At 69.6% G+C, this 54356-nt stretch carries 57 protein-coding genes and 2 tRNA genes (2 of these 59 only partly in view); 36 read left to right on the top strand and 23 right to left on the bottom strand.

All coding sequences use genetic code 11. From position 1 onward, the window contains the following. Positions 1 to 154, top strand: the end of a protein-coding gene (locus DEIGR_RS05170; RefSeq protein WP_058975864.1) for a carboxymuconolactone decarboxylase family protein. 221 nt of this gene lie to the left of the window's left edge; the window shows 154 of its 375 coding nt (coding positions 222-375); its start codon lies beyond the left edge, outside the window; the stop codon is at positions 152 to 154. A 196-nt stretch (positions 155 to 350) separates the two neighbouring features. Then, positions 351 to 1181, top strand: coding sequence for an EamA family transporter (locus DEIGR_RS05165; protein ID WP_058978540.1), 831 nt, complete (start codon positions 351 to 353; stop codon positions 1179 to 1181). 147 nt (positions 1182 to 1328) lie between these two features. On the opposite strand, the gene DEIGR_RS05160 is transcribed toward DEIGR_RS05165, so the two are convergent. Further along, positions 1329 to 2900 carry an ABC transporter ATP-binding protein gene (locus tag DEIGR_RS05160; RefSeq protein WP_058975862.1) on the bottom strand — a complete coding sequence of 524 codons (1572 nt, stop codon included), beginning with the start codon at positions 2898 to 2900 and terminating at the stop codon, positions 1329 to 1331. A 290-nt stretch (positions 2901 to 3190) separates the two neighbouring features. On the opposite strand from DEIGR_RS05160, the gene DEIGR_RS05155 reads away from it, so the two are divergent. From DEIGR_RS05155 to DEIGR_RS05145, 3 genes are all read left to right on the top strand, one after another. Then, positions 3191 to 4015 (top strand): phosphatase PAP2 family protein, encoded by an 825-nt coding sequence (locus DEIGR_RS05155; protein ID WP_058975860.1) that lies wholly within the window; start codon positions 3191 to 3193, stop codon positions 4013 to 4015. A gap of 127 nt (positions 4016 to 4142) precedes the next feature. After that, a complete protein-coding gene (locus tag DEIGR_RS05150; protein WP_058975858.1) occupies positions 4143 to 4865 on the top strand; it encodes a c-type cytochrome in 723 nt (240 codons plus the stop codon). Positions 4866 to 5236: 371 nt separating this feature from the next. Beyond that, positions 5237 to 6139, top strand: coding sequence for a transposase (locus DEIGR_RS05145; protein ID WP_058975856.1), 903 nt, complete (start codon positions 5237 to 5239; stop codon positions 6137 to 6139). Positions 6140 to 6310: 171 nt separating this feature from the next. Here DEIGR_RS05145 and DEIGR_RS05140 read toward each other — a convergent pair whose 3' ends face one another. After that, on the bottom strand, positions 6311 to 6637 hold the full coding sequence (locus DEIGR_RS05140) for a hypothetical protein (RefSeq protein ID WP_058975854.1): 327 nt from the start codon (positions 6635 to 6637) through the stop codon (positions 6311 to 6313). A gap of 78 nt (positions 6638 to 6715) precedes the next feature. Next, positions 6716 to 7702 (bottom strand): DUF1517 domain-containing protein, encoded by a 987-nt coding sequence (locus DEIGR_RS05135; RefSeq protein ID WP_058975852.1) that lies wholly within the window; start codon positions 7700 to 7702, stop codon positions 6716 to 6718. Between the two features lie 88 nt (positions 7703 to 7790). Between DEIGR_RS05135 and DEIGR_RS05130 the strand changes: the two genes are divergently transcribed. The 3 genes from DEIGR_RS05130 to DEIGR_RS05120 all read left to right on the top strand — a co-directional run bounded on the left by DEIGR_RS05130 (position 7791) and on the right by DEIGR_RS05120 (position 10409). Next, the gene (locus tag DEIGR_RS05130) at positions 7791 to 8153 is read left to right on the top strand and encodes a hypothetical protein (protein ID WP_058975850.1); all 363 of its coding nucleotides are present in this window, start codon (positions 7791 to 7793) and stop codon (positions 8151 to 8153) included. A gap of 195 nt (positions 8154 to 8348) precedes the next feature. Then, positions 8349 to 9743: an IS66 family transposase gene (gene tnpC / locus DEIGR_RS19590; protein ID WP_083523932.1), complete on the top strand. Its 1395-nt coding sequence runs from the start codon at positions 8349 to 8351 to the stop codon at positions 9741 to 9743. Between the two features lie 108 nt (positions 9744 to 9851). Continuing rightward, positions 9852 to 10409, top strand: a complete 558-nt coding sequence (locus DEIGR_RS05120) for a hypothetical protein (protein ID WP_058975846.1) — start codon at positions 9852 to 9854, stop codon at positions 10407 to 10409. Positions 10410 to 10475: 66 nt separating this feature from the next. On the opposite strand, the gene DEIGR_RS05115 is transcribed toward DEIGR_RS05120, so the two are convergent. Beyond that, positions 10476 to 11567 (bottom strand): M42 family metallopeptidase, encoded by a 1092-nt coding sequence (locus tag DEIGR_RS05115; RefSeq protein ID WP_058975844.1) that lies wholly within the window; start codon positions 11565 to 11567, stop codon positions 10476 to 10478. Between the two features lie 65 nt (positions 11568 to 11632). On the opposite strand from DEIGR_RS05115, the gene apaG reads away from it, so the two are divergent. Continuing rightward, positions 11633 to 12025 (top strand): Co2+/Mg2+ efflux protein ApaG, encoded by a 393-nt coding sequence (gene apaG / locus DEIGR_RS05110; protein ID WP_058978539.1) that lies wholly within the window; start codon positions 11633 to 11635, stop codon positions 12023 to 12025. A gap of 23 nt (positions 12026 to 12048) precedes the next feature. On the opposite strand, the gene dusA is transcribed toward apaG, so the two are convergent. Continuing rightward, positions 12049 to 13083: a tRNA dihydrouridine(20/20a) synthase DusA gene (gene dusA / locus DEIGR_RS05105; protein ID WP_058975842.1), complete on the bottom strand. Its 1035-nt coding sequence runs from the start codon at positions 13081 to 13083 to the stop codon at positions 12049 to 12051. A gap of 61 nt (positions 13084 to 13144) precedes the next feature. Here dusA and DEIGR_RS05100 point away from each other — a divergent pair, with 61 nt between their 5' ends. Beyond that, complete coding sequence (locus DEIGR_RS05100) at positions 13145 to 13945, top strand: group III truncated hemoglobin (protein WP_058975841.1); 801 nt, start codon at positions 13145 to 13147, stop codon at positions 13943 to 13945. Here the strand turns inward: DEIGR_RS05100 and DEIGR_RS05095 are convergent. From DEIGR_RS05095 to DEIGR_RS05080, 4 genes are all read right to left on the bottom strand, one after another. After that, positions 13933 to 15252, bottom strand: coding sequence for a LysM peptidoglycan-binding domain-containing protein (locus DEIGR_RS05095; RefSeq protein WP_058975840.1), 1320 nt, complete (start codon positions 15250 to 15252; stop codon positions 13933 to 13935). The two genes, DEIGR_RS05100 and DEIGR_RS05095, sit on opposite strands and share 13 nt — an antisense overlap. Before the next feature lie 93 nt (positions 15253 to 15345). Further along, positions 15346 to 15828, bottom strand: coding sequence for a hypothetical protein (locus tag DEIGR_RS05090; protein WP_058975839.1), 483 nt, complete (start codon positions 15826 to 15828; stop codon positions 15346 to 15348). Positions 15829 to 15882: 54 nt separating this feature from the next. Next, positions 15883 to 16728 carry a hypothetical protein gene (locus DEIGR_RS05085; RefSeq protein ID WP_058975837.1) on the bottom strand — a complete coding sequence of 282 codons (846 nt, stop codon included), beginning with the start codon at positions 16726 to 16728 and terminating at the stop codon, positions 15883 to 15885. A gap of 27 nt (positions 16729 to 16755) precedes the next feature. Beyond that, on the bottom strand, positions 16756 to 17007 hold the full coding sequence (locus tag DEIGR_RS05080; protein ID WP_058975835.1) for a PqqD family protein: 252 nt from the start codon (positions 17005 to 17007) through the stop codon (positions 16756 to 16758). A gap of 151 nt (positions 17008 to 17158) precedes the next feature. Between DEIGR_RS05080 and DEIGR_RS20810 the strand changes: the two genes are divergently transcribed. Further along, positions 17159 to 17326, top strand: a complete 168-nt coding sequence (locus DEIGR_RS20810) for a hypothetical protein (protein ID WP_160329914.1) — start codon at positions 17159 to 17161, stop codon at positions 17324 to 17326. Then, a complete protein-coding gene (locus tag DEIGR_RS05075; RefSeq protein ID WP_058975833.1) occupies positions 17316 to 21320 on the top strand; it encodes an ExeM/NucH family extracellular endonuclease in 4005 nt (1334 codons plus the stop codon). The genes DEIGR_RS20810 and DEIGR_RS05075 overlap by 11 nt, the downstream gene beginning before the upstream one ends. 46 nt (positions 21321 to 21366) lie before the next feature. Here DEIGR_RS05075 and DEIGR_RS05070 read toward each other — a convergent pair whose 3' ends face one another. Next, on the bottom strand, positions 21367 to 22377 hold the full coding sequence (locus DEIGR_RS05070; RefSeq protein ID WP_058975830.1) for a nucleotidyltransferase domain-containing protein: 1011 nt from the start codon (positions 22375 to 22377) through the stop codon (positions 21367 to 21369). A 77-nt stretch (positions 22378 to 22454) separates the two neighbouring features. Here DEIGR_RS05070 and DEIGR_RS05065 point away from each other — a divergent pair, with 77 nt between their 5' ends. From DEIGR_RS05065 to DEIGR_RS05055, 3 genes are read left to right on the top strand one after another with little or no spacing between them, the layout of a single operon-like run. Further along, positions 22455 to 23738, top strand: coding sequence for a S1C family serine protease (locus DEIGR_RS05065; protein ID WP_058975828.1), 1284 nt, complete (start codon positions 22455 to 22457; stop codon positions 23736 to 23738). Further along, positions 23735 to 24859 carry a tRNA nucleotidyltransferase/poly(A) polymerase family protein gene (locus DEIGR_RS05060; RefSeq protein WP_236704656.1) on the top strand — a complete coding sequence of 375 codons (1125 nt, stop codon included), beginning with the start codon at positions 23735 to 23737 and terminating at the stop codon, positions 24857 to 24859. The genes DEIGR_RS05065 and DEIGR_RS05060 overlap by 4 nt, the downstream gene beginning before the upstream one ends. Positions 24860 to 24870: 11 nt before the next feature. Then, positions 24871 to 25494: a site-2 protease family protein gene (locus DEIGR_RS05055; protein ID WP_046843007.1), complete on the top strand. Its 624-nt coding sequence runs from the start codon at positions 24871 to 24873 to the stop codon at positions 25492 to 25494. A gap of 199 nt (positions 25495 to 25693) precedes the next feature. Here DEIGR_RS05055 and trhA read toward each other — a convergent pair whose 3' ends face one another. Next, positions 25694 to 26338 carry a PAQR family membrane homeostasis protein TrhA gene (gene trhA, locus DEIGR_RS05050; RefSeq protein WP_046843008.1) on the bottom strand — a complete coding sequence of 215 codons (645 nt, stop codon included), beginning with the start codon at positions 26336 to 26338 and terminating at the stop codon, positions 25694 to 25696. Positions 26339 to 26429: 91 nt separating this feature from the next. Beyond that, positions 26430 to 27929 carry an IMP dehydrogenase gene (gene guaB, locus DEIGR_RS05045; protein ID WP_058975826.1) on the bottom strand — a complete coding sequence of 500 codons (1500 nt, stop codon included), beginning with the start codon at positions 27927 to 27929 and terminating at the stop codon, positions 26430 to 26432. 125 nt (positions 27930 to 28054) lie between these two features. On the opposite strand from guaB, the gene DEIGR_RS05040 reads away from it, so the two are divergent. Further along, positions 28055 to 28130, top strand: a tRNA-Ala gene (locus DEIGR_RS05040). Positions 28131 to 28462: 332 nt separating this feature from the next. Here DEIGR_RS05040 and DEIGR_RS05035 read toward each other — a convergent pair. Then, on the bottom strand, positions 28463 to 28861 hold the full coding sequence (locus tag DEIGR_RS05035) for a hypothetical protein (RefSeq protein ID WP_058975824.1): 399 nt from the start codon (positions 28859 to 28861) through the stop codon (positions 28463 to 28465). Positions 28862 to 29065: 204 nt separating this feature from the next. Here DEIGR_RS05035 and DEIGR_RS05030 point away from each other — a divergent pair, with 204 nt between their 5' ends. From DEIGR_RS05030 to DEIGR_RS19580, 9 genes are all read left to right on the top strand, one after another. Further along, the gene (locus tag DEIGR_RS05030; protein ID WP_058975821.1) at positions 29066 to 30121 is read left to right on the top strand and encodes a CobW family GTP-binding protein; all 1056 of its coding nucleotides are present in this window, start codon (positions 29066 to 29068) and stop codon (positions 30119 to 30121) included. A gap of 204 nt (positions 30122 to 30325) precedes the next feature. Beyond that, the gene (gene rpmB, locus DEIGR_RS05025) at positions 30326 to 30571 is read left to right on the top strand and encodes a 50S ribosomal protein L28 (protein WP_058975818.1); all 246 of its coding nucleotides are present in this window, start codon (positions 30326 to 30328) and stop codon (positions 30569 to 30571) included. Beyond that, positions 30568 to 31497, top strand: a complete 930-nt coding sequence (locus tag DEIGR_RS05020; protein ID WP_058975816.1) for a metal ABC transporter solute-binding protein, Zn/Mn family — start codon at positions 30568 to 30570, stop codon at positions 31495 to 31497. Before rpmB ends, DEIGR_RS05020 begins: the two co-directional genes overlap by 4 nt. Positions 31498 to 31714: 217 nt before the next feature. After that, complete coding sequence (locus tag DEIGR_RS05015) at positions 31715 to 32437, top strand: metal ABC transporter ATP-binding protein (protein WP_058975815.1); 723 nt, start codon at positions 31715 to 31717, stop codon at positions 32435 to 32437. A 76-nt stretch (positions 32438 to 32513) separates the two neighbouring features. Beyond that, the gene (locus DEIGR_RS05010) at positions 32514 to 33323 is read left to right on the top strand and encodes a metal ABC transporter permease (RefSeq protein ID WP_153013637.1); all 810 of its coding nucleotides are present in this window, start codon (positions 32514 to 32516) and stop codon (positions 33321 to 33323) included. A gap of 8 nt (positions 33324 to 33331) precedes the next feature. After that, positions 33332 to 33871 (top strand): hypothetical protein, encoded by a 540-nt coding sequence (locus tag DEIGR_RS05005; RefSeq protein ID WP_058975811.1) that lies wholly within the window; start codon positions 33332 to 33334, stop codon positions 33869 to 33871. 34 nt (positions 33872 to 33905) lie between these two features. Next, the gene (locus DEIGR_RS05000) at positions 33906 to 34718 is read left to right on the top strand and encodes an SDR family NAD(P)-dependent oxidoreductase (protein WP_058975809.1); all 813 of its coding nucleotides are present in this window, start codon (positions 33906 to 33908) and stop codon (positions 34716 to 34718) included. 202 nt (positions 34719 to 34920) lie between these two features. Further along, positions 34921 to 35691 (top strand): ATP-binding cassette domain-containing protein, encoded by a 771-nt coding sequence (locus DEIGR_RS19585; RefSeq protein ID WP_083524115.1) that lies wholly within the window; start codon positions 34921 to 34923, stop codon positions 35689 to 35691. Positions 35692 to 35754: 63 nt separating this feature from the next. Further along, positions 35755 to 36657, top strand: a complete 903-nt coding sequence (locus DEIGR_RS19580; protein ID WP_083523931.1) for an ATP-binding cassette domain-containing protein — start codon at positions 35755 to 35757, stop codon at positions 36655 to 36657. A 191-nt stretch (positions 36658 to 36848) separates the two neighbouring features. Here DEIGR_RS19580 and DEIGR_RS04990 read toward each other — a convergent pair whose 3' ends face one another. Continuing rightward, positions 36849 to 38537, bottom strand: coding sequence for a bifunctional metallophosphatase/5'-nucleotidase (locus tag DEIGR_RS04990; RefSeq protein ID WP_058975806.1), 1689 nt, complete (start codon positions 38535 to 38537; stop codon positions 36849 to 36851). Positions 38538 to 38702: 165 nt separating this feature from the next. Further along, positions 38703 to 39323, bottom strand: coding sequence for a nitroreductase family protein (locus DEIGR_RS04985; protein WP_058975804.1), 621 nt, complete (start codon positions 39321 to 39323; stop codon positions 38703 to 38705). Positions 39324 to 39410: 87 nt separating this feature from the next. Here DEIGR_RS04985 and DEIGR_RS04980 point away from each other — a divergent pair, with 87 nt between their 5' ends. From DEIGR_RS04980 to DEIGR_RS04965, 4 genes are read left to right on the top strand one after another with little or no spacing between them, the layout of a single operon-like run. Continuing rightward, entirely contained in the window at positions 39411 to 39782 is a 372-nt protein-coding gene (locus tag DEIGR_RS04980; RefSeq protein WP_058975803.1) for a winged helix-turn-helix transcriptional regulator, read from the top strand. Between the two features lie 35 nt (positions 39783 to 39817). Beyond that, the gene (locus DEIGR_RS04975) at positions 39818 to 40390 is read left to right on the top strand and encodes a GrpB family protein (protein ID WP_058975801.1); all 573 of its coding nucleotides are present in this window, start codon (positions 39818 to 39820) and stop codon (positions 40388 to 40390) included. Positions 40391 to 40447: 57 nt separating this feature from the next. Further along, positions 40448 to 40675 carry a hypothetical protein gene (locus DEIGR_RS04970; RefSeq protein WP_046843022.1) on the top strand — a complete coding sequence of 76 codons (228 nt, stop codon included), beginning with the start codon at positions 40448 to 40450 and terminating at the stop codon, positions 40673 to 40675. A gap of 42 nt (positions 40676 to 40717) precedes the next feature. Next, entirely contained in the window at positions 40718 to 41281 is a 564-nt protein-coding gene (locus tag DEIGR_RS04965; protein WP_058975799.1) for a hypothetical protein, read from the top strand. 233 nt (positions 41282 to 41514) lie between these two features. Here the strand turns inward: DEIGR_RS04965 and DEIGR_RS04960 are convergent, their stop codons facing one another. The 3 genes from DEIGR_RS04960 to rplS all read right to left on the bottom strand — a co-directional run bounded on the left by DEIGR_RS04960 (position 41515) and on the right by rplS (position 44578). Continuing rightward, a complete protein-coding gene (locus DEIGR_RS04960; RefSeq protein ID WP_058975797.1) occupies positions 41515 to 42759 on the bottom strand; it encodes a hypothetical protein in 1245 nt (414 codons plus the stop codon). 321 nt (positions 42760 to 43080) lie between these two features. Next, positions 43081 to 43920 (bottom strand): HAD family hydrolase, encoded by an 840-nt coding sequence (locus tag DEIGR_RS04955; RefSeq protein WP_058975795.1) that lies wholly within the window; start codon positions 43918 to 43920, stop codon positions 43081 to 43083. Positions 43921 to 44152: 232 nt separating this feature from the next. Further along, on the bottom strand, positions 44153 to 44578 hold the full coding sequence (gene rplS / locus DEIGR_RS04950) for a 50S ribosomal protein L19 (RefSeq protein ID WP_058975793.1): 426 nt from the start codon (positions 44576 to 44578) through the stop codon (positions 44153 to 44155). 188 nt (positions 44579 to 44766) lie between these two features. Here rplS and DEIGR_RS04945 point away from each other — a divergent pair, with 188 nt between their 5' ends. Further along, positions 44767 to 45549: a hypothetical protein gene (locus tag DEIGR_RS04945; RefSeq protein WP_058975790.1), complete on the top strand. Its 783-nt coding sequence runs from the start codon at positions 44767 to 44769 to the stop codon at positions 45547 to 45549. Between the two features lie 117 nt (positions 45550 to 45666). Here DEIGR_RS04945 and DEIGR_RS04940 read toward each other — a convergent pair whose 3' ends face one another. Next, complete coding sequence (locus tag DEIGR_RS04940) at positions 45667 to 46194, bottom strand: GNAT family N-acetyltransferase (RefSeq protein ID WP_058975788.1); 528 nt, start codon at positions 46192 to 46194, stop codon at positions 45667 to 45669. 191 nt (positions 46195 to 46385) lie between these two features. Between DEIGR_RS04940 and lipB the strand changes: the two genes are divergently transcribed. The 3 genes from lipB to DEIGR_RS04925 all read left to right on the top strand — a co-directional run bounded on the left by lipB (position 46386) and on the right by DEIGR_RS04925 (position 49059). Then, positions 46386 to 47105, top strand: a complete 720-nt coding sequence (gene lipB / locus DEIGR_RS04935; protein WP_058975786.1) for a lipoyl(octanoyl) transferase LipB — start codon at positions 46386 to 46388, stop codon at positions 47103 to 47105. A 4-nt stretch (positions 47106 to 47109) separates the two neighbouring features. After that, entirely contained in the window at positions 47110 to 48096 is a 987-nt protein-coding gene (gene lipA / locus DEIGR_RS04930; protein WP_058975784.1) for a lipoyl synthase, read from the top strand. A gap of 111 nt (positions 48097 to 48207) precedes the next feature. Further along, positions 48208 to 49059, top strand: a complete 852-nt coding sequence (locus DEIGR_RS04925; protein WP_058975782.1) for a CBS domain-containing protein — start codon at positions 48208 to 48210, stop codon at positions 49057 to 49059. A gap of 15 nt (positions 49060 to 49074) precedes the next feature. Here the strand turns inward: DEIGR_RS04925 and DEIGR_RS20310 are convergent, their stop codons facing one another. The 3 genes from DEIGR_RS20310 to dgt form a co-directional block, all read right to left on the bottom strand. Beyond that, a complete protein-coding gene (locus DEIGR_RS20310; RefSeq protein ID WP_153013635.1) occupies positions 49075 to 49974 on the bottom strand; it encodes a hypothetical protein in 900 nt (299 codons plus the stop codon). Positions 49975 to 50223: 249 nt separating this feature from the next. Continuing rightward, positions 50224 to 50300: transfer RNA gene (locus tag DEIGR_RS04915), tRNA-Ile, on the bottom strand. A 95-nt stretch (positions 50301 to 50395) separates the two neighbouring features. After that, the gene (gene dgt / locus DEIGR_RS04910) at positions 50396 to 51526 is read right to left on the bottom strand and encodes a dGTP triphosphohydrolase (RefSeq protein WP_058975777.1); all 1131 of its coding nucleotides are present in this window, start codon (positions 51524 to 51526) and stop codon (positions 50396 to 50398) included. Positions 51527 to 51584: 58 nt separating this feature from the next. On the opposite strand from dgt, the gene DEIGR_RS04905 reads away from it, so the two are divergent. Beyond that, entirely contained in the window at positions 51585 to 52112 is a 528-nt protein-coding gene (locus DEIGR_RS04905) for an NUDIX domain-containing protein (protein ID WP_058975775.1), read from the top strand. Next, positions 52109 to 53005: a riboflavin biosynthesis protein RibF gene (gene ribF / locus DEIGR_RS04900; RefSeq protein ID WP_058975774.1), complete on the top strand. Its 897-nt coding sequence runs from the start codon at positions 52109 to 52111 to the stop codon at positions 53003 to 53005. The genes DEIGR_RS04905 and ribF overlap by 4 nt, the downstream gene beginning before the upstream one ends. A 256-nt stretch (positions 53006 to 53261) precedes the next feature. Here the strand turns inward: ribF and DEIGR_RS04895 are convergent, their stop codons facing one another. Then, the gene (locus DEIGR_RS04895; RefSeq protein WP_058975773.1) at positions 53262 to 53813 is read right to left on the bottom strand and encodes a DUF6174 domain-containing protein; all 552 of its coding nucleotides are present in this window, start codon (positions 53811 to 53813) and stop codon (positions 53262 to 53264) included. A gap of 96 nt (positions 53814 to 53909) precedes the next feature. Here DEIGR_RS04895 and DEIGR_RS04890 point away from each other — a divergent pair, with 96 nt between their 5' ends. Next, positions 53910 to 54356, top strand: partial view of a 1,4-dihydroxy-6-naphthoate synthase gene (locus DEIGR_RS04890; RefSeq protein ID WP_058975770.1) — the 5' portion only. Its footprint extends 444 nt past the window's final position; 447 of the gene's 891 nt are visible here — the first part of the coding sequence; it begins with the start codon at positions 53910 to 53912; the stop codon falls past the right edge of the window.

Below are 54356 nucleotides of genomic sequence, written 5' to 3'. Positions count from 1 at the left end.
GGAGTTCGAGGGGCACGTCCGGGCGACGCGCAACACGGGCGTCAGCGAACGTGACCTGAGTGACGTGCTGCATCAGGTGGCGATCTACGCGGGCGTTCCGGCGGGCCTGAGCGGGTTCACGATTGCCAAGAGGGTGCTGGGAGAACAGGAGTAGGCATTCCGGCAGCGCAGACACCTGCGCCCGCCGGATGGGCGCCGGGTGATCTAATGCCCGCCATGTCCTGCCCCCTGCCCCACCCCGTCCGTCCCGCCCGGCTGCGGGCCGCCGCTGCCCCGGTGACCCGGCCTTGACGAGCGCCGCCACCCGGGCGCGGTTCAGCCTGCCGCCCGTGCCGTCCCTGCTGCTGGCGATGCTGAGCATCCAGGGCGGCGCGGCCTTCGCGAAGACGCTGTTCCCGACGCTGGGCCCGGCGGGGACGACCACGGTCCGCGTGGCGCTGGCGGCGGCGCTGCTGATGCTGGTGTTCCGCCCGGCGCTGAACCGCCTGACGTGGGTGCAGTGGCGCGCGATCCTCCCGTACGGCGCGGCGCTGGGCCTGATGAACCTCGCGTTCTACGAGTCGCTTCGGCTGCTGCCGCTGGGGCTGGCGGTCACGCTGGAGTTCGTGGGGCCGCTGCTGCTGTCCCTGGCGCTGTCCCGCCGCCCGCTGGACGTGGCGTGGGTGGCGCTGGCCGGGCTGGGCATCGTGCTGATCTCCCCCATCGGCGGTGGCGGGGCCACGAACGCCCCGCTGCTGGGCATCGTGCTGGCGCTCGCGGCGGGCGGCATGTGGGCGCTGTACATCCTGGCGGGGGGCGCGGTGGGCCGCCGGGTGCCCGGCACGACCGGCGTGGTCGCGGGCATGATCGTCGCCGCGCTGGTCACGCTGCCGTTCGGGGTGGTCCAGGCGGGTCCGGCGCTGCTCAGCCCGCACGCGCTGCTGCTGGGCCTGGGCGTCGCGGTGCTGTCCAGCGCGCTGCCGTACACGCTGGAGATGCGCGCCCTGCGCGCCATTCCCGCCCGGATCTTCGGCGTGATGATGAGTGTCGAACCGGCCCTGGCGGCCCTGAGCGGCCTGCTGTTCCTCGGCGAGCGCCTCACGGCCGTGCAGTGGGCGGCGATGGCCTGCGTGATCGCCGCCAGCGCCGGGATCAACCTGACCGGGAAGGCCGCGCACAGCGAACCGGAACCCGTGAATTAGGACGCGACGCGCAGGAGGCAGTGGGAAGTGGGGAGTGGGAAGTGGCAAAGAAGAGGCCCGCCAGCATCGCTGCTGTGCGGGCCTCCCCGTTGGGGCGGAGGCGGGCGCCGCACCCACTCCCCACTGCCCACTCCCTACTCCCCCCGTTTACCAGCTGGCCTGGGTGGTGGTGTCGCCGCCGCTGCCGGTCATCAGGAGACCCAGCTGGGTGTCGGTGGCGTTCGCGGCGTTCACCTCACCGACGACCTTGCCTTCGTACATGACGAGGATGCGGTCGGCGAGGTTCATGACCTCGCCGAGGTCGGCGCTGACGAGCAGCACGGCGAGGCCCTGGTCGCGCGCCTCGACGATGCGGGCGTGGATGAATTCGATCGCGCCGATGTCCACGCCACGGGTGGGCTGGCTGGCGACCAGGATCTTGGGGCCCTTGCGCATCTCGCGGGCGACGATGATCTTCTGCGCGTTCCCGCCCGAGTAGCTCCCGGCGGGCAGGGTGGCGCTGCGGGGGCGGACGTCGTACTGCTCGCTGAGGGTGCGGGCGTTCTCGTCGATGACGTCCTGCTTGAGGATGCCCAGCGGTCCGGCGAAGGGGGCGCGGTCGTGTTCGCCCAGGATGAAGTTCTCGGCGGTGCTCATCTCGAGGACCAGGCCGCGTTCGTTGCGGTCCTCGGGCACGTGGGACAGGCCGCTGGCCTCGACCTCGCGCACGCCGCGCGCGGGCTTGCCGAGGTACGTGATCTGACCCTGGTACGTCTGGAGGCCGGTGATCGCCTCGACGAGTTCACTCTGGCCGTTGCCCTCGACGCCCGCGATGCCGACGATCTCTCCGGCGCGCACCTGGAAGCTCACGCCGTCCACGGCGTTGCGGTGCTCGCCCTTCACGACGACGTTCTGCACGTCCAGCGCGACCTGTCCCGGCTGGGCAGGGGCCTTGTTGACCTTCAGGGTGACGTCGCGGCCGACCATCATGCGGGCCAGGATCTCGGTGGTGGCGCCCTGGGTGGGGATCGAGCCGATCATCTTCCCGTCGCGGATGACGCTGATGGTGTCGCTGATCTGCAGCACCTCGTGCAGCTTGTGGCTGATGAACACGACGGCATTGCCGCTCCGGGCGTACTGGTTGACCAGGAAGTCGAACAGTTCGTCGGTCTCGCTGGGGGTCAGCACGGCGGTGGGTTCGTCGAGAATCAGGATGCGGGCGCCGCGGTACAGGGTCTTGAGGATCTCGACCTTCTGCTGCAGACCGACGGGCAGTTCACCCACGATGGCATCGGGGTTCAGGTCGAAGTTGAACTGCTTGATGAGGTCCGCGACGCGTTTACGGGCCGCGCCGTAGTTGATGCTGCCGCCGCTGGTGGGTTCCATGCCCAGGATGACGTTCTCGGTGACGGTCAGCGTCTCGACGAGCATGAAGTGCTGGAAGACCATGCCGATGCCGCGTTTGATGGCCTCGCTGGGGTCGGTGAGGTTCACGACCTCGCCGTCCACGACGATCTCGCCGCTGGTGGGGGGCTGGATGCCGTACACGATCTTCATCAGGGTGCTCTTGCCCGCGCCGTTCTCGCCGCACAGGGCGTGGACGCTGCCCCACCTGACCTGCATGGAGATGTTGTCGTTGGCGAGCACGAGGGGGAAGCGTTTGGTGATGCCGCGCAACTCCAGCGCGTTCGGGGAGTTGTGCTGAACGGCGCGCAGAACGTCGGCCTGTGGAACAGTCATAACGTTCAGTCTAGCTTTCACGGGCTCGTCTGGACAGACCCCAGGGGGGCACGCCGGGCGGATGCGTGATACGGATTCCTTCTGTTCCGTTGACATTGTTTCGTGGGCAACCCGGGACGGCACCGGGGTGCCCACGCCACGCCCGGCAGCCCGTTTCTCTCCTGCTCGCCCTGCTGCGCAGCTCTGCGGGTCCGCTCGGACCCCGCGGCCTTGTCGGCCATTCCATCGGAGTCCGTACGAACCGTGCGCGCGGCACAGTCCGGCTGGGTTTCGTGCATGATGAGGGCATCATGGAATCGCTGTGGTTGATGATCACGAACCTGGGTCGTGACGAGGTCTTCATCGTGGTGCTGGCGCTGTTCACGTGGCTGGTGCGGCCCCGGGGCGGGCGGGAGCTGGGCGTGGCGTTCGCGCTGAGTTACCTGCTGAACTCCGCGCTGAAGTACGGGCTGAACCTGCCCCGGCCGTTCACGAACGATCCGTCGCTGGCGTCCGAGGCGGCGCGGGCCACGGCGGGCGGGCCGGGCCTGCCGAGCGGGCACGCGCAGATGAGCGCGACGCTGTGGCTGGGCATCGCGGCGCAGCTGCGCTCGACGGGCTTCACGGTGTTCGCCGCCGTGCTGGTGGCGGTGATCGCGGCGTCGCGCCTGCTGCTGAACGTGCACTACCCCAGTGACGTGGTGGTGGGCCTGCTGCTGGGCGTCGGATTCGCGCTGCTGGCCGCGCGGGTGCATTTTCCGCAGGCGGGGGCGCTCCGCTGGGGCGTTCCGGCGGCGCTGCTGGTCGTCGCGGCGCTGATTCCGGCGGGTGCCCCGCGGGAGTTCGGGACGGGCCTGGGGCTGCTGGCGGGCTTCTGGGCGTCGCGGCCCACGTTCGCCCCGCCGCGTGACTGGGCCGGGCGGCTCATCGTGGCGGTGCTGGGGCTGGTCATGGTGTTCGCGGTGTACTTCGCGCTGGGCGCGCTGCCGCAGGAACTCAAGGACATGGGCGTGGTGCGGGCGCTGCGGTACGCGGCTCTGGTGCTCGTCGCGACCGAGGGCGTGCCGCTGGCGCTGCGCCGCTGGCTGCCTGCCCAGGCGAGTGCCGCGCAGGGGGCGCCGCAGGTCGTACACTGACGGTCATCAGACCCGTGCGGGGCAGGTCGAACCTGCCCCTTTGTTTTTCCCGGATAGTCGTTGCCACGTCCTTTCGCCGTCCTGTTCGATTCCGTCCTGCGCTGCCGCGCCCCGTGGAGGGTACCCCATGAACCGACGTTCCCTGCCTGCCGCCCTGCTGCTCGTCACGCCCCTGCTCGCCGGGGTCGCCGCCCTGGCCCAGACCACACCGGCGCCGACCACACCCGCGCAGACGAGTGCCCCCGCGACCACCCTGAAGGCCGGCCCCGCCGACCTCACGCGGGGCGAGGCCATCGCCGCCAGTTGCAGCGGCTGCCACGGCCCGACCGGCCGCGCCCCCGTCCTGAAGGGCGAACCGGCCGCGCAGATCCAGAACGCGCTGCTGGCCTTCCGCAGCGGCACGCGCCGCAACGGCACCATGCAGGGCATTGCGTCGCGCCTGAGCGATCAGGACATCGTGGACGTCGCCGCGTTCTACGCCGGACCACCCGCTGCGCCCGCACCCGCCACGCCGCCCGCTGCGCCCACCCCGGCACCGCCCAGCACCTCCACCGCTGCCCCGACGACCGCGTCCGGCACCCTGGGCCGCACCCTCTACCTAGAGGGCGCCCCGGCCCGCGACGTGCTGGCCTGCGCGGTCTGCCACGGCGAGGACGGCAGGGGCGCGGACGCCGTGGGCATCCCGGCCATCGCGGGCCTGAGTGCCGCCAGCGTCCTGGAGACCCTCAGGGCGTACCACGCGATGCCGCCCGTGGGCATCGCCTACCCGGACGCCATGCGGATCGCGGTCAAACCCCTGACCGACGCCGACATGACGGCCATCGCGCAGTTCGTCGCCACGCTGAAGTAACCCCTTGCCGATTCCGTCCGGGTGCCCGGTTCATACGGATTCCGCTGAGAGCCTGACACTACAGATGAGAATGCCCCCGACGGGGCATTCTTGAGCTGTCATGACACAAGAACAGCACACCGACGGAGACGCCTCCATCCTATTCCACCGCATCTTCAACCTCCTCCGAGCGGCTCCATGGTCGGATCAGCGACATGCCCGAACATTCGCCTGGATGGTCGCCGGCCTCCTCCTGACCTGTGTTCCTAACCCAGCTGCGTGGTGCTCCTTTCGTGATCTCCCGAGCCCGGTACGCGCAAAGTCATGAACGACGATTCCTCCGCGCCCTGACGTCCTCCAGCATCCCCTGGCGAGCGGTCTACCAACACCTCATGCAGGTCGCACTGCGTGACTGGGGTGATGCGCGCATCACCCTCGCCCTGGACACCACCCTCCTGTTCAAACGCTGGTGCGTGATCTGCGTCTCCCTCGTCTACCGGGGGCGTGCCATACCGTTGTCCTGGCGCGTCATCCGTCATGGGAGTTCGACGGTGGGGAATCAGGAAATCTACCCTGTGCTCGCCAGCGTCCAGTGCCTGCTCGTCCACTTGCCACAGGTCGAAGAGGTCTGCATCTGTGCAGACCGGGGCTTCCTTGATCACACGTTGATGGGCGACTTCACCACCTTCGGATGGCAGTGGATGATTCGCGGCAAGGGTCCCGTCCACCTCTTTGATCAGGACGGAACGTCCTTGGGGCAATTTCAGTCACAGCTCAGTCACCACGGTCAGTTGATCGTGCGGCATGGGGTGTACGTCACGGGGAAGAGGTACGGTCCCGTGAACATCGCGGCGGTGCGGCCTTTTGGGCAACGTGATCCTTGGTTCATCGTGAGTAGTCAGCCCTGTCACACGCGAACATTCGCGGAGTATCACCAACGTACTCAGGTCGAGGAATCCTTCCTCGACCTGAAGAGCGGGGTCTTCAATCTGGAGGAGACGCGCCTGGATCAGGCGCACCAACTGGAGAAACTCTGGTGCGTGCTGGGACTGGCGTACCTGATGGTCTTGAGCGAGGGTACTGCCGTCACGGAGCATGGGAAACGGCGGGAGATTGATCCACACTGGGTACGGGGCTTGAGTTATGCGCAGATGGGGCTGCGCGCCATTCGACAGGCATTGACACGTCGAACACCAGTCCTGGAGAGGCTGCGCCTCTCCCAGGCCAGTGACCCCGAACCGTCACGTCGTCGACGATCGCCAATCGGCTGGGACGTCGTTCAGGGCTTCTCATGACTTATGTCAGGCTTCCAGCGGATTCCGTCTGTTTCGTGAACAGATCGGAACACCACCGATCTGTTCACTCCACGCCCGGAACCCGTTTTTCTCCTCCTCTGCTCCGCAGCTCTGCGAGTCGCATCCGCTCGGGTTGAAAGGTTTGCAGAAACCTTTCAACCGGAGTCCGTATCAGCGCACCCGGACGGCTTTCGTGGCGGGCTGCGTGCGGAGCCAGCGCACGAAGCGCTGCACGTCCTCGTGCCCGCGCAGCGCAGTGAGGTTGCGGTACTCGCGGGCGAGTTCCACGTTCGAGAAGGTGCGGTGGAGGAACTTGTGGCACGGGCCACACAGCATCGCGGTGGGCAGGTCCGTGACGCGCAGGCCCTGGCGTCTCCCCTGTGAGCGGGGCAGCAGGTGGTGCTCGGTCAGCTGCGGCACGGCGCGGTCGCACAGCGCGCAGGTGGGCGCCTCGCGGGGCGGCGGAGGCCAGGTGGACTCGGGCTGGCGGCGGGCCATGACCCGCCCAGGATAGACGCGACCCCCGGCGGGTCACTGCGCCGGGGGTCGCAATCCGTCCTGCTCGTCGGACGGGGTCTACAGGCGGGTCAGGCTGGGGTACTTCTGTATGGCCTCGTCCTCCGAGAGGAACTCGCCGGGCGCGTCGGGGCTCCAGACGACGTCCGCGCGGATCAGGTCGCCCGGGGCGACGCTGCTGATGGCGTTCAGGGCCGCGCGGGCCTCCTGCGCGGTGGTCACACCGGCGGGCGGCAGGGCCGCGAGGGCGTGCGCGGCGACCATGATCGTCACGGCGAGATACTGGTCGCTGGGGTCGCCCTTGAAGGTGTAGTCGTCCCGGCGCTGGTAGCCGCTGTTCGGGTCTCTGTTCTGGTAGTTGCTGGTGGTCTGTTCGGTGAATGCCGCGCGGGCCTCGGTGGCCCAGGCGCCCACCTGACTGTCGGCGGTGCTGGCCGACCCCTGGGCGCGCTGCACGGTGCCGTACACCCAGCGGTCCGGGTGGCGCAGCGCGACCAGCGCGGCCTCCTGCAGCATGCGGGCCAGGCCCTCGTTCGTGTCGGGGTCGCCGGTCTGCGCGACACGTTGCAGGGCGCGCTTGACTTCCTCGCCCTCGGCCAGAAGGAGCTGCACGCTGACCGCCTGGGCGGTGCCGCTGACGCTGCTCAGGCCGCGCACGCCGCCACCCAGGCTGCGGCGCATGGTCATCACCACGGCGAAGATCACCACGCCGAAGATGATCAGTCCGACCAGTCCGAAGCCGCCGCCGCCCGTGCTGTACCCGTAGCCGCCGCCGTACCCGCCGTTGTTGATGATGATCGGGCCGCTGTACCCGCCCCCGTAGCCCCCACCGTACCCGCCGCCGTAGCTGCCGCCGCGCGAGGAGCTCCCGCCGCTGTATCCACCGCCGGAACTCGAGCTGCCGGAGCTGGACCCGCCGGAACTGCGGCCCCCGAAGCCCCCGCCGGACTGCGCGTGGGCGGAGGCGAGCAGCGTGGTCAGGATCAGCAGGAGGGCCGCCAGCAGCATCAGGCGGCGCGGGGCTGCGCCGGGGTGGGCTCGGGTCATGCGTCAGTCTACGGGGCGCGTGCCGGACGCGTCCCTGTACGCTTCCTTCACGCCGGGGCGCTGCGGGGGCGGGCGGTACACTGCGGGGATGAACGTGATCACCCTGACTGCCGACGCCTGGGAGACCTTCCTGGCCGGACTGTATGAACGCGACGACCGCCTGGACCTGCGCCGGGACGGCGAGACGTACGCGCGGGACGAGGCGGTGGACGCCTGGGTCATAAGCGGGCACGCCGAGGCGCTGCGCAGCGCCGATCTGGACGGGGACGTGTGGGGCACCCTGGAGGACATCGAGGAGACCGCAGGGGACGAGGAGGAGGCCTGGGCGAAGATCCGCGCGTTCTACCTGGAGCGGGGCTGCGTGCTCGTGCAGGTGCAGGGCTACGACGAACCGGAGGACTGGATCCTGACCGAGGCACTGGCCCGCCGCCTGGGCCTGACGACTGCCTGAGAACCGGCGTGTGTCTCATACGGATTCCGTTTGCTTCGTGGACAGATCGGAACACCACCGATCCGTCCACTCCACGTCCGGAACCCGTTTCTCTCCTCCTCGCATCCGCTCGGATTGAACGGTTATCCCACACCGTTCAATCCGAGTAACTGCTCAGCAGGGTGATTTTCCGGAGTCGATTGGGTAAGGTGGACCATCAGCGAGGTCCCCTGCCCAAACTGCAAACGACTCGAGGCACGCGTCCGTGAACTCGAAGCCCAGCTCGCTGAGGTGCTGGCTGAACTTCGCACCATCAAAGCTCAACTGGCCCGAAACAGCACCACATCCAGTCAGCCTCCCAGTCAGGACAAGCCCTGGCAGCCCAAGAGTGAGCGCCAGAAGACCGGCCGGTCTTCTGGCGCTCAACCCGATCACCCCGGCAAGACCCTCAAGATGTCCGCGCATCCCGACGTCATCGTCGATCTCCCGGTGACGGGACACTGCACCTGCGGGCAGGCCTGGGATGACGTTCCAGTCGACACCCAGGTCGCTCGACAGGTTCATGACCTCCCCGACCTCCACCTTCAGGTCACCGAATACCGCGCCGACGTCAAGATCTGCCCTGGATGTCGTTCCCGGCAGCGAGCACCCTTCCCCACGCACGTCACGGCTCAGGTGCAATACGGTCCACGGGTCCACGCCTTGACGGTGTATCTGAACGTGGCGCACTTCGTGCCCCTCGAACGCACCAGTGAAATCCTGCACGCGGTCTGCGGAGCACGCCCGAGTGATGGCACCATCGCGCTGAACCTGAATCTGGCAGCGGAGCGACTGCAGGACTTTGAAGGGCGACTCAGGACAGCCCTGACACATCAACCGGTGCTGCATGCAGATGAGACCGGCAGCCCGGTGAACGGGAAGCTGCACTGGATGCATGTCGTGAGCTGCGCGCAGCTCACGTTCTACGGCCAGCATGCCCGGCGCGGCCTCGCGGCACTGGAGCACATGAAGGTCCTGCCGAAGTACACCGGCATCCTGGTCCACGACGCCTGGAGCTCGTACTTCAAACTTCCGGCACAGCATGCCCTGTGCGGAGCTCATCTGTTGCGGGAGCTGCGGGGATTGGCCGAACACCATGGGCAGGTGTGGGCTGGCGCACTTCGGGAATCGCTGAGGACGGTGTATCACGACCTGAACGCCGGGACGCTGAGCCCAGAGGCCCGCACGGCGTTTGAACGGCGATTTGATGAACTGCTTGAGGAGGGCTTGCTGGCCAACCCAGCCGCGCCGCCCGTTCCAGGGCGACGCGGTCCGACGAAGCAGTCACATGGGCGGAATCTGGCGTTGCGGTGCCAGCAGCACCGCGCAGCGGTGCTGCTGTTCCTACATGACTGCCGAGTGCCGTTTGATAACAATCAGGCGGAGCGGGACGTGCGGGCATGGTGCGTGAAACGCAAGGTATCTGGAGGATTCCGGTCCGAGGAGGGTGGGTGCAATTTCGCTCGGATCAGGAGTTACATGTCCACGTTGCAGAAGCAAGGTCTCAGCGTCTGGGAGGGCTTGGTCAGCGTGTTCACGGGTGACGTGCTCATGCCTAACTTCAACCCCTGAGCTTGCCCTGCTGAGCAGTTACCAATCGGAGTCCGTATCAGGAAGCCCTGAACGCCGTGTAAATCGCGCCTCATCCTGCACAGATGAGGGGGGCGTAGGCTGGCTCTCATGAAAAGCGACCGTCATTTTCCCGTGAAACGTCTGCTCGCGCTCGGTGCCCTGGTCGGCGCCGGCGCTTATTACTTCAGCCGTGAACAGAACCGCCGCGCCCTGGACGCCAAACTGGCCGAACTGGGCCTGAAGGACGCCGCGCACGACGTGGGCGAGAGCGTCACCAAGGGCTGGGAGAAGACCAAGGAGGCCGCCAAGGACGCCGGAGCCGTCATCGCCGACAAGGCTGGCGAGGTGAAGGACGCCGCGGCCGGGGGCGCGCAGGCCGCCGCGGACAAGGCCAAAGAAGTGGCCGGTGACGTGAAGGACGCCGTGCAGGGCGCCGCCGCGAAGGCCGGGGACGCCGCGAAGGACGTGGCGGGCACCGCCAGCGACAAGGCGGCTGACGTGAAGGCCGCTGCCCAGGACAAGGCGGGCGACCTGAAGGCCGCCGCACAGGACAAGGCCGCCGAGATCAAGGCGGACGCCCAGGCCAAGGTGGCGGACGTCAAGGCCGACGCGCAGAAGGCCGCCAACGACGTCAAGAGCGCCGCGCGCGACGCCAAGAACTCCTGATCCATACACGGTAGAAGCAGCGCCCCGCCACTGGTTGGCGGGGCGCTGCCATGCTGCGGGGTGCGGTCAGCGGCGGGTGAAGTCCGCGCCCTGCGGCAGGCGTTCCAGCCACGCGGCGATGATGTCCGTGCAAGCCTTCACGTCCCGCTCGTCGACCATCTCGCTGGGCGAGTGCATGTAACGGTTGGGGATGCTGACCACGGCGGTCGGCACGCCCGCACGCACGAGGGTCAGGGCGTCGGCGTCCGTGCCGGAGTAGCGGCCCGAGGCGCTCAGGGTGAACGGCACGCCCGCCTCGCGCCCCGCATCGGTCATCTGGCGGGTCAGGACGGGGCTGACCATCGGGCTGACGGTCAGGTTCGCGCCGGACCCGAAGGGCACCACGCCGTACTTCTTCTCGCTCACGCCGGGCTGCTTGGTCTCGTGGGTGACGTCCACCGCGACGCCCGCGACGGGGTTCAGGTGGTACCCGCCGAGCTGCGCGCCGAAGCAGCCGATCTCCTCCTGGCTGGTGCCGACGGCGACCACGCGGTACGGGAGGTTCTTCCCGGCGACGGCGCGCAGGGCTTCGAGCACGATGAACGCGCCCACGCGGTTGTCCAGCGCGCGGCCCACGACGCGCGTGCCGACCATGATGGGGCCCTGCTCGATCACGGCGTACGTGCCGACCGGCACCTGCTCCGTGACCTCCTCCTTGCTCAGGCCCAGGTCGATCCAGAGGTCCTCGATCCGGCTGGCCTTGGTGCGCTCGTCGGCGTCCATGACGTGAATGGCTTTCTTGCCGATCACGCCGATCAGGTCACCGCCGGGCGCGAGCACGCGGATGCGCTGCCCGACGAGCACCTGTGGGTCCCAGCCGCCGACCGGCAGGACGCTCAGGAAGCCCTCGTCTCCCACGTGCGAGACGATCAGGCCGATCTCGTCCAGGTGGCCCATCAGGGCGACGGCGGGGGCGTCCTCGGGGCCGACCTCGGCGTACACGTTGCCGTAGTGGTCCTCGTGCGTGCGGGCGAAGGTGGCGGCCTCGGCGAGCCAGACGTCGGCGGCGCGGCGCTCCAGGCCGCTGGGCGCGGCGGCGTCCAGAAGCTTGAACAGGAAGTCACGGTTGATAGTCACGCCCGCGAGTCTACGCCCGGCACCGGGGTCACCGACATTCATCCCGGACACAGTGTGCCCCGCACGCCGCAGCTGACCACGGGTCATGATCCACAATGCAGGTGTTCATGCCGGACGCCCCCTCTTTCACCGACAGCCCCGACATCCAGGTGCGGGTCGAGGTGCTGTTCATGCCCTCGCACAGCCAGCCGGGTCGGCTGGTGTTCGCGTACATCATCCACATCGAGAACCGCAGCGACCAGACCTGGAAGCTCCTGGCGCGCCACTGGGACATCGTGGACGGGCTGGGCCGCGAGACCAGCGTGGACGGCGAGGGCGTCGTCGGCGAGCAGCCGGTCCTGCCGCCCGGCGGGTCGTTCACGTACGACTCGTTCGTGACGCTGGAGGCCGCGCCCGGTCACATGGGCGGCCATTACGTCATGCAGGACGCCTGGGGCGCGCGGGCGCGGGTGCCGGTCGCGCCGTTCATGCTGGCCGAACCGGGCCGCACCCTGAACTGAGCCGGACGGCCCTCAGGCTGACTTCAGGCCGGGACGCGCTGGCCCGGGCGCTCGTCGAGCACGTGGTCCGGCACGCCTGCCAGCGCGGCGTGGACGACGTCCAGGCCCGCGCCGGGTTTGTGGCCCTGTTCGCTGATGGTGCGTTTCCAGTGGCGCGCGCCGGGCTGCCCGGCGAAGAGGCCCAGGGTGTGTTTCATCATGCGGTTCAGGGGCTGTCCGGCCTGGAGTTGCGCGGCGACGTAGGGCAGGTACGCGTGGATGGCCTCGCGGCGCGTGACGGGCAGGGTGTCCTCTCCAAAGATGTCCTGATCCGCGCGGGCGAGGATGAACGGGTCCTGGTACGCGGCGCGGCCGATCATGACGCCGTCCGCCCAGGCCAGAGCGTCCTGCGCGGCGTCCAGCGTGAGTACTCCGCCGTTCAGGACGATGGTGAGGTGCGGGAAGTCGGCCTTCAGCTGCCGCACGACCTCGTGCCGCAGGGGGGGAATCTCGCGGTTCTCCTTGGGGGACAGGCCCGAGAGCCACGCCTTGCGGGCGTGCACGATGAACGTGTCGCATCCGGCGGCCTCCACGGTACGGATGAAGCCGGTCAGGTGCTCGTAGCTGTCGAGCTCGTCGATGCCGATGCGGTGCTTGACGGTCACGGGGAGGGTGGTGGCGGCGCGCATGGCGTCCACGGCGCGGGCCACGACGTCCGGGGTGCCCATCAGGCACGCGCCGAACGAGCCGCTGCTGACGCGGTCGCTGGGGCAGCCGCAGTTCAGGTTCACCTCGTCGTACCCGTAGCCTTGCGCGATGCGGGTGCAGTCCGCGAGGGCCCGGGCGTCGCTGCCGCCCAGTTGCAGCGCGACCGGGTGTTCCCCCGCGTCGAAGGCGAGGTGCCGGTCGCGGTCGCCGTGCAGGATCGCGCCGGTGGTGACCATCTCGGTGTACAGCAGGGTGCGGCGGGTCAGGGTGCGGTGGAAGACGCGGCAGTGCCGGTCGGTCCAGTCCATCATGGGCGCGACCGACAGCGTGTGCGGCGGCGTGGGCTTGGCGGGGCGGGCGGGGGCACTCATCAGCCCGTCAGTGTACGCCGCGCCCCCCGCCCGCAACCGTGAGGCGGGTATCCTGCCCGCGATGCTCCTGACGTCCTCTCCCCTGCCCGGCTGGCCGGACACCCGCCCGCTGGGCAGCGTGCCCATCCGGGAGGCGGCGGGGCTGCTCCTGCCGCACGACGGGGGGCCGGTGGCCGACCTGCGGGACCAGCCGGAGCGCTGGGGGCTGCTGACCGACGTGACGGCGGCGCTGCGCCGGGGCGTACCGGTGCTGGGCTGGGGCACGGGCGCGGCGCTGCTGGGCCGCGCGCTGGGCGCCGCGATTCACGGGTCGGAGGTGGGCCTGGAATGGGCGGCCCCCCCACGCGGCGCGCAGGTCCACGCCTGGGTGTCTGAGGTGTCGCTGCACTGGACGCACGGTCGCGCGGTGGCCTGGGCCGCCCCGGACCTGCCGGACACCGTGCGGGCTGACTTCCTGGCGGCGCTGCCCGGCTGGGCGGACCGCACGCCCGGCTCCCCGCTGGAGGAGGTGGGGGGCGTGCCCGCGCTGGCGGCGGTCGTGACCGAGTTCTACGCCCGCGCGCGCCGTGACCCGCTGCTGGGGCCGGTGTTCGCGGCGCACGTCGAGGACTGGCCCGCGCACCTGGGGCGCGTCACGGCGTTCTGGGTGACGCTGCTGGGCGGCGACGCGGACCTCGTCCCGTGGCGAGGGAACCTGAACGCGGCGCACGCGGGGCTGGGCGTGCGGGGCGAGCACCTGCGGGCGTGGCTGACGCTGTGGGAGGCGACGGCGCGCGATCTCCTGCTCGCACCCGCCGCCGACCTGCTGACGGCCAGGGCGCGGGCGATGGGCGCGCGGCTGGGTGGCCGTCAGCGGGCGTAGCGGCGTCCGGTGTAGTTCGTGAACACCCCGATGCCGTAACTGACGCGCCGCACGCTGTCCAGCACGGCGCGGCCGTTCCAGGCGATCCCGGCGCTGCTGCCCCCGTCGAGCAGCAGCGCGTCCCGCACGCCCAGCCGCAGCAGCAGCTTGCCCATCTCGGTGGTCGTGAGTTTCGCGTGCGTGCTGACCAGGACGAGGTCGCGGTTGCTGACCAGCCCCACGGCGCTGCGCGCGGCGCGGCCGAACAGCGCCGGGTCACGGAACGCCGTGCTGTAGCGCGTGACGACCTGCCCGCCGCTGAGGATGCGCGGCCCGGTGGCGATCACGGTCTCCATGCCGGTCCAGGTGGTGTCCAGCGGGCGGCCCAGCAGCGCCGTGGCGCTGGGCCGGATCGCGGCGCGGTTGTCCGGCGTGATGGCCAGCGCCTGCGGGATGCGGCCCCAGGTGAGCAGTCGCCCCTGCGTGACGATGTCCCCGGCGGGCGCGAAGGACTGCGGGTGGAAGTAGCTGCCGTTCACGAGCACGCGCGCGCCGCTGCGCCGGGCGAGTTCCCCGACCCGCGCGCCGGAATTGAACACCAGCGCCCGCCCGGGCAGCACCGGGGCGACGAGCGTGCTGCGCCAGCGCAGGTCCACGTTGGCGATCTGCATGGGCACGTTCAGTGGCGTCAGGCGCTTGAAGGTCACGGGGTCACGCTGCGGTTTCGGGGGGATCGGGACGGGCACCCGCGACGGCACGAGGAGTTTCTTGCCGGGCACGATGTGCTTGAAGCTGCCCAGGCCGTTCAGGCGGCGCAGGTCGTCCACGCTCAGGCGGTAGCGGGCGGCGAGGGCCTGCGGGGTGTCCTTCACGCCGACGCGGACGTAGCGGTACACCACGCGGACCTCGGTGGTGGGCGGCCGGACCGGCGCGGCCGCGCGGGTGCGGGGCGGGATCTTGAGGCGCTGCCCGACCGCCAGCGCCGTACCCCGCAGGCTGTTCCCCGCCTGAAGTGCCGCGACCGTCACGCCGAAGCGGGCGGCGATGGCGCTCAGGGTGTCCCCCTTCTTCACGGTGTACGGGCCCGCGCCACTGGCCGGACGGGCCGGGGTGGCCGCGCCGGCCGGTCCCACGAGGCGCAGCACCTGCCCGGCGCGGATGGTGGTGCCCCGCAGGCCGTTCAGGCGCTGGATGTCGGCCACGCTGACCCCGGTGCGGGTCGAGATGCGGAACAGCGTGTCGCCGCTCCGGACCGTCACGCTGGCCGGTACCGCCAGCGCGGCGCAGCCCAGTCCGGCCAGCAGGAGAGAAACAGACAGTCGCCGCATGGGGTCACACCTGATCACAGTTGCCCTCCCGGGGCGTGAACCGAAGCTGACGTGACATTCATGCCCGCACCCGCAGCGCCCGGCGGGCGGCGTTCAGGTGCCGGGCGTGCTGCCGGGCAGCACCGCGACCCGCCCGATCATGAACGCGCAGCCGTACATGAAAAGCGTCACCAGCGGCAGGAACCGCAGGCCGACGCGGCGCGCCACCAGCCGCTCACCCATGAGCACCTCAATCAGGTACAGGCTGCCGAGCACGAACGCCACGTACATCCAATGTTCCCCGTTCCGGCTGGGATCGACCGGGTAGCCGTAACGGCTCAGGCCCTTGCCCACGTCGGTGGCACTGGCGACCTTCTCGCCGTTCAGGGCCAGCAGCACACCCGTCACCGCCGGAAGCAGGAACGCGGCCCAGGTGACACGCAACCACACCTTGAACGAGGGACTGACCGCACCCTTGATGGCAGGCGCGAGACTCCAGACGAACAGCACGAGACAGGCGGCCACCAGCGGCGTGGACAGCAGAATGCCGAGCGGCGTGTCGAACCGCAGATCATGAAGGCGACGGATGAACTCCATACGAGCAGCGTAGAGCATTCCCGCCGGAACTCCAGCCGGATCATGCGAGCCGGGTCAGTGCAGCAGGGCGCGGACGTCCGCCTCGACGGTGCCACGCGTCGTGCAGCCCCAGGGCACGCTTCGCAGCAGCGCCTGCACGCTGTGCGTGGCGGCGGCGCGGCCCGCGGCCGTCAGGGGCACGCCGGTCAGTTCCCAGGCGTGACGCACGCGCTCCGGCGTGCTCAGCGGGCCGCCGTCGCCCAGCAGCAGCACGCCGCGCAGCGTGACGGGCGGCTGGGGCTGCAGGGGCAGGACGATCTTGCCGCGCGGGTCGCGGGGGGCGGTGGCCGCGGCGGGCAGCAGGTGCGGCGCGAACCGGTCCAGGCTGTCGCGGTAGGCGCGCAGGGTGCGGTCCATGCCCAGTGCGTGCCCGTCCGGGTGGAACCACGCGCGGTCCTCGGCGTGCACGGTCAGGCCCGCGGCGCGCAGGCGCAGGCAGGCGGTGCTCTTGCCCGCGCCGCTGGGACCGCCGATCAGCACGGCGTGGGTGGGCGTGCCGATCAGCGCGGCGTGCAGCGGGAGCCACCCGGCGGCGCGGTGCAGTTCGGTCAGGGCCAGCGCCCAGACGTCCCGCGCGGCCCCGGCGTGCGGGACGGTCAGTGCCGCGCCGCCCGGCAGGAGGCGCAGGTGCAGTTCGGCATTCAGCCACAGGTCGTCGCCGCGCCGCTGCACCGGGATGACGCGGTCGGGCAGCGCGACCGCCTGCGTGGGACCGTCAGGTGCGGCGGGCAGCGGTCCGGTCCGGACGGACACCGGCCGCGTGGCGGGGCGCGGGCCCGGGAAGGCCCAGTCGTACGCCAGGAGGTGACGCTGGGCGTCGTTCAGGTCGCCGGTCAGGTGCAGGTCGAGGCTGGTGAGCATGTCAGGTGCGCCCGGTGCGGGGGCCGCTCAGGCGGGCTGCACGAGACCGCGCCGACCCATGTCGCTCAGCCACGCGTGCAGGTCGGCGTGGGCGGCCGCGGCCTCCAGACCGTAGGTGCGTTGCAGGAGGTCCAGCAGGGCGGCCTCGGTGGCGGGCAGGGCCTGCCAGAGCAGGCGGGCGCTGCCGTTCAGGCTGTACATCTCGGCGCTGTCGGGGTCCATCAGGATCAGCTCGTCGTCCAGATCGGTGACGAGCAGGTCGGCGGGCCGGTTCCACATGCGCGCAGGGTAGCGGTTCTATAGATGACCGCAGGCAGTACTCACGCAGTTACGCTTGACACATCCGGTTCATGACGTTTCCGCCCGATATTGATTCACGAATCATTCACAATACCCGCCCCACAGGGGCCGGGTTCTACAGGAGTCCACCGTGAACGCCAGCACCACCCTGCCCGCGCCCGCGCCCCACACCGCGGCCCCCCTCCCCTACACGCCCCCCACGGTCACGCCCGTCGGCCAGTGGCAGGCCGTCACCCTGATCGGCTCCGTCGGCTTCAACGGCCTGCCCGGCATGCCCGGAGGCCCCAGTGAACGCTAAAAGCCTCCTGCTCGCCGGACTGCTCGCCCTGACCGCGTGCGGCACCACCACACCGGTCACCATCACGCCCGCACCCACCGTCAATAAGGCCCGGACCTTCGGCCTGTACGAACTGCGCGTCAACCAGGGCGGCGCAGCGACCGTCCAGAGCGTCACGGGACAGGCCACGGAAATCCCCTTCGATCAGCTCAGTTTCACCCGCACCAGCATGACCAACATGGTGGACGAGGTCAGACGGGTCGTGCACATGACGGCCACCTTCACCGTCACCAACAACACGGGGACCACCATCACGCTCCCCACGTTCGTCCCGGTCGACACCGACGGCGCCTACGCCACCGACGGCACCGGCCCGTTCCGGAACGTCCGCACCCGCACCGGCGCGCCCGTCTCCAGCAGGGGCATGGCCGTCGAGATCGCTCACACGAACAGCGGCGGTGCCATCGCCCCCGACCCGGCCGCCACGCCGTTCCTGACGAACATCGACAGCGGCACGCTGGGCCTGACCCTCCCGGCCGGCACGACCGCACCCAACATCGGCCACCGCGGCTGGCAGACCACACAACTGCCCGCCGGCAGCAGCCAGACCGTCACATTCGCCGCTCGCGTCCCACTTCAGGGCACCGAGATCTCCGACGTGGACCCGTTCACGTTCAGTCTGGTCTTCGCTGTCGCCGACAACCCCGGCACGGTCACCAACCTGACCGGCATCCACGCAGTTCAGGGCGCCACGCCCAGCGGGAACGCCGCCACGCCCGTCAGCGGCCAGAGCGTCGCGGTCGAGGGCGTGGTCACGTCCGTTCACACCACCAATGCCACCACGTCCCTGCGCGGATTCTTCCTGCAGGAAGAAGAGATCGACATTGACGGCGACGTCACCACCAGTGACGGCATCTTCGTGTACTGCAACACCAGCTGCCCCAGCGTGAGCGCCGGTGACCGCGTGCGCGTGACCGGCACGGCCGCAGAGGCGTTCAACAACACCCAGATCACGACCACCGGGGCCGGTGTCACCACGCTGACGACCGGCGTGCCCCTCCCGGACGCGCAGCCGCTGACGCTCCCGCTGGACTTCAGCGCGCGTGAACGTCTGGAAGGCATGCGGGTCACCACCAGTGGAGTCGTCACGAACAACTTCACCCTGGGTCGAGGTGCGAGCTTCGACATTGCCGACGCGCGCGTCCTGAACTTCACGCAGTTGAACGCTCCGGACCCCACTGCGTACGCCGCGTACCAGACGACCTTCAACAACCGCTACATCCGCATCGACGACGGCAGCCGCGTGTCGAACCCCGATCCGGAGATCTTCGCGCGGGGAGGCCAGCCCCTGAGCGCCGCGAATACCCTGCGAGGTGGCGACACCGTCAACGTGACTGGTGTCCTCGGGTACGGCAACGACGGCTGGACGGGCAGCGGCAGCATCGACACGTACCGCATCCATGCCACGCAGACCAATGTTCAGATCACGGACGGCAGCCCCCGCCTGAGCGCTCCGGAAGCCGTGGGCGGCACCCTGCGCGTCGGCGCCATGAACGTCCTGAACTACTTCACGACGCTGTCGGTCAGCAACAGCGGCTGCACACCCAACGGCTTCGACTCGACCAAGAGCGGCACCCAGTACATCATGCGCGGCGCGAACACGTGCGAGGAATTCGAGCGGCAGCAGGACAAGATCGTGGCAGCCATCAGGGGCCTGAACGCCGACGTGCTGAACCTGATGGAAATCCAGAACGACTTCGACAAGGGCAGCAGCAGCTCCGTGGCGTGGCTCGTGCAGAAACTGAACGAGAAGCTCGGGGCCGGGACGTACGCCTACGTCAACCCCGGCGCGAAGGTCGGCACGGACGCCATCAGCCTCGCCATGATCTACAAACCCGCCTCCGTCACGCCCGTCGGGAATTTGGCGATTCTCAACAACAGTTTCGACGCGAACTACGCCGACACCTGCAACCGCCCCACCTGGGCGCAGACCTTCCAGAGCAACACCAACGGCGGGCGCTTCACGGCCGTCGCCATGCACCTGAAGAGTAAGGGAAGTAAATGCGACGCCCTGGGCGACACCGATACTGGCGATGGGCAGGGCAACGGGTACAAGGCCCGCCGCAACGCCGCGACCGCCATCGCCAACTGGCTCGGCACCAACCCCACCGGCGTCGACGAAAGCGACCGCCTCCTGATGGGCGACTACAACGCCTACGCGGGCGAGGAACCCCTGAGCATCCTCGCGACTGCCGGGTACGCCAACCTGTTCGACCGGAACGTGTACTCCTACCAGTTCGACGGGCAGTGGGGCAGCCTCGACCAGGCGGTCGGCAGCGCCAGCCTCGCCGCGCAGGTCACCGGGAAGACCAAGTGGCACATCAACAGCGACGAACCCACCGTGCTGGACTACAACACGGAATTCAAGAGCGCCGCACAGCTGACGGGCTTCTACGCCCCGGACGCGTTCCGCAGCAGCGACCACGACCCCCTGCTGATCGGCCTGAACCTCACCGCCGACGCGCCCCTGGTCTCGACCGTCACCCAGACGCCTGACACGGCCACGCAGACCGTCACCGTGGGCGGCGCGAGCGTCACGCAGAACTTCACGTCCACCCTCACCAACGCCACCGGCCCCCTGACCGTCACGGTCACGCCCGTCGGCGGCGCACCCAGCATCGTCAGCGCGCCCAGCACGGCCACCAGCGGCGCGCCCTTCACCGTGACCGTCCAGGCCCCTGCGGGCACCCCCACCGGCACGTACGAGTACACCGTCACCACCGAGAACGGCGGCGTCAGTGACAGCAGCACCCTGACCGTCACCGTGAACCCCGCCCCGGTCACCACCGTCACCCTGACGCCCAGCGCGGCCAGCCAGTCCGTCAACGTCAGCGGCGCGGCAGCCACCCAGAGCTACGCGGCGTCCGGCACCAACCTGACCGGCGACCTGACCGTCACCGTCACGCCCGTCGGCAGCGCCCCGGCCATCGTCAGCGCGCCCGCCACCGCCACCGATGGCACGCCCTTCACCGTCACCGTGCAGGCCCCCACCGGCACGGCAGCCGGGACGTACACGTACACGGTCACCGCCGCGAACAACGGCCAGAGCAGCAGCAGCACCCTGACCGTCACCGTGAAGCCCGCCCCCAGCATCACCCTGAGCGGCACGAACAAGAGCGTCACGGTGGGCGCTGGCACCACGACCCCCGTCACCGTGACGCGCACGAACTTCACGGACAGCGTCACCCTGAACGTGGACAGCGTGACCGGCGCGGGCACCGCCCCCACCGTCACCGTCAACACCCAGCCCGGCACCGGCACGAGCGGCACGCTGAACATCAACGCGACCGGCGCCACCACCGGCACGTACACCGTCACCGTGCGCGGCACCGGCGCAGGCATCAGCGACGCCACCACCACCCTCACCGTGACGGTCGCGCCCGTGCCCGCCCCCGTGAATCACATCGTGATCAGCCAGGCACATGGCGGGGGCGGCAACAACGGCGCCACTTACAAGAATGACTTCATTGAGCTGTTCAACCCCACGAGCAGTGCCCTGAGCCTGAACGGTCTGTTCCTCCAGTTCACCAGCGCCAACAGTGCGTTCACCAACACGCCTCTGGCTCTCCCGAATGTTTCCCTTGCGGCCGGTCAGTACTACCTCGTGCAGTGCGCAGCCGGAACCAGCACCACGGCGGCGCCTCTGCCAACGCCCGACCTGACCTCCTGCACCTTCGCAATGGGCGCCGGCTCCTTCAAGGTGGCCTTGACCAATACCAACGTGGCGATCGGCTCGACCGCTGGCAACGTGACTGGCGGGAACATCGTCGACTTCCTGGGGGCTGCGAGCAACCAGTTCGAAGGCTCGGCAGCTCCGGCGCCCAGCAACACCCTCAGCCTGCAGCGCGCCGCGAACGGATGCGCGGATACTGATCAGAACAGCACCGACTTCGCAACTGGCGCACCCAATCCCAGGAGCATGGCCACCGCAGTGAACATCTGCGCTGCGCCCTGATCCTCAACCTCCCAGCCTTCTCGCCGCCCCTTCGGGGGCGGTTTTGTCATTCCAGGCTGGTCAGCCAGGGGTGCCCTGGGCTGGTGTGGGTCAGGGCGCCGTGCAGCCAGGCGCGGGCTTCGGCGGTCAGGGTGGGCTTGATGCGCTGGTAGTCCTGTTCGTCCTTGCCGCGCGGGTCGCGTCCGGCGGTGCCCGCCTTGAACAGCAGGACGCCTTCCGGGGCGAGGTACGGCAGGCCTTCGGGGCTGACCTTGCGGGCGTGGTCCAGGGGGAGGGTGATGCGGGGGTCGCGGCGGTAGTGCCAGGTGCCGCTGCTCAGGTCGGTCAGGAGGATGTCGAGCATCAGGACGCCGCTCAGGTCGGGGTGGCGGGCGTGAATCTGGTGGTGGGGCAGGTCGAGGGGCGCCGCGTAGGGCTGGTACGTGCCGTCCACGGGCGTGTCGAGTCGCCAGCCGCGCAGGAGGTCGGGCAGCTGGGCCTGGGCGTCTCGGGGCACGATCACGTCGAGGTCGTCGTGGGGTCGCGCGGTGTGGCCGAGGTGCAGGTCGAGGGCGTACCCGGCGGCGATCATCCACGGGGCGTCCAGCGGGGCCAGCAGGCGGGCGACGTGCCGGGCGGGGGTCAGGCCGACGGTGCGGGCGTGGTGGCTCAGCGCGGCGGGGCGGAGGGTGGCGTCGGCGTGCGCGCGTCCCCCATTGTGGTACGCGGCGCGGTAGGTGTGGGCGGCGCCGGGGTCGTGCAGGAGCAGGTCGCGCAGGGCGGCCTGTTCGGCGCGCCAGCCGCTGCCGTGGTCGGGGAGGATCAGGCGCCACCCGCCGGGGTGCGTCCAGTGGTGCCCGCTTCCGCTGTATCCGAGGCGGCGCAGGGTGGCCTGCTGGTCGTCGGTGGGTGTTTCGGGCAGCAGGTCCAGGTGCAGTTCGGGCGGTTCGAGGTCGGCGAGGGCGGGGACGCTGCCGGGTCCGCCGGGCTGCACGTGAAAGACGCCGTCGGGGCGCTTGCGGTCCAGGAAGTCGCCGAGGTGCGTGCGGAGGTCGTGGGCGGCCGCGTCGAGGTCCATGCATGAAGCGTCCATGCATGAAGCACAGCACAGGTGCGGCCCATCCGGCATGCGCCTCCTGGCGGATAATGCCTCTCATGAAGGGTAAGGGTGTGGGGGTGCTGCTGGTGCTGGTGGGTCTGGGACTGGGCGCGACGCTGCTCCGGGATGGGGTGCCGATGGGCGCAGCGCAGCAAGGGACGGCCCCGGCGCAGGCGACCGCGCCGCTGAACGAGCCGGGCGCACGGCTGCAGAACGAGCAGAACACCATTGATGTGGTCAGCCGCTTCGAGCCGGGGCTGGTGTTCATCAGTACCGAGGAGGTCGTGCCGCAGGACCCGTTCGCGATGATGTTCGGCGGCGGGCAGGAGGAGGTGCAGCGCGGCGTGGGCAGCGGTTTCTTCGTGAACGACGCGGGGGACATCCTGACGAACTACCACGTGGTGGCGGGCGAGGGGTCGGGCGGCGCGGCGGCGAAGATCACGGTGCGCCTGATGGGCCAGGAGGCGAGCGTGCCCGCCGAGGTGGTGGGCCTCGCGCCGCAGTACGACCTCGCACTCATCCGCGCGCCAAGTCTGAAGAAGGACCTGATCCGCCCGATTCCGCTGGGGGACAGCGCCTCGCTGAAGGTGGGGCAGAAGGCGATCGCGATGGGCGCGCCGTTCGGGCTGGATTTCAGCGTCACGGAAGGCATCGTGAGCAGCACCGCGCGGCAGATCCCGATCGGGTTCGGCGGGGTCAGCGGGCAGGGCATCACGCAGAAGGCGATCCAGACGGACGCGGCGATCAACCCGGGCAACAGCGGGGGGCCGCTGCTGGACAGCGGGGGGCGGGTGATCGGCATCAACACGCAGATCTACTCCCCGGCGGGTCAGGGGGGCGGCGTGGGTCAGAGTGCCGGGGTTGGTTTCGCCATTCCGATCGACACGGCGAGGAACCTCCTGCCCAGGTTGCAGGCGGCGCAGGGGGGCGAGGTGAACGCGCCGGATATCGGCATCCGGGGTGGGCTGGCGGTGCAGAGTCGCCAGGGTCTGCTGCCGGTGGGATTGAGTGTGCTGTCCAGCGCCGGGAAGCGGCAGCTGGGCCTGCCGGATCAGGGGCTGGTGGTGGGGCAGGTCCTGCCGGGCACCCCGGCGGCCCGCGCGGGTCTGCGGGCGGGGACCGAGCGGCAGCAGTTCCGGGGTGGGTTGATCCTGCTGGGCGGGGACGTGATCACCCGCGCGGACGGCGAACCGGTGGACGCGCTGGAGGACCTGCAGGCGGCCCTGATCGACAAGAAGGAGGGGGATACCGTGACGTTGACGGTCGTGCGTGGCGAGGCGACGCGTGAGGTGAAGGTGACGCTGGACGCGTCGTCGTTCACGGTCCGCACCGGGCAGTGATCCGGTCCGCCGGGGTGGCGGAGGCCGTGTGGGCGCACCTGCGCGCCGATGACCGCGCGTGGCTGCTGACCCTGGCCGCGCGGGCGGGCGCGGGAGGCGTGGCGCTGGTGGGCGGCGCGGTGCGGGACGCGCTGCTGGGCGGCACGCCGCTGGACCTGGATGTGGTCATCCCGGACGGGAACGTGGAGGCCCTGGCCGCCGCGACGGGTCTGCCGTCCGTGTTCCACCCGGCGTTCGGGAACGCCACGGTCACCCTTCCGGACGGACGGGCCGCAGATCTGGTGCGGGCGCGGCGGGAGTCGTACCCCGTGCCGGGCGGGAACCCGGTGCCGATGCCGGGCACGCTGGCGGATGATCTGCGGCGGCGGGATTTTGCGCTGAACGCGCTGGCGCTGCACCTCTCCCCCACCGGCGCGCGGACGCTGCTGGACGAGGTCGGGGGCCTGGACGACCTGCGCGCGCGGGTGCTGCGGCCCCTGCACGCCGCTTCCTTCCATGAGGACGCCAGTCGACTGGTGCGGGGCGCGCGGCTGGCGGCGCGGCTGGACCTGCGTGTCCACCCGGACCTGCTGGCCCAGGTGCCGGACGCCGTGGCGATGGCAGACCGGACGCCGCGCCTGTGGGCGGAACTGCGCCTGCTGCTCCACGAGCCCAGGCCGGGCCGCGCGGCCGGCGTGCTGCGCGACTGGGGCGCCAGGGCGCTGCTGCCGGACACGGCGCTGCTGGACGCCCTGGACGCCCGCCGCGACGCGGGCGCGGAGGTGCCGTTCACGGCGTACGCGGCAGCGCTGCTGCACGCCGCCCCCGACCCCGGTGCGCTCGCGGGGCGCCTGAGCCTGGGGGACCGCCCCGCCGCGCTGCTGGACCGCGCCCTGTCCGACACGCCCTTCTCCGACGGCACCCCGGAACGCGAGCTGCGCGCCCTGCTGCGCCCGGACGCGTACCCGCCGCTGACCGGGCGGGACGTGCTGGCGCTGGGCATCCCGCCGGGCCGGGGCGTGGGCGAGGCGCTCGGTCACCTCGCCGCGCTGCGCCGCGCCGGGCAGGTCCGCAACCCCGACGACGAGCGCGCGGCGCTGAAGGCATTCCTGGCGACGAAAGGCCCGCACCCCAGCCTCTAGAATGCCGGGGTATGGGTCTCATCTCTCTGCTGTCCAGCGATCCGCTGGCGTTCCTGATCGTGGCGGCCGCGCTGCTGCTGTCGCTGGCCTTTCACGAGTTCGCGCACGCCTGGACCGCCGACCGGCTGGGCGACCCCACCCCGCGCCGCTTCGGGCGGGTGACGCTCAATCCCATCAATCACCTGGACCCGATCGGGTCGCTGCTGCTGCTGTTCGCGCCGTTCGGGTTCGCGCGGCCCGTGCCGATCAACCCGAACAACCTGGGCCGCTGGGGCACCCTCTGGACGGCGGCGGCGGGCCCGCTGAGCAACCTGCTGATCGCGCTGGTGTGCGTGGGCATCATCGCGGTCGTGCCGCGCGAGACGCTGCTGGCGGGCGGCACGCTGGCCACCTTCCTGTTCACGGTCCTCAGCGTGAACCTGGGCCTGGCGATCTTCAACCTGCTCCCCATTCCGCTGCTGGACGGCAGCCGCATCGTGGGCGGGCTGGTGCCGTCACTGGGGCGCAGCCTCTCTCAGTTCGAGGCGCAGCCGTTCAGCTTCGTGATCGTCATGGTGTTCATCTTCCTGTTCAGTGACCAGCTGGGCCAACTGATCGCCACGATCCGCAACGGACTGCTGAGCGTCGTGCTGTAATGACTCCGGTTGAAAGGTTTGCAAAAACTTTCAACCCGAGCGGAGCGAGTAGGAGACAAACGGGTTCCGGGCGTGGAGTTGGCAGATCGGTGATTTTCCGATCTGTTAACGAAACAAACGGAATCCGTATAACCCCGCCGGACAGGGGGCGGGCCGGAGGGTGCACTGTCACCTCCGGCCCGCTTCCTGCTGTCCCGTTTCAGCCCAGGTGGAACATCATGGCGACGTGCGCGCCGGTCCCGGCGAGGACGAACAGGTGCCAGATCTCGTGGAAGCCGAACACGCCGGGGCGCGGATTCCAGCGTTTCGTGCCGTAGATGACGGCCCCGATGGAGTACAGCACGCCGCCCGCCGCGAGCCAGAACAGCGCGCCGGGGCTGAGGGTGTGGATGAACTTGGGCATGAACAGCAGGGCCAGCCAGCCCATGCCGAGGTACAGCGCGGTGCTGATCCAGCGTGGGAGGCGCATGGTGACGAGCTTCAGGACGATGCCGCTCAGGGCGATGCCCCACACGAGCCACAGCACGGCGTCGCGCCACACGCCGTCCAGACCGTAGTACGCGATGGGCGTGTAGCTGCCCGCGATGAGCAGGAAGATGCCCGCGTGGTCGAGTTTGCGCAGCCACAGCAGCCCGCGTTCCGTGGGGCGGAAGGAGTGGTAGCTGGCGCTGGCGGCGTACAGGGCGACCATGCTGACGCTGAACACCACGAACGGCCACAGCACCAGTCCGCGGGCGTGCGCCCAGCTCAGCAGCGGCCCCAGCACGATCAGCGCGGCGAGCGCGCCGCCCCAGTGGGTCAGGGCGTTCACGGGTTCGCGGGGGGCGGTGAGCAGGCGCTTCATACCGTCCACCTTACGCCCCGGACATGATGACAGTCTGTCAGCTGGGACGGAGTGCAAGTGCGCCCCGTCCCAGCCCGGTCACTCCTCTGCGTTACCGCCCGCCGTAGTTGGGCGCTTCCTTGGTGATGGTCACGCCGTGCGGGTGGCTTTCCACCAGGCTGGCGCCGGTGATGCGCACGAACTGCGCCGTGTCGCGCAGCGTCTGCAGGTCGGGCGCGCCGCAGTAGCCCATGGAGGAACGCAGGCCGCCCACGAACTGGTAGATGACCTCTCCGGCGGTGCCCTTGTACGCGACGATGCCCTCGATGCCTTCGGGCACGAATTTGCGGCTGCCGCTCTGGAAGTAGCGGTCGGCGCTGCCCTGGTCCATGGCGCCCAGGCTGCCCATGCCGCGGTAGCTCTTGTAGCGGCGGCCGTCGCGCAGGATGCTCTCGCCGGGGGCCTCGTCGGTCCCGGCGAGCATGCTGCCCATCATGACGACGCTGGCGCCCGCCGCGATGGCCTTGGGCACGTCGCCGGTCTGCTTGATGCCGCCGTCCGCGATGATGGGAATCCCGGCTTCCAGCGCGGCGCTGCTGGCCTCGAAGATCGCGGTGATCTGGGGGACGCCCACGCCGGTCACGACGCGGGTGGTGCAGATGCTGCCCGGCCCGATGCCGACCTTCACGGCGTCCGCCCCGGCGAGGATCAGGTCGCGCGCCCCGGCGCGGGTGGCGACGTTCCCGGCGATGACGTCCACGTCGAAGGTTTCCTTCACGCGGCTCAGGGCGGTCAGGATGCCCTGGCTGTGGCCGTGCGCGCTGTCCAGCACGAGCACGTCCGCGCCCGCCTGAACGAGGGCGCCCGCGCGGTCCATCAGGTCGGCGCCCACGCCGATCGCGGCGGCGACCCGCAGGCGGCCCATGCTGTCCTTCGCGGCGCGGGGGTACTTGACGCGCTTGGTGAGGTCCTTGATGGTGATCAGGCCGCGCAGCAGGTCACCCTCGACGACCAGCAGTTTCTCGATGCGGTGGCGTTTGAAGATCTCCTGCGCTTCCTCCAGCGTGGTGCCCACGGGGACGGTCACGAGGTTGCGGCTGGTCATGACGTCGCGCACGGGGGTGCTCAGGTCGTCCACGAAGCGCATGTCGCGGTTGGTGATGATGCCCAGCAGTTTGCCCTGCGGGTCGGTGATGGGCACGCCGCTGATGCGGTACTCGCCCATCATGCGGTCGGCCTCGCCGACGGTCGCGTGCGGCGGGAGGGTGATCGGGTCGACGATCATGCCGCTCTCGCTGCGCTTGACCTTGCGGACCATCTCGGCCTGCGCGTCGATGGGCATGTTCTTGTGGATCACGCCGATGCCGCCCTCGCGGGCCATGGTGACGGCCATGTTCGTCTCGGTAACGGTGTCCATCGCGGCGGACACGAACGGGATGTTCAGGCGGACGCGGCGGGTGAGCTGCGCGCCCAGGTCCACCTCGTGCGGCAGCACCTGCGAGTGGCGGGGCTGGAGCAGCACGTCGTCGAAGGTGATGCCTTCCTGGCCGAACTTGTAACTGAAGCGGTCCTGCTGCGTGTCAGCGGGGGCGGGCGTGGCGGGCGCACTCATGTTGGCGAGTGTAAACCTTCCCGCCGGGCCGCAAGGTGACCGTGTCCATGCCACCTGACCACCCGCGCCCGCCCCGGCCCCCTTGCACGCCCGATTGGCGCGTGCTACATTCCCTCTCGCCTCATGGGGTCGTAGCTCAGCTGGGAGAGCGCGTCGTTCGCAATGACGAGGTCAGGGGTTCGATCCCCCTCGACTCCACCACGAAGAAGTCCACCGGAAACGGTGGGCTTTTTGCTGTGCCGCGCCGCTGCCGGAGGGTCACGGTCGGCGGCGTGGGCGCGGCGTGCAGGAAGAGGCGCAGGCCGTGATCGTCGCCGCCTGCAGAGGGCCTGATAAGGACTCCGGTTGAAAGGTTTGCAAAACCTTTCAACCCAAGCGGAGCGAGGAGGAGAACAACGGGTTCCGGGCGTGGAGTTGGCAGATCGGTGATTTTCCGATCTGTTAACGAAACAAACGGAATCCGTATGAGGGTCGCCCCCGACGCCCCTGCAGCGAGTGAAGCGAGCAGCTGAAAACCGACCTGAGTGCCCCGGTCAGTCCCGGATGAGTCGGGACGCGCAGGAGAGGTACGCGCGCCAGGGCTCCAGCGCGCCCATCACCGGGCGGGCCGGGCGGTGCAGGGTCACGAGTCCCTCGCGGTAGGTAGGGCCGTGGCGGGCGGCGATCCAGGTTTCGTGGGCGTGCAGCGAGGCGCGCAGGTACAGACGGCCCTCAGTGGCGGGCACGGTGCGGCCGCCGCGCGTGAAGGTCTGGGGGCGGCGGTTGAAGTGCAGCGGTTCGCCGGGCAGCAGCAGGGTCAGTCCGGCGGAGTGCAGGCTGAGGCCGTCCAGGGTGTAGCGGCTGCTGCCGTGGGGGGTTGGGGTCTTGCAGAAGCCGCGCAGGGTCAGGTCGCCCTGGCTGGCATCGAGGCAGACAGCGGTCTCCAGTTCCACCCTGGGGCCAACAGCACGCCCCAGGATTCCACTTCCGACCACTGTCTCATTCAGTGACTCGCTCCGCTCGGTTGAGTGACCAGGAGAACGGCACTCCCGGCCACTCAACACTGCCTGAGGAACCAGAACTGGGCGGTCAGTGGGCAACGCCTACGGGCGTGGAACCTTGCCACATTATTGATAATAGAATATCGTTATCAAGCTATGTCCATTCCTGAGTCACGTTCCGTTCCCATCACCGTTCTGTGCGGCTTTCTCGGCGCCGGGAAGACCACACTCCTGAACCACCTGCTCACCCAGACGGTCGGCCAGCGCATCGCCGTGATCGTCAACGAGTTCGGCGCCGTGAACATCGACGCCAGCCTCGTGGTCACGACCGACGAGCAGACCATCGAACTCAGCAACGGCTGCATCTGCTGCACCCTTCGCGGCGACCTGCTGCACGCCGTGAACGACCTGCTGGAAACGCGTGACGTGGACGCGATCCTGATCGAATCCACCGGTATCGGCGAGCCCCTGCCCATCGCGCAGAGCTTCTGCCTGACCCCCGAGGAACTGGAGATCGAACCCGAGGAGGGCCAGCCCGCCATTCCCGACCTGCTGGGCCGCGTGCACGTGGACGCCATGATCACGGTTGTGGACACCGCGCAGTTCTTCCCGCTGTGGAACCGCCAGGCCACCATCCCCGGCGACGACGAGGGGCGCGGCTTCGGGGAACTGCTGGCCGAGCAGCTGGAATTCGCGGACATCGTCGTGCTGAACAAACTCGACCTGGCCGCCCCGGACGACGTGCGGCAGCTGCGTGACCTGATCCGCATCACCAACCCGCGCGCCCGCGTGCTGGAAGCCACGCGCGGCGTCCTGCCTGCCACCGAGCTGCTGAACACCGGCCTGTTCGACTTCGACCACTCCAGCCAGCTCGACGCCTGGATGGCCGAACTGGAAAAAGAGCACACCCCGGAATCCGAGACGTACGGCCTGGGCACCCACATCTTCCGCAGTGAGCGGCCCTTCGACCCTGACATGCTGAACGAGGCGCTGACGCTGGGCCTGCCGCGCAACGTGATTCGCAGCAAGGGGTGGGTGAACCTGGGCAATGGCGTGGCGACCCTCTGGAACCACACCGGGCGGCAACTGGCGCTGGAGACGGCGGGCGAATGGCTCAGCCCGGACGAGGCGTTCAGCGAACTGGTGTTCATCGGGCACGACCTCGACCCGGACGCGCTGGATCAACTGCTGACCCGCGCGCTGCGCGCCTGACAAAGACTCCGATTGAATGGCTTGTAAAGCCGTTCAATCCGAGCGGATGCGAACAGGAGAGAAACGGCCCTCCGGACGTGGAGTTGACAGATTGGAACACCACCGATCTGTCAACAGGACAAACGGAATCCGTATAACCGGACCGGCGGAACGTGCGCCGATGAACCTTCCCCCCACCCCCACATGTGATAAGGAGAAATCAATATGAGTCGTGAATGCTACCTGACCGGCAAGAAGAACCTCGTGGTGAACAGCGTCACCCGGCGCGGCAAGGCCCGCGCGCAGGGCGGTGTGGGCCGCAAGGTCACCGGCGTGACCCGGCGCGTGCAGCGCGCCAACCTCCACAAGCGCGCCATCCGCGAGGGCGGCGTCACGAAGACCGTCTGGCTCAGCGCCAACGCCCTGCGCACCCTCAGCCGCGGCCCGTACCGGGGCATCGAACTGCTGTGAGGCGCCCCCACCTCCTCCTGCCCGCGCTGCTGCTCGCCGCGTGCGCCGCACCCACGGCGCAGGCCGCGCCCCTGCAGGTCAGCGCGACCACCACGATCATCGCGGACTTCGTGAAGGCCGTCGGCGGCACCCGCGTCAGCGTGAACGTCATCGTGCCGCCCGGCGGGGACACCCACACCTTCCAGCCCAGCACCGGCGCGATCCGCGACCTCGCCCGCAGCCGCACCCTGTTCGCGAACGGCGCGGGCCTGGAACCCTGGCTGCCCAAACTGAAGGCCAGCGCGCCCAAAGTGCCCGTGCAGGAGCTCACGGCGGGCCTGAAGCTGCACCCCGCCGGGGAAGGCGAGGACCACGCGGAGGCCGGGCACGACGAGCACGACGACCACGGCCCGCTCGACCCGCACGCGTGGTGGGACGCTACCCTGGCCGCCGGGTACGTGAAGAACACCCAGGCGGCCCTGACCCGCCTCGACCCCGCCGGGAAGGCCACCTACGCGAAGAACGCCGCCGCGCACCTGAAAGCCATCAGCGCCGCCGACGCCTACGCGAAGAAACAGTTCGCCACGTTCCCCGCCGCGCAACGCGTCCTCGTGACCAACCACGACAGCCTCCACTACCTTGCCGAGCGGTACGGGCTGCGCCTGATCGGCGCCGTCATTCCGGGCCTGAGCACCGAACGGGAACCCAGCGCCCGCGAACTCGCCGTGCTGACCCAGACCATGAAAAAAGCCGGGGCGAAGGTGATCTTCACGGAGAACACCGTCAACGCCCGCCTCGCCCAGACGCTCGCCCGCGAGACCGGCGCGCGCATCGCCCCCGCGCTGTACACCGACGCCCTCGGGCCCAAGGGCAGCGGCGGCGAGACGTACCTCAAGGCATTCCGGACGAACGTGGACATCATGGTGAAAGCACTGAAAATGCGCTGAGGCAGGAAGGAGTGGGTTGTGGGCAGTAGGAAGTGGGGAGTGGGGTGGTCTGCCTGGGTCAACACGTCAGGAGCAGGCCAGAAAGGAATTGCGATGCCGCCTCCCTTCCACTTCCCACTCACCACTGCCCACTGCCCACTTCCCACAACCCACAACCCACAACCCATTTTTGATTCTGCGCTCGCAACATCATCGCGCGGGGAGGTATGCTGGTCTGATGCTGGGCGTCGAGAACCTGACAGTGAGATACGGCCCGCAGACGGCGCTGGAGCACGCCAGCGTGCGCTTCGAGGCGGGATCGTTCAGCGCGATCATCGGCCCGAACGGCGCGGGCAAGAGCACCCTCCTGAAAACCCTGGTGGGCCTGCTGCCCGACCCCGAAGGTGCCGTGCGCTTCGACCCGGGGCACACCGCGCGCGGCTGCATCAGCTACGTGCCGCAGCAACAGACGCTCGACTGGGGCTTTCCCGTGACCGTCTGGGACGTCGCCATGATGGGCCGCACGGGTCGCCTGGGCTGGCTGCGCTGGCCGGGCCGGAAGGACAGGCAGATCGTGGAGGACGCCCTGAAGGAAACCGGCGTGTTCGACCTGCGGGGGCGCCACATCGGCGCGCTGTCCGGGGGGCAGCGGCAGCGGGTGCTGCTGGCCCGCATGCTGGCCCGCCAGGGCCACCTGCTGCTGCTGGACGAACCCCTGACCGGCGTGGACGCCGCCACCCAGGAAACCCTGATGGCCCTCCTGCGGCGGCAGGCCGACAGGGGCCGCGCTGTCGTGATGGTCACGCACGACCTCGAACAGGCGCGGCGCTGGTGCGACCACCTGGTGCTCGTGAACCGCCGCGTGATCGCCGACGGCACGCCCGAACAGGTGTACACCACCCAGAACATCGAGGCGACGTTCAGCACCAGCTTCCTGGGGCACACGCACGCCGAGGCGTGAGGTGGATGGGTGATGGTTGAAAGATGATGGATGACACCCCCGGCCTGACCACCTTCCCGCACCTTCGAGGACTCCCTTGCACCTGCTGACCGATCCAATGCAATTCGACTTCTTCACCCGCGCGCTGCTGGCCGTGGTGCTCGTCAGCGTCCTGTGCGCCCTCGTCGGGGCGTGGGTGGTGCTGCGCGGCCTGAGTTACATCGGGGACGCCATGAGCCACGCCGTGTTCCCCGGCATCGTCGGCGCGTTCCTCATGCAGGGCAACCTGCTCGTCGGGGCACTCATCGCCGCCGTCCTCACCGCCCTCGGTATCGGCGCGATCGGGCGGCGCAGCGGCCTGAAGCAGGACAGCGCCATCGGCATCGTGTTCGTCGGCATGTTCGCGCTGGGTATCGTCATGCTGTCGCGCGCCCCGACCTTCACCACGGACCTCAGCAACTTCCTGATCGGCAACCCCCTCGGCGTCACGCCCGCCGACCTGTGGGGCGCCCTGGCCGTCACGGTCGTCGTGGGCGGCATCCTCACCGCCATCCAGAAGGAACTCCTCCTCGCGTCCTTCGACCCGACCGAGGCGCGCGCCGTCGGCCTCCCCGTCCGCCGCCTCGAGAGTCTGCTGCTGATCCTGATCGGCCTCGTCGTCGTGCTGACCGTGCAGCTCGTCGGGACGACCCTCAGCGTCAGCCTGCTCATCACCTCCAGCGCCGCCGCGCGCCTGCTCGCCCGCAGCCTCAGGAAGATGATGCTCCTCGCCGCCGCGCTCGGCACCGTCGGCGGCGTGACGGGGCTGTACCTCAGCTACTACCAGGACACCGCCCCCGGCGCGACCATCGTCCTCGTGAACACCGCCATCTTCCTGGCGGCACTGGCGCTGCGCAGGCGGGAGTGAGGGCAGGTATGGCTGCACCTGAGGCGCTGACGACCCTGAACGTGCGCGAGCAGTGGCAGGCCGCCTTCCCGCACCTGCAACCCGCCTACGATCAACTGGCCGCAGACGAAGTGTTCAGCGAAAACGGTATTCCCGGCCTGTATTTTCTGGTTGAAGGGCTGTTCGCGCCATACATCGAACTGCTTCTCCGACTGCCTATCTCTCATGGCAGAAACGCGGCCCTGCATGCGACGTTCACTTTCGTGGATCGCCTGCTGACCTCACCGGATGACAGCGTCATTGGGCTGGGCCAGATCGGGATCATGGAAGGACGGGAACCCTGGTGGTTCCAGCGAGCGCTCCCCATCGGCAGCCCGATCTTCAACAGACACGCCCGCCGGGTTGGCGACCTGGGCTGGGAAGCGGCGACCGAGGCTCCACCACCACTTCCCGTTCCTCCTGTCACCTACCACGACCTGTTCGGCATCCGGGAGTGCATCGCGCAACTCCTGCACGCTGAGGGAGTCACTCTGGCTGACCTGCCCGACCCATCCGACCGGACGTCCTGAGCCGAATCCTCTCCCCTGCCGTACCCTGTGCGTCATGACGACTTTGCAGCGGTTCACGGGAAAGACGGTGCTCATCACGGGGGCGGGGGGTGGGATCGGCGCGGCGCTGGCGCACCGGTATGCCGCAGAGGGGGCGCGCGTCGCGGTGAACGACGTGACCGCGGCGGCGGCGCAGGCGGTCGTGGGCGCCCTGACGGGGGCGGGCGCGCGGGCATTGAGCGTGCCGGGGGACGTGAGCGTGCAGGAGGGCGTGGAGGCGATCTTCGCGGCGACCGAGGCTCATCTCGGGCCAGTGGACGTGCTCGTGAACAACGCGGCCCTGACGAGTGACCAGCGGCACTTCCTGGACGCGGACGAGGCGTGGTGGGACCTGTTCCTGCGCGTGAACCTCAAGAGCGTGTTCCTGTGCAGTCACCGGGCGGCGCGGGGCATGGCGGCGCGGCGGCGCGGCGTGATCCTGAACGTGTCGAGTGGCGGCGCGACCCGCTCGCACCGGGGCTTCACGTCGTACGACGCGGCGAAGGGCGGCGTGGAGGCGTTCACGCGGGCGCTGGCGCTGGACATGGCGCCGTACGGGGTGCGCGTGAACGGGATCACGCCGGGCTTCATCAACACGTACGGCCTGAGCGGCGAGGATCTGGCGCAGCGGGAGAAGACCGTGCCGCTGGGCCGCTACGGCACCGCCGAGGACATGACGGGCGCGGCGGCGTTCCTCACGTCGGACGACGCGGCGTACGTGACGGGTCAGTTCGTGGTCGTGGACGGCGGAGTGCTGGTGCAGCAGCGCAGCGCGAACGTGGACACCTTCCCCCTCAGCAGCTTCCCGGACGTGCCTGCCGAGAGCTGAGGGATCCCTCCGCCATCCGGCGCATGTGTTCCCCGCGCGGCAGGTGGTACGGTCTGTCTTGATCGCCGGGCTGACCCGGTTGTTCCGGCCCTCCGCTCATTCAAAGGACTTTCCTGCCTTGCGTCTGTAACCCCTGACTGCCGTGTGCCGAGTTGCCGCCTGCCGCGTGCGGGCGGGCCTGTCCCGTCAGGGGGATGAATTGATGCTGATGGCAAGTGGTGTGGCGCGGTCGTTCGCGGACCGTATGGTGTTTTCGGGTGTGGAGCTGACCGTGGGGGCCGGGGAACGGCTGGCGCTGGTCGGCGAGAATGGCAGCGGCAAGAGCACGCTGCTGCGCGTGCTGGCGGGGCTGGACGCGCCGGATGCGGGCGTGGTGACGCGCTCGGGCCGCGTGGCGCTGCTGGCGCAGGCTCAGGTAATGGGTGGATCGGTGCTGGAGGCCGTGACGCCCCCGGCACTGGCCGCGGCCCAGGTGGCGTTCGAGGCGGCCTCGGCGGCGCTCTCGGACGGGTCGGAGGCGGCGCTGCTGGCCTTCGCGGGCGCCGAGGAAGCCTACCGGCTCTCGGGCGGGTACGACTTCGCGGGCCGCGCGGCGGCGGTGCTGGCCGGGCTGGGACTGGACGCCGGAGCGCGCGCGGACCGGCTGTCGGGTGGGCAGGCGCGGCGGGTGCTGCTGGCGGCGCTGCTGCTGGCCCCGGCGGATGTGTACCTGCTGGACGAACCGACCAACCATCTGGACGCAGGGGGCGCGGCGTGGCTGCGGGACTGGATCCGGGCGTCGGACGCGGCGTTCGTGCTGGCCAGCCACGACCGGGCGTTTCTGGACGAGGTGGCGACCGGCGTGGCGGAACTGGAACGCGGCACGCTGACAGCGGTTTCCAGTTCCATTGAAGGGCCAACAGCACGCCCTTCAATTCCACTTCCAACCGCTGTTGTATGCGGGTACTCGCTCTGCTCGTTTCAGGGATGCTGAGGGAGCCCCTCAACACCCCTGAAAACCGCTGTGAGCGTGTACCCCGGGAATTACTCTGCGGCGATGGCCCTGAAGGCCACGCTGCGCGAGGCGCAGGCCCGTGATTTCGAGGCGTACCGCCGCAAGCGCGCCGCGCTGGACGAGGAGCGGCGCCGCCTGAACAGCAGGGGCAGCGTCGAGGAGAACCGCTCGCGGGCGCGGGACAACGACAAGTTCCTGTCCACGCACAAGGCGGGGCGGGCGCAGGTGCTGTTCTCGAACCGCGCGCGGGCCATGGAGCGGCAGATCGAGCGGATGGACACCGGGGCGCCGGACAAGCCGTTCCGGGACGCGCGGACGCTGCGGCTGACGATGCCGCCCGTGCCGCCGGGGCCGCTGGAGGTGCTGACCGTCCGGGATCTGGGCGTGACGCGTGGCTCCGGGGTGGTGCTGTCCGGCGTGACCCTGCACGTCCGCCGGGGCGACCGGGTGGCCCTGACCGGCCCGAACGGGGGCGGCAAGAGCACGCTGCTGCGCGCCCTGCTGGACGAGGTGCCGCACGCGGGCGCCGTGACGTGGGGCGCGGGTCTGACCGTCAGCCTGATCGGGCAGCACGGCGAGGAACTGCTCGGGCTGGGCACCGTGGGGGACGCGCTGCTGGACGCCAACCCGCTGCTGACGCCGCACCAGCTGCACGAGGTCGCGGCGGCGCTGGAGGTGCCGGGCGGCCCGGCCTTCCCGCTCTCGGGCCTGTCCGGGGGGCAGCGCACCCGCCTGAGCCTCGCGCGGCTGCGGGTCACGCGCTCACAGGTGCTGCTGCTCGACGAACCCACCAACCACCTGGACGTGCGGGCCATCGAGGCGCTGGAGGCGCTGCTGCTGGACTTCACGGGCACCGTGCTGCTCGCCAGTCACGACCGGCGGCTGGTGGAACGGGTCGCCACGCGCGAGTGGCGTGTCGGGGGCGGCGGGGTGCAGGAGGCGTGAGCCGGCGGGAATGCGAAAGAGGCCGCGTCCGCGCGGCCTCTCGTCTGTCTCACAGCAGAATTCAGGAGTATTGAAGGGAACCTTCGATACTCCTGAACGAGCGGAGCGAGCACCTGACAACGGCAGCGGTTGGAAGTGGAATTGAAGGGCGTGGTGTTGGCCCTTCAATTCCACTTCCAACCGCTGTCAGGTCAGTTCAGGCGGGTGATGCGGGTGGCGGGTTCGGGCGTGACGGTGGTGGATTTGAGGTAGTTCTGGAAGGCGTCCAGGTCCACGGCGCCGCCCAGGCGGTCGGTGCCCTGTGCGAACACGGTGAAGCCGTCGCCGCCGTCGGCGAGGAAGTTGTTCATGGTCACGCGGTACTTGGCATTCGGGTCGAGGGGCTGGCCGTTCAGTTTGACGTCGCTGACCTTCTCGCCCTTGGGTTTGGCGTTGTCCCAGGTGTACGTGAAGCCCCGGCTGACCTGCAGGATGCGGTTCTGTCCGGCGGCGGGGTTGTCGAACTGCTGCTCCAGCGCGGCCTTGATCTGCGCGCCGGTCAGGGTGACGACCATCATGACGTTCCCGAAGGGCTGCACGGTGAACACGTCGCCGTAGGTGACCTGCTTGCTGGCGTTGGGGACGTTCACAGGCAGGTCGGCGCGGATGCCGCCTGGGTTCATGAAGGCGATCACGGCGCCGCCCTTGTCGGCGGGCGCGGCGGCGGCGAGCTGGCTGTCGGCGATGACGTCGCCCAGCTGGCTTTCACCGGCCGCGTTCACAGTGCGGGTGATCTGCTCGACGCCCAGGGTGGCGACAACCTGCTTGCTGAGGGTGTCGGTGAGGCCCTTGGCCTGGGTGACGATGGCGGTCATGGCGGGGTCCTTGGCCTGCTTGGCGGCGTCCACGACGACGTTGCTGGCCTTGACGCTCAGGAGTTTGTGCAGGCGGGTGTCGACCTGCAGGTCGAGGCGCTGCAGCAGGTGCCCGTACGAGTCGCCCTGGATGACGGTGCGGGGTTTGCCGGCCGGGTCGGGCACGACGCAGTTGTAGCCGCGGTGGGTGTGGCCGGTCATGATCGCGCCGATGCCCGCGTCGAGGCCCTGGGCGATCTTGACGATGTCGCCGCTGAGGGTCTTGCAGTCCACGACGTCGAAGCTGTCCTTGCTCGCGCCGCCCTGGTGGATCAGGGCGATGACCGCGTCGGGACGCTGGCGCTTGATTTCGGGCATGACGGCGTTGACGCTGGCGACCTCGTCCGCGAAGGTCAGGCCGGCGACGCCGCTGGGCGTGACGACGGTGGGGGTGTCCTTGAGGACCGCGCCGACGAAGGCGATCCTGGCCTTGCCGACCTGCACGATCTTGTACGCGGGGAAGACGGGCTTGCCGGTCGCAGCGTCCAGGACGTTCGCGGCGATGTACTGGTACTTGGCGCCTTCGAAGGTGTTGTTGAATTTGCAGGCGCGTTCGGGGGCGTTGCTGTCGCAGCCGCCTTTCTGGTAGCGCATGAGTTCGGAGATGCCGTTGTCGAATTCGTGGTTCCCGACGACGTTCACGGCCATGCCCAGGCCGTTCAGGGCGGCGATGGTGGGTTCGTCGCGCAGCAGGGCGCTGATCAGGGGGCTGGCGCCGGTCATGTCTCCCACGCCGACGAAGACGGTGTTGGGGTTGGCCTTGCGGGCGTCGGCCAGGACGCCGCCGATGGCCTCGACGCCGCCGGCCTGGACGGTCAGGGTCTTGGTGCGGTCGGCGGGGTCGGGCACGCGGAAGCTGGTGGGCAGCAGGTTGCCGTGGAAGTCGTTGACGCCGATGACGGTGACGTCGACGGTGGAGGGGCCCAGGATCATGGAGCAGCTGCTGAGGGTCAGCGCCGCGCCGATCAGGAGGAGGTTGTTTTTCATGCGCTCCACAGTGTAGGGCTTTGCGTGTCTGTGGAATATCAGCCCGCACGGCGTGCCGGGTGCAGTACCGGTGGGGGGACAGGGGGAATGTGAAAAAACCGCCCCGGTGGGGGCGGTCTGGGGTCCGGTGTGCCCGCGCGCGCGGGCCCGACACCGGGAGGCGGATCAGTAGAACTTGGTGATGCGTTCGACGCTGTGGCGGTGGTGCGGGAAGCCGTCTTCGGCGCGCTTGCCGACGGGCAGCAGGCCGGCGAACTGGACGTGCTCGGGCAGGCCGAGGATTTCCTTGACCTTGGCGGGGTCGAAGCCGAGCATGGGCACGGTGTCGTAGCCGAGGCCGCGGGCGGCGAGCATCAGGAAGCCGAAGGCGATGTTCGCCTGGCTCAGGCCCCACTGGCCGCGCTGGGCGACGGGCTGGGCGCCGAACACGCCGTCGAAGGTGTTGCGCTGGCCGGTGCGGCCCGCTTCGCCCATGCCGGGGTGCGCGGTTTCCTCGACGGTGGCCAGGGTGTCTTCCATGTCGCTGTAGACGACGATGACGGCGGGGGCGTTCGTGATCTGGCCCTGACCGTAGGCGGCGTCCTGGATCTGCTGCTTGATGGCGGCGTCCTGCACGACGGCGAAGCGCCACGTCTGGGCGTTCCAGGCGCTGGGGGCCAGGCTGGCGAGGCGCAGGATCTCGTGCAGGTCGTCCTGGTTCATGGGTTCCTGGACGTACTTGCGGATGCTGCGGCGGGTTTCGATGGCTTCCTTGATGTCGAGCACTTTGGGGGTCGTCGCGGTCATGGCAAGAGGTTATCCCCAGTACTTTGAAAAGTCAAGCGGTGTGTCTTTCGTCATGATCTGGTCAGTCATGCCGTGTAGACTCTGGGCATGAGCACTGAACACACTGGTTTCTGCCCGGTCTACCGGGCCATCGGGGTGTTGCAGGAGAAATGGGTGCTGCACATCGTCCGCGCCCTGCTGAACGGTGAGAAAGGGTTTAACGAACTCGCCCGCGCCGTCGGCGGCTGCAACAGCGCCACCCTCACGCAGCGGCTGGAGCACCTCGAGACCCTGACGCTGATCACCAAACGCACCGAGGACAGCCACGGCAAACTCGCCCGCAGCGTCTACAGCCTCACCCCGGCTGGCCTGGAACTCCAGAGCGTCATCGACGCCATCGACGGCTGGGCCAAGTCCCACCTGGCCGCCCCCGCCCCCACCACACCGGACCTCCCCACCGCCCCGACCTCGCCCTGCTGACCCCGGCCCTACCCCGGGCCGGTACCTTCTGAAACATGTCCACAGTCATCACCATCGTGCCGCCCGGTCCAGACTGGGCGGCACGTTTCCATGCCCTGGCGGCCGCCCTCCGCCCCCACCTGCCGCCCGGCGCGGCGCTGCACCACATCGGCTCGACCGCCGTCCCCGGCCTGCGCGCCAAGGACGTGACCGACCTCCAGATCGGCCTGGGTGACCTGAACGCGGCGCCCGCCGTGCTGGCCATCCTGGCGGCCCTGGGCTACGAACCGCGCCCCGCCGTCACCACGGATCACCTCCCGCCCGGGCTGACCCTGGACCCCGCCGAGCTGCGCAAGGCGTACGCCAGCCGCGCCGGACAGGTGCACGTGCACGTGCGAGAGGTGGGCCGCTTCAACCACCGCTACCCGCTGCTGATGCGCGACTTCCTGCGCGCCGCCCCGGCGGCCGCCGCCGCGTACGGCGAGGTGAAGACCCAGCTGGCACGCCTTCACCCACGCGACGTGGACGCCTACTACGCCGTGAAGGACCCCGTGATGGACCTGATCGTCGCCGGGGCGCAGGAGTGGGCGGACCGGATCGGCTGGACGCTGCCCCCCAGCGACGCCTGAACGTGCCAGGATGCTCGGGCGCCCCTCCCCACCCCGACGCGCGCCGGAGGCCCACCCATGATCGCGTTCCTGCTCTTTATCGTGCTGCCCACCGCCCTGATCGTGCTGGCCCTGCGCATGAAACCCCTCGTGCCCCGGGACGAGCGCACCCATGATCCGCTGGGGGCCAGCGGCGCCGCCGGGGGCATGTTCGGCTCGCACGGACTGGAGGCCGACCCGGTGAGCGTCCGGGAGGACACCGAGCAGGTCCGCTTCGACCTGAGCGGCCTGCCCAAGCGTGAATGAACGCCGAACACGGCCCCGCCGCCCGGCCCGTACCCTGAAGGCATGGGTATCAAGGACAACTTCACGGCAGACGAGTGGTTCAAGGTCATGACCGGCCCCGGCCGGGCGGGCGCGGCGGTCGTCGCCGCCAGTCCCAGCGGCCTGACCGGACTGGTCGCCGAGGCGCAGGCCATCGGGCAGGCGGTACGCGAGAGCGTCAGCGCGCAGAGCCGCACGCCGCTGCTGGAGGCCATGGCGGCCGACCTGCTGGGCACCGCCCCCGACCCGCAGGCCATGCCGCACCAGGAACGCGCCCGGAACATGGAAGAGGCCCGCGAGCAGAGCCTCCAGGGCGTGCGTCAGGCCGCGTGGCTGGTCTCCGCGAAGGCCAGCCCCGAGGACGCCGCCGCGTACCGCGCCATGCTGATCAACGTGGCCGAACGCACCGCGGGCGCCGCGAAGGAAGGCGGCTTCCTGGGGATCGGCGGCGAGCAGGTGAACGACAAGGAACGCGCCGTGATCGAGGAACTGCGCGCCCTGCTGGGCCAGGGCGAGGCCCCCGCCCCGGACGCCACCTCTTCCCCCCTGATCGCGCCCTCACCGGACGGCAGCGGCAACAGCAACTGACGCTGCCGGAAGGGGTCGGCCCGTGGGGGACACCCGCAGGCCGACCTCTGCGTCGTGACCTGACCCGGCCCACGTCGTCCGGGTCATACGGGATTCAAGAGATTCCACATCATTCGGAGTCGCCCGGTGGCCCCCTCACCCTTCCGTCGCTTCGCGCCTCCCTCCCTCTCCCACCAGCGGAGAGGGGAAAATGGAACACGATTACGGTGCAAGCAAGTCAATTTAATCCCGTATCAGTCGCCGTCCGGGGCGAGGCGCCGGGAGCGGGTGTCGTCCACGCGGGTGGTCATCAGGTCCCGGAAGGCCTGATCGTGCGGCACGCCCGCCTCGAACTGCGTGCCGGTGGAGGCCATCACGTGTGAACGGCCGTCGCCGCGCAGGTACGCCGCGCCTCGCTCGCGGTGGCTGACGCACCAGCGTTCCATGTCCTGCACGCAGGCGCCATACAGGTCGCGCGCGCGGCTGTCCCCCCAGGCCTGCACGGCGGCGCGCACGTCGCCGTGGTGGGCGTCCCAGGCGCTCAGCAGGGCGCGCTGTTCGGGCGGCAGGTACGCGCGGGACGCGAGGAGCGCCGCGCCCAGCGGGCCGCTGAACGGCACGCCCAGCGTCAGGTCCGCGAACTGCGTGGCGCCCAGTTGCAGGCCGCTGGCGCCCTCGAGCAGGGTGCCGCGTTCGGTCAGGCCCCACCCGAAGGTGGGCTGGGTCAGCACGCGCCACAGGTCGGTGCGGATCACGTGGAAGCGCGTGAAGACGTTGATCTCGCGCGCCACGGCGCGGATCGCGTGGTGCAGGGCCGCCAGCGCACCCGCCAGTGCGTCCCGGTCGTGCTCGTGCGCGGCCTGCACGGCGTCCAGACCGGCCACCAGGACCGCCTGACCGCGCGCCTCGGCCAGCACGAAGGTCTGGATCCACAGGTCCAGCTGCTCGCCCGCCTCGCCCGACTGCCAGGCGTGGGCGATCCGGACGTTCCCGGCGTGCAGGGTCGCCGCGTCGTACGCCGCGCCGGGCGCTGCGTCCGGGCTGCGCCAGTTGAGGTATTTCAGGGTGTACAGCCCCCCGCAGGGCGGCAGGCCCCGCGCGGCACTCAGGTGCCGGAACAGGCCGTCCAGCGCGCGGGGAAAGGCCGGCACCTCGTGGAACCGGTCCGGGTGGACGGGCACGGCGTCCCAGCGGTACAGGTGCATCAGGATCGCGGCGGCCGACAGCAGCGCGTCCTGTTCGTCCGGGGTCAGGGCGTCGGCCTGCCGGGTCAGGTCCGCGGGCCAGGCGGCCGAGGCCTCGCGGATCAGGGGACGCACGCCGCCCGCCCCGTAGGCGCCGGCCAGGGCGGGAATCAGGTCAGGCACGGCCTGGAACGGACCGGGAAGGGTCAGGACCGGCGCGCGGGGGGGCAGGAAGCCCGTGCGGCGCAGCGGCGCGGCGGCCGCGAGCAGGCGCGCGGGCCCGGGGCGGGGTGACGCGGGCGTGACGTGAGGCAAGGGAGGGTCCTCCAGTGGGGCGGGCTGAGGGGGAGGTCCGGCCCAGGGCAGCGGGCAGGTGGGACGGGCAGGGACCGGAACGCCCCGTGTGGTCACTGTAGGAAGTGCGTGCGCGTGGCGGGGCGCAGGTGCGGCGCCGCCCCCCGGAGCGTGAAGATCCACCCCCGTTCCCCCCCGGCAGACCGGGCCGGATCGGGGGGGTGCGGGTCATACGGAACGAACTCGACTTGCAGCCGGCCTGAACACGTTCCGTTGATCCCTCTCCCCGTGTGGGGGGCCACCGGGCGACTCCCGATGATGTGGCATCACTTGAATCCCGGTTCAGGGGAGGCGCAGGTCGTGCCCGGTGGGGCGCGGGTCCCCGTGCCGGTCGTGGGCCCACAGGGCCGCGCGCAGGCGGGCCAGGACGCCGGGCAGGTCGTGCGGGCCCGCCACGCCGACGCTGGCGCCGCTCAGGGCCGGGTGCGTGGCCACGCGGATGAACGTGCCCGCGTGGGGGAGCATCGCGGCGTCCGCCGGGCCGTCCCCGGCGGCCACCACGCGTGACCGGGGCACGCCGAGCCGCGCGGTCAGCTCACGCAGCGCCGCGCCCTTGCCCGCCCCCCGGCGGATCAGCACCAGCCTGGTGTCCCGTTCGCGGATCAGTTCGGTGCCGCCCAGCTCGGTGTCGCCCAGTTCGGTACCGTCCAGCGCCGACCACTCCTGCGCCAGGGCGTCCAGCCGGGCGGGCGTGTCGCCCCGCACGATCTTCAGCACCCCGCGCGCCTGCGGCCAGGACGACTCGAATGCCGGGTGGGGACCGCGCACGATCCCGTTCGGGTCGGCCGTGACGAGCAGGGGCTTCCCCACCTGCCGGTCGGCCAGTGGAATGGCCTCGGTGGCAGCGCGGACCGTCGCGTCCGGCAGGGGCCACGACCACAGCGGCTGCCCGGCCTGCTCCGCCCAGGCGCCGTAGCAGCGGGTGACGGTGTGCAGCGGCCAGTCGCGCACCTCTGGGGGCACGCGGCCCCGCGCGGTCAGCAGGGCCAGATGCGCGCCCGCGCGGGCCCAGGCGCGCAGTTCGCCGCCCAGGTCGGGGGGCACCTCACCCCGCGGGCCGATGAGGGTGCCGTCCAGGTCCAGGGCGAGCAGCGCGCCGGGCGTGACGTCGGTCGGGGGCATACCCGCACGGTAGCGGCCCGGCAGGGGGTGCGGGGGCTCATCTGAGTGCAAGAAGCGCGCCGCCCCGGGACTGGGGGCGGCGCGCTCGGGCGGGGGGTTATACGGATTCCGTTTGTTCCGTTAACAGATCGGAAGATCACCGATCTGCCAACTCCACGCCCGGAACCCGTTTCTCTCCTGCTCGCTCCGCTCGGGTTGAAAGATTTTGCAAACCTTTCAACCGGAGTCCGTATTACTCCTCGCTCTTGCTGCTGGCGGCGGCCTTGGCGGCGGCGTCCTTCATCACGCGGCTGCGGTCGCTCTTGATGCGGGCAGCCTTGCCGCGCAGTTCGCGCAGGTAGTACAGCTTGGCGCGGCGGACCTTGCCGCGCTCCAGCACGGCGATCTTGGCAACCAGGGGGCTGTTGAAGGGGAACACGCGCTCCACGCCTTCACCGAAAGAAATCTTGCGGACGGTGAAGCTCTTGCGGCTGCCCGCGCCGTTGATGGCGATCACGACGCCCTCGAAGGCCTGGTTGCGGGTGCGGTTGCCTTCGACGACCTTCGTTTCCACGCGGACGGTGTCGCCGGGGCGGAATTCGGGCAGGTCGGCCTTCAGGTGGGGCTGCTCGACGGCGCGCAGGATGGCGCCACGGTTCACTTTGATTGCGTGCTGCATGGTTTGCTCCTTCGGGCAGCGGACCGTCCCACCGTCCCGCTGTCTGCGGGCAGAGACGTTCGTGCTCCTGATGAACTGGTCGCCTGGGCAGACGACCGAACTGTAGAAGTATACGGGCCGCCCCCGCCGGGGGCAAGTGCGGCGCCGGTCACGTTCACGACCCGGGCGGGCGCGGCAGTCTGGGGGTCATGACTGCCGTCGAAGATGCCTCCCAGCAGGTCGCGCAGGTGCGCGAAGCGTCCCTGAAGCAGCGCCGCCGCGTGGCGGAGGTCCGCGCGCGTGAGCACGTCGGGGCGGCCGGGTGGGCGCAGACGAGTGCGCTCGAGTCGATCATCCGCGCCGGGCACGAGGGGCTGGCCGCCACCGACGCGCTGCGTGAGGTGGTGCAGGTCACGACCGAGCAGCTGCGCGCCCTGCCGTTCGGGGCGGGCGGCGAGGCCCGCTCGGCGCAGGAGGAGGCGCTGCGGCATATCCTGGAGAGCGGCGAGGCGCAGATCACGGCGGCCCGCGCGCTGGACGAGCTGGTCTGCACGGCCCTGGACGAGGTGGCCCGCACGCCGGTCAGTGAGGTGAATGTCCGCCGGCTGGAAGGCATTCACGCGCGCGTGCGCGAGCAGGTGCAGGCGCTGGGCACCCTGATGCAGGCCGCGCAGGTGCAGGCCGACACGCTGGAACAGGTGGCGCAGCTCGAGCGGGTCAGTGCCGAGTACCAGGGGCGCGTGGCGACCCTGGGCCGCCTGAGTGCCGAGCAGGAGGCGCAGGTGCTGGGCGACGCGGGCGAGCAGCTCGTCGGGCGACTGGCGGAACTGGACGAGGCCGCGCCGCAGCAGGTGGATGCCCTGACCCGCATCGGCGAGGCGGTCGCGGAGAAACTCACCGAGACGGGTGCGGCCCCCGCGCAGCAGGCGCAGGCGCTGGAGGACCTCGCGCACCTCATGGAGGAGAAGGCCGGGGAGCTCCGCAACGGCTGACGGGAGGCGTGACCCGGGGAGGGCCGCCTGGCTCTCCCCGGTCTGCTGTCGGTCCTCACAGCAGCGGGTGGAGAGCGAGCACCTGGGAAAGGCAGCGGGCGGAACCGGACACCACCGTCAGGTGGGCGTGGGCACCCAGAACCGCAGGATGGGTCTGGGGTGGTCCGGCACCACGAACTGGCCTTCGAGAACGCCGCCGTTCTTCTCGATGGTGCGGCGCGAGCCGGTGTTGTCCGCGTCGCAGGTCACGAGGGCCGATTCGATGCCCAGCTGCCGGGCGCGGCGCAGCGATCCGGCGAGGATGCGGGTGGCGTGTCCCTGGCGGCGGGCGCCGGGGCGGACCTCGTAGCCGATGTGACCGCCGAATTCGCGCAGGCGGGCGTTCAGGGTGTGGCGGATGCTGGCGCGGCCCAGGTACGTGCTCCCGTCCACGAGCCACAGGTACTCGGAGTGCACGAAGCCCTCGGGGAGGGTGTGGCCGGGCTCGAAGCGGCGCAGGTGGGTCAGGAAGGCCGGGAAGTCGCGTTCCATGTCGGTCACGTCGAAGCTGAGGGTGTCGCCCAGGCCGCTGCCGGTGGCCTGCGCCTCGCGCACGGCGTCCAGGAAGCTCGTCTTGAACCGTTCGTCGGGGGGCAGCAGTTCCATGCCCCACCCTAGGGCGCGGCGCGGCGTCTGCCCTGAGCCAGATGGCGCAGCCCCCCACCCAGGGCGTCCGGGCCGTACGGACGGGCTCGACCAGCGCGGGGCGCGGCATTCACCACGCGGCGTGGTCAATACGGCGCAGACTCCCGCCCAGGGCACGTTAAAAGGCCCCGGCGCGGACGTACAATCGCCGCATGACCGCCTCCCCCTTCGCCGTCCGGGATCTCGGCGTGACGCCGTACCGGGACGCCTGGGACCTCCAGAAAACCCTGCACGCGCAGGTGGCCGCCGGGGACGCCCCGCCCACCCTCCTGCTCGTGGAACACCCGCCCGTCCTCACGCTGGGCCGCAAGGCGCGCGAGGGCACCAACATCATCGTCACCCGCGACTACCTGCACACGCAGGGCATCGAGGTGCTGGAGGTCGAACGCGGCGGGGACGTCACGTACCACGGCCCCGGCCAGCTCGTCGCGTACGCCATCTTCCCCGTCGGCCGCCGGGTCGCGGACTTCCTGCGCCTGCTCGAACAGGCGACGATCCGCGCCCTGCACGACCTGGGCCTGGAGGACGCCCGCCCCAACCCCGGCTACGCGGGTGTGTACGTCACCGCGCGGGACGTGAACGGCCTGACGTACGATCAGAAGATCGCGTCGTTCGGCGTCGCCGTGCAGCGCAACGTCGCCCTGCACGGCCTAGCCCTGAACGTGAACGCGAACCTGCAGCACTTCGACCTGATCGTCCCGTGCGGCCTGACGCAGACGCACATGACCAGCGTGCAGCGCGAGTACGACCTGCGCGGCCTGAACACAGCGGCCAGCATGACAGAGGCCAAAGACGCCCTGACGCGCGCCTTCCACACCACCTTCGCCCAGTACGACTGGACGCTGCCCACCCCCACGGCAGCCGGGAGCTGAACCCATGACCCAAGAGACCAAGGAACCCAAGTTCATCAAGAACGGCATCTACCGCAAGGACAGCGTCCCGGTCCGCGACAAGAAACCCGAGTGGCTGAAAGTCACCATCCCCACCGGGCAGGTCTTCACGGAAGTCCGCAAGATCGTCAAGGAACACCGCCTGCACACCGTGTGCGAGGAAGCCATGTGCCCCAACATCGGCGAGTGCTGGAGCCGCGGCACCGCCACCTTCATGCTCATGGGCCACATCTGCACCCGCGCCTGCCGCTTCTGCGCCGTGGACACCGGCAACCCCATGGGCAAACTCGACCTCGACGAACCCCAGGGCGTCGCCGAGAGCGTCCAGCTCATGGGCCTGAAGTACGTCGTGCTGACCAGCGTGGACCGCGACGACCTGCCGGACGGCGGCGCGTACCACTTCGCCAAGACCGTCCAGGCCATCAAGAAACTCAACCCCGAAACGCGCGTCGAGGCCCTCACCCCCGACTTCGGCGGGAACACCCACTGCGTCGACCTGGTGCTCGACAGCGGCGTGGACACCTACGCGCAGAACCTCGAAACGGTCCGCCGCCTCACCCACCCCGTCCGCGACATCCGCGCCGACTACGACCAGACCCTGAAAGTCCTCGCGCACGCCAAGCAGGCCCGCCCCGACGTCATCACCAAGACCAGCATCATGCTCGGCCTGGGCGAAACCCGCGAGGAACTCCGCGAAACCATGCGCGACTGCCGCGCCGCCGGCGTGGACGTCCTCACCTTCGGGCAGTACCTGCGCCCCACCATGCACCACCTGCCCGTGCAGCGCTACGTCTCCCCCGCCGAATTCGACGAGATCCGCGAGGAAGCCATGAGCCTCGGCTTCCTGGAAGTCGTCAGCGGCCCCCTCGTCCGCAGCTCCTACAAGGCCGAGCAGATCGTCATGGACCGCCCCGGCACCCTGCCCGAACACCTCGCGCACCTCGGCGAGGGCAGCGAACTCAGCCTCCTCTGAGCCCCAGACCTCAGCCCGCCGGACGCGCCCAAGCGCCCCGGCGGGCTGAACCCGTATCCCGTAATGCCCCCGTAACGGGCGGCGCCGACCCTGTGGGCAGGAGGTTTCACCATGACTACCCCCCTGCTCGTGAAGGACGCCATGCACGCCCGCGCGGTCACGCTCTCGCCCCACAGCACCCTGACGGACGCCGTGGTCACCATGCAGGAACTGCGCGTCAAGCGCCTGCCGGTCGTGCAGGACGGCCGCGTGGTCGGGATCGTCACGGACGGCGAGGTGCGCCGCGCGCTGCCCACCCTGAGCGAGGGCCTGACGCCGTGGGCGTTCACGGACCGCGTGGGGCGCGTGCGGGCGCGGGACATCATGCGCCGCCCGGTGCTGACCGTCACGCCCGACGCGGCCCTGACGGCGGCGCTGCGCCTGATGCTGGACCGGCGCGTGGGCGGCCTGCCCGTCGTGGACGAGAACGGCGACCTGCGCGGCATGCTGACCCTGACGGACGTCCTGCGCGCCGAGGGCCGCGCCGCGCGGCTGCACTGGGGTGCGGTCGAGCAGCACATGACCAGGGGCGTCGTGACCGTCACGCCCGGCACGCCCGCCAGTGAGGCCGCCGCCACGCTGAAGGTCACGCGCCTGCACGTCCTGCCCGTCGTGCAGGGCAGCCAGCTGCGCGGCGTGCTGCACGAGAAGGACCTCACGGCCGCCGTGGACCGCGCCGGGGCCACGCACGGGCCCACCGTCCTGGCCGATCAGTTCTTCCTGAGTGGCCTCACGGCCGCCGACCTGATGCGCCCCCCCACCGGGTACGTCACCGAGAGCGTTCCCATGCGCGACGCGCTGACCCGCATGCTGGACCTGGACGTGCACGGCCTGCCAGTCATCACGGAGGACGGGGACCTGCTGGGCGTCGTGACGATCAGTGACGTGATCCGCACGGTGCTGGGCGAGATCGTGAGCACATAGGGAAAGGAAAATAGCTCAGTACACCTTGCCACGCTCGCCGGTAATCACGTACTGGCCGTTCTCACCACGTTCTAGGTCCAAAACTGTGTATGCGCGGCCTTCTAGGATCTTGTCGCTCTTCTCAACTCGGTATTTGTAGTCGAACCGGACTTGCCGAGTCGAGCCGGTATCGTAGATGGTACTTACCTCCGAGTCGAGAGTATAAGAACGCATAGGCCAACGCTTAAAGTATCCGACTTTGTCCTTGTAGACGTAATTTCGAGGCTTAACACCCTGATCGAAGTAACTCACTTCAGCGGCATAGAGGGTAATAGCTTCATTCACGTCACTACTTTCACCCGAAGACAGGTACTGTCGAACGAATTCCTGAATCTCGGACGTGGCTTCCCCAGATCCAACACTGGGGGCGGAGATCTCACTGGCGTCCGGGACAGTGGTGGGTATAACTGTTCCAGCGAGGTCATCTGGATTTACACCGGAATCCACAAGGCGGAAGCACTCGTCGAGCTTGTCTTGCTTTTGCGATTTCGCTTCATCCCAAGTGTACTGCGGGGCGTTGTACACGCCTGGTTGCCCGGCGACGGGCTCACCGTTGAGCTTGATGTAGTTCCAGTAAACATTCTCAGCTTTGACTTGACACGCTGCGAGGTAAACGCTGCGCTTATTCCTCGCATCCTGCTCAGCTTGAACCTTTTGCTGCGCGATTTCCAACTCCTTCTGCTTGGCCTGCAACTCCGCTTGCTCAGCTGCAGCTTTAGCCTTCTGAGCTGCTACCTGAGCGGCAAGCTTCTGCTGTTGAAGCGTCAGATTTGCCTGTTCTCTTGCTGGAACGGCGACTGCAAAGTAGTACCCACTGAAGCCCAGCACGATAACTAACGCCGTACCCAGAATGACCCAGATCACGTTCCGATTCATGCCCACATGACACTCCCACGAGCAATCTCGCGCAAGCGAATATAACCACTGGAACTAACTTTACTCACTGGGGGAATTCATCAGCCTGACAGCGCACCAGAATACCTTCATCTGGAACGATGCACTTTTGCCTTGACGCACCCTGAATTCCGGGAAACTGATTTCAGAAGTAGGGTCAAAATCGGCTCAAGCAGCAAAAACCCGCAATAACAGACGAGGAAACCCCGTCACTGACGGGGTTTCTGTTCTTGGTGCGGATGCCCAGACTTGAACTGGGGACCTCACGCTTATCAGGCGTGCGCTCTAACCAGCTGAGCTACACCCGCGCACCGGTTGTTCTTCGCGCTGTCCTCTCGGGCAGGCGGGCATAAATGTATCAGGGGGTCTTCACTCTGTCAACACCTGTTGTGGTCGGGGTGGGTCAGCGGGGCCAGAGGGCGGGGGTGCCGCCGGGGGTGATGCCAGCGTGCGTGTCCAGCGCGTAGCGGTCGGTCATGCCGCTGAGGTAGTCGCAGGTGGCGCGCGGCTGGCCTTCGCTGGCGGCGAGGGCGCGGTAGGTGGGCGGGAGCATGCTGGGGCGGTTCATCAGGGCGTGGTACAGGCTCTGGAGGACCTGGGTGGCCTGTTCGACCTGCATCTCGACGCGCCAGTGGCGGTAGAGGTGTTCGCGCAGGAAGGTGCCGGTGTCGCGCAGCAGGTCGCGCATGTCGGGGCTGTAGGTGATGAGGCGGGTGGGCTGCGCGCGGACGTCGGCGGGGGTGGTGACGCCGCTGGCGGTGATGCTGGCGTGGCTGGCGTGGGTGAGGTCGCGGATCAGCCAGCCGAGCAGGTGGCGGTGCAGGGTGCGGCGGCCCTGTTCGCTGAGGTCGTGCCCGTGCAGTCCGGCGCGGCGGGTGAGTTCGGCCCACAGGGGCAGGTCGGTCAGCTGGTGGGGGGTGATGAGGCCGCTGCGCAGGCCGTCGTCGAGGTCGTGCGCGGTGTAAGCGAGGGCGTCGGCGGCGTCCACGAGCTGCGCTTCCAGGCTGGGTTGACCCAGGCCCGCGCGGTGGTGTTTGTTCAGGCCGTCCAGGGTGTCGTGGGTGAGGTTCAGGCCCGGGTACTCGCCCTTGGGGTGTTCGAGCAGCGTGACGATGCGCCGCGCCTGGAGGTTGTGGTTGAAGCCGCCCTCGCCTTCCAGGAGCTGGTTCAGGACGCGTTCCCCGGCGTGCCCGAACGGGGGGTGCCCGAGGTCGTGGGCGAGGGCGATGGTCTCGGAGAGCGTCTCGTTCAGGCCGAGGCTCAGGGCGACGCTGCGGGCGACCTGCTGCACTTCCAGGGTGTGGGTCAGGCGGGTGCGGTAGTGGTCCCCGGCGGCCGAGAGGAACACCTGCGTCTTGGCTTCCAGGCGGCGGAAGGCGGTGGTGTGCAGCACCCGGTCGCGGTCCTTCTGGAAGGCGGTGCGGGTCTCGCTTTCGTCTTCTGCGTGTTCGCGTCCGCCGTGGTCGCGGCTGAGGGTGGCGTAGGGGGCCAGCGTGGCGGCCTCGCGCGCTTCCAGATCCGGGCGGGTGAACATGGGCGCAGTCTATGACCGCGTGGGGGTGTGGGGGCGGGTGCATTACAGTTGCCGGAAGATGACCGGCGAGACGACGGGTGAGACGAGGGTGGTGTATGACGGGCGGATCGTGCGCCTGGAACTCTTAGGCGGCAAGTGGGAGGTGGTGCGGCACGCGGACGCAGTGGCGGTGCTGGCCCTGAACACGCGCGGGGAGATGCTGCTGGTCCGCCAGGAACGGCGCGCGGTGGGCGCGTTCACGGTGGAGGCCCCGGCCGGGCTGATCGATCCCGGCGAGACGCCCGAGCAGGCGGCGCGGCGCGAGTTGCAGGAGGAGGCGGGTCTGGACGGCGACGTGACGCTGATCACGCGCTTCTACGCCAGCCCGGGCTTCTGCGACGAGTTCCTGCACGTGTTCGAGGCGACGAACCTCCGCGAGAGCAGGCTGCCGCACGACGAGGACGAGGAGGGGATCGAGGTGCTGTGGTTGCCGCCCGCGCAGGTGCTGGCGGGGCTGCGGGACGGGTCGCTGGTGGGCAGCGCGTCCACGGTGGCGGCCGCCATGCACGCCGTGATCCTGCTCGCGGGCCGCCCGGGGGGCGCGTGAAGACGTACGTGTCGCCCGGCCAGCGCCCGGATACCGCCACGGTGGTCGCGGTGGGGTCGTTCGACGGGGTGCACCTGGGGCATCAGGCGCTGATCGCGCAGCTGAAGGCCAAGGCGCGCGAGCACCGGGTGCCCAGCGTGGTGTACACCTTCGATCCGCCCACGCGGGTCCTGACGCAGGGCGTGGAGTTCCTGTCCACCCTCCCGGAGAAACTGGACCTGCTGGCCCGCTACGGTGTGGACGAGACCATCGCGGCGTCGTTCACGCCGGAGTTCGCGTCCCGCCCGAAGGAGGCGTTCCTGGATGACCTGCGCCTGCTGCGCCCCCGCGCGATCGTCGTCGGCGAGGACTTCCACTTCGGGCGGGGCCGCGCCGGGAGCGCCGCAGACCTGCGCGAGGTCGCGCCGGAGGTCGTCGTGGTGCCGATTCACGGCCTGAGCGGCGAGGACATCAAGAGCACCCGCGTGCGCGAGTACCTCAAGAGCGGCGACGTGGACGGCGCGCGCCGCCTGCTGGGCCGCCACTACGACGCGCAGGGCGTGGTCGTGCAGGGCGATCAGCTGGGGCGCACCATCGGCTGGCCCACCGCGAACATCAGCGTGCCGGACGGCAAGGCGCTGCCGCTGGGCGTATTCGCCGTCGTCGCCGTCGGGGATCATGGGCGCTGGCACGGCATGGCGAACGTCGGCTTCCGCCCGACCGTGAACGGTCAGGACCGCCGCTTCGAGGTCCACCTGTTCGACTACAGCGGCGACCTGTACGGGCAGGAGTTGCAGATCAAGTTCTTCACGCACCTGCGCGGCGAGCAGAAATTCAGCGGCCTGGACGAACTGAAAGCCCAGATTGCCCGCGACGCACAGGCGGCCCGCGACGCTCTGAAAGACGTCCGGTAAACGTGCTGCTGTCCAGGCTCCCCTCTCCTGCGGAGCTTCGCAAGTCGAGGGGAGCTGTCGGCGCAGCCAGCTGAGGGGTTCAGCCGCCCGAGGGGTCCCTCATACGGATTCCGTTTGTTGCGTGAACAGATCGGAACACCACCGATCTGCCCACTCCACGTCCGGAACCCGTTTTTCTCCTGCTCTGCCGCGCAGCTCTACGAGTCGCATCCGCTCGGGTTGAAAGTTTTTGCAAACCTTTCAACCGGAGTCCTTATCAGTTCACCGTGAAGTTGCTGATGTTCCACTCGCCGAAGCCGTCCATGATGCCCTCGTCGCCGAGGCCGGACGCGAAGCGGGTGGGGTAGCCGTAGGTGGGGTCGAAGGTCTGCCGGACGATGGGGCAGGGGGCTTTCGCCTGGGCGTTCAGGGTGGCGGCCATCTCGTCGAAGCGGGCGTCCATGGTGCGGGCGGACAGGGCGGGGTTCACAGTGCCTTCCTGTCCGGGGGCCAGGGTCGCGCCGGTCACGCGGCCGCCGCGGATGGTGACGCGGGTGCCGGGGAACAGGACGGGCGCGGCGATCTGGTTCACGTCGTAGGTGTAGTTCGCGGGGCGCTGGCTGGCCCACAGGGCGCGGGCCTGGGTCAGCTGGGCGTTCAGGGCGCGGAAGTCGGGGCGGACGTACCCGGCGCGGCAGCCGAACGGGGCGGTGGTGGGCGCGCCGGTCCGGGGGCCGCTGCCGCCACCCGCGAGGGCCGCGCCGGTCACGGCGGCCAGCAGGCCGGTCAGGAGGACGCGGGGGACGGTGCGGCGGACGCTGGGGGTCATGGGGGCAGCGTACGGGCCGAAGCTGACGGGCGGCTGAGAGGTGGGGGTGGTGAGGGTTGCGGTGCGCCGGGGCGGGTGGGGCGTACCCTGGGCGGCATGAGCACGGACGCCCTCTCCCCTGTTTCGTCCCCCGAGTCCTCCGCCGAGCTGCCTGCGGTGCTGAACCTGGGGTACTCGTTCTGCCCGAACGACACGTTCATCTTTCACGCGCTGCACGCGGGGCTGGTGCAGGGGCCGCTGCCGGTGCGGGAGGTGCTCGAAGACGTGCAGACCCTGAACGAGTGGGCGGTGGCGGGGCGGCTGCCGATGACGAAGATCAGTTACCGCGCTTACTTCGAGGTGCTGGAGGACTACGTGGCGCTGCGCGCGGGCGGGGCGCTGGGACGGGGCGTGGGCCCGCTGGTCGTGACGCGCGGGGACGTGCAGGATCTGAACGGCCGCACGGTGGCGTCGCCGGGGGCGCTGACTACGGCGGAACTGCTGCTGCGGCTGGTGTTCCCGGCCGTGAACGTGGTGCGGATGCGCTACGACGAGGTGATGCCT

The organism is Deinococcus grandis, from assembly GCF_001485435.1.
GTDB lineage: Bacteria > Deinococcota > Deinococci > Deinococcales > Deinococcaceae > Deinococcus > Deinococcus grandis.
Note: the sequence above shows the minus strand (reverse complement) of the source record. Positions and strands in the feature narration are given on the sequence as shown.

Bases quoted from the DNA above. Each gene is read 5' to 3' on its own strand.
- DEIGR_RS04980 (WP_058975803.1), top strand. From the start codon at position 39,411: ATGAGCACTGAACACACTGGTTTCTGCCCGGTCTACCGGGCCATCGGG.
- DEIGR_RS05160 (WP_058975862.1), bottom strand. From the start codon at position 2,900: ATGACTGTTCCACAGGCCGACGTTCTGCGCGCCGTTCAGCACAACTCC.
- dgt (WP_058975777.1), bottom strand. From the start codon at position 51,526: ATGTTCACCCGCCCGGATCTGGAAGCGCGCGAGGCCGCCACGCTGGCC.
- DEIGR_RS04895 (WP_058975773.1), bottom strand. From the start codon at position 53,813: ATGACCCCCAGCGTCCGCCGCACCGTCCCCCGCGTCCTCCTGACCGGC.
- DEIGR_RS05120 (WP_058975846.1), top strand. From the start codon at position 9,852: ATGAAAAGCGACCGTCATTTTCCCGTGAAACGTCTGCTCGCGCTCGGT.
- DEIGR_RS05130 (WP_058975850.1), top strand. From the start codon at position 7,791: ATGAACGTGATCACCCTGACTGCCGACGCCTGGGAGACCTTCCTGGCC.
- dusA (WP_058975842.1), bottom strand. From the start codon at position 13,083: ATGAGTGCCCCCGCCCGCCCCGCCAAGCCCACGCCGCCGCACACGCTG.
- DEIGR_RS04925 (WP_058975782.1), top strand. From the start codon at position 48,208: ATGACTACCCCCCTGCTCGTGAAGGACGCCATGCACGCCCGCGCGGTC.
- DEIGR_RS05155 (WP_058975860.1), top strand. From the start codon at position 3,191: ATGGAATCGCTGTGGTTGATGATCACGAACCTGGGTCGTGACGAGGTC.
- DEIGR_RS19580 (WP_083523931.1), top strand. From the start codon at position 35,755: ATGGCCCTGAAGGCCACGCTGCGCGAGGCGCAGGCCCGTGATTTCGAG.
- DEIGR_RS04965 (WP_058975799.1), top strand. From the start codon at position 40,718: ATGGGTATCAAGGACAACTTCACGGCAGACGAGTGGTTCAAGGTCATG.
- lipB (WP_058975786.1), top strand. From the start codon at position 46,386: ATGACCGCCTCCCCCTTCGCCGTCCGGGATCTCGGCGTGACGCCGTAC.
- DEIGR_RS04905 (WP_058975775.1), top strand. From the start codon at position 51,585: ATGACCGGCGAGACGACGGGTGAGACGAGGGTGGTGTATGACGGGCGG.
- DEIGR_RS05100 (WP_058975841.1), top strand. From the start codon at position 13,145: ATGCTCCTGACGTCCTCTCCCCTGCCCGGCTGGCCGGACACCCGCCCG.
- DEIGR_RS05065 (WP_058975828.1), top strand. From the start codon at position 22,455: ATGAAGGGTAAGGGTGTGGGGGTGCTGCTGGTGCTGGTGGGTCTGGGA.
- DEIGR_RS20310 (WP_153013635.1), bottom strand. From the start codon at position 49,974: ATGAATCGGAACGTGATCTGGGTCATTCTGGGTACGGCGTTAGTTATC.
- DEIGR_RS04985 (WP_058975804.1), bottom strand. From the start codon at position 39,323: ATGACCGCGACGACCCCCAAAGTGCTCGACATCAAGGAAGCCATCGAA.
- DEIGR_RS05015 (WP_058975815.1), top strand. From the start codon at position 31,715: ATGCTGGGCGTCGAGAACCTGACAGTGAGATACGGCCCGCAGACGGCG.
- DEIGR_RS05085 (WP_058975837.1), bottom strand. From the start codon at position 16,728: ATGCTCACCAGCCTCGACCTGCACCTGACCGGCGACCTGAACGACGCC.
- DEIGR_RS05165 (WP_058978540.1), top strand. From the start codon at position 351: ATGCTGAGCATCCAGGGCGGCGCGGCCTTCGCGAAGACGCTGTTCCCG.
- DEIGR_RS05150 (WP_058975858.1), top strand. From the start codon at position 4,143: ATGAACCGACGTTCCCTGCCTGCCGCCCTGCTGCTCGTCACGCCCCTG.
- DEIGR_RS05095 (WP_058975840.1), bottom strand. From the start codon at position 15,252: ATGCGGCGACTGTCTGTTTCTCTCCTGCTGGCCGGACTGGGCTGCGCC.
- trhA (WP_046843008.1), bottom strand. From the start codon at position 26,338: ATGAAGCGCCTGCTCACCGCCCCCCGCGAACCCGTGAACGCCCTGACC.
- DEIGR_RS05000 (WP_058975809.1), top strand. From the start codon at position 33,906: ATGACGACTTTGCAGCGGTTCACGGGAAAGACGGTGCTCATCACGGGG.
- DEIGR_RS05145 (WP_058975856.1), top strand. From the start codon at position 5,237: ATGCAGGTCGCACTGCGTGACTGGGGTGATGCGCGCATCACCCTCGCC.
- rplS (WP_058975793.1), bottom strand. From the start codon at position 44,578: ATGCAGCACGCAATCAAAGTGAACCGTGGCGCCATCCTGCGCGCCGTC.
- DEIGR_RS05090 (WP_058975839.1), bottom strand. From the start codon at position 15,828: ATGGAGTTCATCCGTCGCCTTCATGATCTGCGGTTCGACACGCCGCTC.
- DEIGR_RS04970 (WP_046843022.1), top strand. From the start codon at position 40,448: ATGATCGCGTTCCTGCTCTTTATCGTGCTGCCCACCGCCCTGATCGTG.
- DEIGR_RS05005 (WP_058975811.1), top strand. From the start codon at position 33,332: ATGGCTGCACCTGAGGCGCTGACGACCCTGAACGTGCGCGAGCAGTGG.
- DEIGR_RS05135 (WP_058975852.1), bottom strand. From the start codon at position 7,702: ATGACCCGAGCCCACCCCGGCGCAGCCCCGCGCCGCCTGATGCTGCTG.
- DEIGR_RS05140 (WP_058975854.1), bottom strand. From the start codon at position 6,637: ATGGCCCGCCGCCAGCCCGAGTCCACCTGGCCTCCGCCGCCCCGCGAG.
- DEIGR_RS04955 (WP_058975795.1), bottom strand. From the start codon at position 43,920: ATGCCCCCGACCGACGTCACGCCCGGCGCGCTGCTCGCCCTGGACCTG.
- rpmB (WP_058975818.1), top strand. From the start codon at position 30,326: ATGAGTCGTGAATGCTACCTGACCGGCAAGAAGAACCTCGTGGTGAAC.
- guaB (WP_058975826.1), bottom strand. From the start codon at position 27,929: ATGAGTGCGCCCGCCACGCCCGCCCCCGCTGACACGCAGCAGGACCGC.
- DEIGR_RS04990 (WP_058975806.1), bottom strand. From the start codon at position 38,537: ATGAAAAACAACCTCCTCCTGATCGGCGCGGCGCTGACCCTCAGCAGC.
- lipA (WP_058975784.1), top strand. From the start codon at position 47,110: ATGACCCAAGAGACCAAGGAACCCAAGTTCATCAAGAACGGCATCTAC.
- DEIGR_RS04975 (WP_058975801.1), top strand. From the start codon at position 39,818: ATGTCCACAGTCATCACCATCGTGCCGCCCGGTCCAGACTGGGCGGCA.
- DEIGR_RS19585 (WP_083524115.1), top strand. From the start codon at position 34,921: ATGCTGATGGCAAGTGGTGTGGCGCGGTCGTTCGCGGACCGTATGGTG.
- apaG (WP_058978539.1), top strand. From the start codon at position 11,633: ATGCCGGACGCCCCCTCTTTCACCGACAGCCCCGACATCCAGGTGCGG.
- DEIGR_RS05070 (WP_058975830.1), bottom strand. From the start codon at position 22,377: ATGGACCTCGACGCGGCCGCCCACGACCTCCGCACGCACCTCGGCGAC.
- DEIGR_RS05080 (WP_058975835.1), bottom strand. From the start codon at position 17,007: ATGTGGAACCGGCCCGCCGACCTGCTCGTCACCGATCTGGACGACGAG.
- DEIGR_RS05115 (WP_058975844.1), bottom strand. From the start codon at position 11,567: ATGAATGTCGGTGACCCCGGTGCCGGGCGTAGACTCGCGGGCGTGACT.
- DEIGR_RS04940 (WP_058975788.1), bottom strand. From the start codon at position 46,194: ATGGAACTGCTGCCCCCCGACGAACGGTTCAAGACGAGCTTCCTGGAC.
- DEIGR_RS04945 (WP_058975790.1), top strand. From the start codon at position 44,767: ATGACTGCCGTCGAAGATGCCTCCCAGCAGGTCGCGCAGGTGCGCGAA.
- DEIGR_RS05055 (WP_046843007.1), top strand. From the start codon at position 24,871: ATGGGTCTCATCTCTCTGCTGTCCAGCGATCCGCTGGCGTTCCTGATC.
- DEIGR_RS05030 (WP_058975821.1), top strand. From the start codon at position 29,066: ATGTCCATTCCTGAGTCACGTTCCGTTCCCATCACCGTTCTGTGCGGC.